Raw genomic sequence first — 57671 nt, forward strand, 5'->3', positions numbered from 1 at the left:
TTCAAATAGTAAAACAATTACTAAAGAAGATGCAGTGAAAATTTTAAACAATGCTAAAAAAGTGAAAAATAGTGTCAGTAATGAAGGCGTGAAAGAAATTTCCGTCGAAGATTTTATGAAAAATCCTGGTAGCTTCGGCTATCAACTTTCACCAGATGGCAATTACATTACTTATGCTGCAGCATGGGAAAATCGTTCCAACGTTTTCGTGAAAAAAATGAATGACGATAGTGAGCCAGTACGTGTTTCCAATTCAACCGATCGTGATATTAGGGGATTCTTCTGGAAAGATAATAATTTACTATATGCAAAGGATAAAGGTGGAGATGAAAATTTCCACATTTATTCAACATCATTTAATGGCAATGAGGAAAAGGATTTAACACCATATCCAAATGTAACTGTTGGGTTATTAAGTGGTTTACAGGGCGTTAAAGATGAAATCCTTATTACGATGAATAAAGAAGATGCAAAAGTCTTTGATGTTTATAAGCTTAACGTCAAGACTGGTAAAACTACACATGTTGCGAAAAACCCAGGTAATATTTCAAGTTGGTTAGCAGATCATGATGGAAATGTACGTATGGCAGTTACCTCAGATGGTGTAGAAGGAACTATCCTTTACCGTGACTCAGAGAAAGACGAATTCAAGCCATTTATTGAAATGAAAGCAGGAGATGAAGTGATGCCACTTGCTTTCTCTAAAGACAATAAACATATTTTCGCAACTTCTAATAAGGGAAGAGATAAAGTAGAAGTGGTTAAATATGATTTAAAAGGTAATGAAGAAGTAATTATGTCCAATTCAGAAGTGGATGTAATAGGTGTACTATATAGTCCTGAGAAAGATAAATTATTATACGGTGCATATATAACAGATAAAGTACACTATCAATTCTTTGACAAGGACTTTGAAAAACTATTCCGTAAAATTCAAAACAAATTAGGAGTTCATGAAAGTGAATTAAGCATTAATGATTACAATAAAGAAATGACAAAATTTATTGTTAGCGTTTCTAGTGACACTGTTTACGGAAAATATTATTACTACGATTCAACAACAGATGAAATGACAGAAATGGCAACATTAAGCCCTTGGTTAAAACAAGAGGAGCTTGCAGAAATGCATCCAATTTCATATAAAAGTCGAGACGGTCTAACAATTAACGGTTATTTAACTTTACCAAAAAACAAAGAGGCTAAAAATCTGCCACTTATCGTCAATCCACACGGTGGACCATGGGCACGTGATATGTGGGGCTTTAATCCTGAGGTGCAATTACTAGCGAATCGTGGTTATGCAGTACTACAAATGAATTTCCGTTCTTCAGCTGGATACGGTAAAAAATTCCTTGAAGCTGGTAATAAGCAATGGGGTCTAAAAATTCAAGATGATATTACAGATGGCGTACAATGGGCAATCGACCAAGGCATTGCAGACCCTAAAAGCATCGGAATTTATGGTGCATCCTTTGGAGGTTATGCAACATTAGCAGGTATCACTTATACACCAGATCTATATGCAGCAGCAGTTGATTACGTAGGTGTATCGAATATCTTTACGCTATTAAATACAATTCCTCCATATTGGGAAACAATGCGTGAAATGTTATATGAACGTGTAGGGCATCCAGAGAAGGATAAGGAGCTATTAACAGCAGTTTCACCTGTCTTCCACGTGGATAAAATTAAAACACCGCTATTTGTAGCTCAAGGTGCAAATGATCCACGTGTTAATAAGGCTGAATCTGATCAAATCGTTGAAGCATTACGTGCAAGAGGCGTTGATGTGGAATACATGGTGAAGGATAATGAAGGCCACGGTTTCCTTAATGAAGAAAATAGCATTGAATTCTACAATGCAATGCTAAAATTCTTAGATAGCCATCTAAAAAAATAATATGATAGAAGACTGTGCAGGAAGTAAGTTTCTTGCACAGTCTTTTTCTAGTTAGGGGCTCTAATGAAGGGATTGATACTAAAATTTGTTTATGCCGCTTCCGAATGTACAGTCAAGACATAGCTATTATAAGAGCTGAAAACTATTTCGATATATATCATTTTTCTTACTATCAATAAATGTGATACATTGAGCAAGTTTTTCTACTCCAGTATGAATTTGATTCTCCTTAACTTGAGAAATGCTTAGTCGAATCAGGTTGTCTTTTTTATATTCTGGTAGGAACATTCTAGCGGCATCATCCACAAGGATATTTTGCTCTTTTAACAAATTGACAGTCTGTTTCGCAGTCACTTTCTCAGGAAGAAAGATAGTAAGATAGAATCCCGAAGAGGGCTTCGTATAAAGCGTATTATTTGGTAGCAACAACTCACAAGCTTCCTGAAGATGCTTCATTTTCCTAGAATACAGCTCTTTTATTTTCTTAACATGGCTACTAAACATCCCGTTTTTTAAATATATTTCTAATGCCCCTTGAGAAAGAACAGAACTATTAAAATCCGAAGTGAATTTATAACGTGAAAAATTGTTAATCATTAATCTTGGAAGAACTATAGTCGCAACCCTTAAACCAGGTAGAAAAACTTTAGAAAAACTTTTTATATAAATAACTCTGCCAGAAGGATTATACGCGAATAATGGGTCTGATTTAGTATTTGGATCCAAATCCCCTAAAAAGTCATCCTCAACTATATAGACATCGTATTTTTCCGCTAATTCAACAATTCTTTTTTTCTCTTTATTCGTATAGCTATGTCCAAGTGGATTTTGAAATCTCGGAACGATATAGAAAAACTTAATATCGTTATTGCGAAACATATATTCTAGACGATCGAAATCAATTCCTTCCATAGATAAATCAATCCCAAACGTAGTTGCTTGCTGCAAATTAGCGGACTCTATAAAGCCAAAATAAGTAGGCTGTTCAATTAAAATATTGTTTTTTCCATTCGGGAATGGCATGGAAACTAATAAATTTAGAGCCTGCTGAGAGCCAGACACAATAAATAATCTTTCCGGTTCGGTAAATACTTGTAAACTTTGCAAATACTTCACCAATTGAAGTCGTAAAGAGTAGAGACCTTGTTGATCGGTGTAAGTAAATAATTCTTCTTTATATGTATCAATGGCTTGATTGATACAGTGCTGAAAATCAATGTAGGGCATGATGTCTTTATCTGGACCAGCAGACAAAAAGTCAATAATATTATTTTTATTGTCTGGATTTTGAAATTCATTGACAACATAATAGCCGCTTTTTGGGACAGAGAAAATTAAATGCTCTTTTTCTAGCTCGTCATATGCTTTGATAACTGTGTTTTTACTGCAGGAGAATTTTTCAGACAGTTGTCGTACTGATGGAAGTTTACTACCTGCTATAAGTAAACCCTTTGCTAGCTGATCTTTAATTTCATCAATAATCTCATTATATTTGGTAGACAATATAATTCCCTCCTTATTCTGTACCAGGACAGATGACAGAAAATCTTGTTTATTTTTACGATAGCTCCTCTTAGTATTTATTATACCAGCTCAAATGGTACAGTTTGGTATAAAAAATGTTGGGAGTTGATAATAGTGCAGGACAATAAGAAGGAAAAAATGGGGTTATTATTAGGCTTAGTGGGCGTCATCTGTTTTAGCTTAACATTACCTGCAACAAGTGTAGCGGTAGAGTATTTTGGAACTACAATCGTTGGCTTAGGAAGAGGAGTAGTCGCTTCAATTTTAGTTGCTCTTGTATTGATTGTGAAAAAAGAAAAACTGCCCACTGCTCGCCAATTCAAGAGTTTAATTATTGTCTCTCTAGGCGCTGTTTTAGGATTTCCCTTACTCACCTCTTGGGCAATGACAAGTTTGCCAGTTTCTCATGGGGCTGTAGAATTAGCCCTTTTACCTCTAGCTACAGCAGGATTTGCCATGGTAAGGGGAGGTGAAATCCCTTCTGTTAAATTTTGGTTGTCAAGCATTGTAGGTGCGTTGGCAGTAATAACTTATGCTACCTACCTTGGACTGGGCCAGCTACATGTAGCAGATTTAGCCTTACTGGCAGCCGTTATCATACTCGGACTTAGTTATGCTGAAGGAGGGGTACTAGCACGAGAATTAGGAAGCTGGCAAGTAATTGCTTGGGCAATTATAATTGCTACTCCTTTTCTTATTATTCCAGTGTTACTAAACGTATCAGCCGAGATGTTGCATGCTCCTTTAAAAGCTTGGATTAGCTTTCTGTATCTTGCTATTGTGAGTCAATTTTTAGCATATGTAGCCTGGTATGGTGGAATGGCTATGGGAGGAATTTCAAGAGTAAGTCAAATTCAATATTTACAGCCATTTCTAATGATTATTTTTGCAGCTCTATTTCTCAATGAATCGATCACATTATTTACTATTGTAATAGCCATCGTTGTTGTGGCTTCCGTAATCATTGGCAAGAACACTGCTGTTGTTAAAAAAGATTCTGTATGAGTTAATGATAAGCTAAAGGAGTCATTACAGTATCTTGCTTATAGATAGCTATTTCGTTTTATAATGGTTAAAGGAGGTGCTGTAATTGAACGTGAAATTTTTTAGTCGAGCTAATTGTGGTCTATGTGTAGAGGGATTGCAGACATTAAAGCTTGTACAGGAGGATATAGATTTCGATATTGAAATCATTAATATTGAAGAAGATGAGAGCATACATGAAAAATATATGCTAATGATTCCGGTAGTAGAAAAAGATGGGGAAATGATTCAATACGGCAATTTAGATTACGCAACACTTATGGAGCATTTGTATAGCGAATAACAGAGGGGGAATCTGCTGATGTACATACCAGCGGCTTTTAAAATAAAAGATTTATCTGAAATGATAGAGGTTATTCAGGACAGCAGTTTTGCGACATTATTTTCAACTCATGAAGGAATGCCCTATGCTACACATCTTCCAGTATTGTTGAATGACGCAAAGGACTGTTTAATTGGACATTTTGCAAAAGGTAATCCTCAATGGAAGGATATTGAAAATCAAAAGGTTTTAGCAATATTTCATGGGCCGCATTGCTACATCTCTCCATCATGGTATGAAACAAATCAAGCTGTCCCAACATGGAATTATGTAGCAGTACATGTTTATGGAGAAATCGAGCTTATTGAACACGATGATGAATTAATAAAATCCTTTAACAACATGATACAAAAATATGAACATCATAACAGCACATATAGCCTAACCCAAGTTGATGAGCAGCTTGTAAGCAATCTAAACAAAGGAGTTCAAGGCTTTAGAATGAAAATCTTAAGTATGGAAGGTAAAAAGAAGTTAAGTCAGAATCATTCTAACGAAAGGCAGCAATTAGTGATTCAAAAGTTAGAAGAAATCGACCATACAAATGAACAGCAAATCGCTCGTTTAATGAAGCAAAACATTAAGTGAATTAAATCCTTCCTAAAAATTTCGCATTTCTTTCGCTATGTATGTGGCAGTGAAGAAGGAGCGGAATTTTTTAACTTCTTTCAACGGGTGTCCAAACATCCACCTGAGGCATAATTGATTGTTGCTTTACCCAAATCTTTAGCGGTAATAACCACAATTCACAAATTGTTCAATGAAAGCGTTTTGAATTTGAACAGTTTGTGAAGACCTTCACATTAGGCTTTATTTTTTTAAAAATCGGAGTAGAATAGGATTCAAGTAAGAAGTTGTTATAAAACAGTTTATCAAAAGTATCACATTTTTAGTGATTGTTATATTACAAAAACGTATAGTTGAAGGGAGATTTTACAATGTGGGTTATTACAGTATTTGAGAAAAAGGACGTTCGTATTTTTGAATATACAAATAAAAATGAAGCAACAAAAGCTTTAGGTGGATTTAAGAAAAACGCAATTTTATCTTTCACAAAATAAGCCAATTAAAGTCTCGTAGCCGTTTACAGTGGCTATGAGGCTTTTTTTATTCATGACCACCAAATCATTTCACTTTTTTGAAAATCAGGCGCACATTTTATTCGTTTTCTAACAATGGTGGGCTCGTTTCTATAAATATTGATGGAATTAGTGAAAAAAGTAGGGAGAACATCGAATTTGGGACAGTCTCCTCTCTTGGTGTGGTTTCGATTTTTAAAAAAATAGTCGGTTTTACGTTATTCTATTTGAAGTCGTTCGAATTAGGGGTACCATCACACATTCATCAACTTAAGCATTTAGACTATTTTTGAAGTTAAAGCACGTTCCTATTCTTTTATGCGGTTACCTGGTGTTCTTAGGAATCTCCCACTTCAAAGCGAAAGTGGGAGTAGTTCAATATAATAATGTATAATTATCTATTGTATAGTATGTATTTTTTATATCATATACTTGCCAAAAGGAGAGTGTGATTTATGCGTGAAACCTGTGTTCCGACCGGCGTGGAATTAAAAGACACTAGCTTTGGATATACGTTGTCTGTAATTGGTGGTAAATATAAAATGATTATTATGTATTGGCTGTCTGAAAATGAGGTTATGAGGTTTAATGAGTTGAAGCGATGTATCGGTACCATTCCCTTCAAAACGCTAAGCATCATGTTAAAAGATTTGGAGACAGATGGCCTTATCATACGCAAGGAATTTCCCCAAATACCTCCAAAAGTTGAATATTCATTATCTGAACGGGGTCTTTCGATTATTCCCGTGTTAAATATGATGTGCGAGTGGGGGGAGAAAAACCGTTTGTCGGCTCTGGAGGCTTTACAGAGGTAGGCGCAGAGCTATGTTGTTTCAATCAAAAGAAGTATCTCCTAAACAATGGGATACTTCTTTTATCTTATTAAAAAAACGCAATCTTTTACAGGTTGTCAACAAAATTCAAATAATCTTGTGAGCTTTTTTCCAATTCTCCTGTAAATTGTTCATTTTCTGTACCAGGTGCTTCTTCTGTACCATAAAACGCAAAGAACGAACGATAATTTGCATTGCAGTATAGGAAGGTAGTTTCAAAAGGAGATAATAAATGCTCGAGTGTATAGCGATATCTTCCCTCTTCACTATAATCTTTTTGACTAATTCCTGCAGATACAGCTAAAGCAGCTTTTCGATTCATTAATTTATTCCCTCCATTTGAACCATAAGCCCAACCGTAAGCAAATACATCGTCAAGCCATTTTTTAAGGAGAGGCGGACAATTAAACCAATATATAGGGAACTGAAGAACAAGATTCCCATGAGATTCAACCAATTTTTGTTCTTGGTCTACATCAATGTTTCCATCGGGGTACACCTTATGCAATTCGTGTACAGTATACTTTTCTGGATATTTTTTAAGTTCTGTTACCCATCGCTTATTTATGATAGAAGTATCTATGCTAGGGTGAGTTACGATAACTAGAGTTTTCAAAGTTTAGTCCTCCTAAGAATTACTTATTTCATCTAGAGTATAAAGAACAAACCATAAATATATAAGTATGCACATTTAGTACACGTACTTTCATTAAGGTAAGTGTCCTCCACATAATTGTCGAGCAAGTAGAAAATGATCAATTAAAAACAAATCCTAAATCTATCGAATAAGAATTCATTTTTTTAATCTTTTTTCAAAATAGGTGGAGTTTTGTAGCGTACTTTTGATCGAACTTTATTTTAAAGCTACATTAGCAGATTCAGTGAAAATTTCTTCCTATGAAACCCAACACATACTAGATTAAGCCACTATGCTGTAAATAATAATTCTTTATGCCAAAACATAGCATTTACTTGCTCTTTATTTTAAAGAGTATTATAATGAAATTGTAAGTGGGACATAATTTTATATAGTGGGACAGAATATAACCCGCTGCTATTAAAAAGGGAGTAGATAAATATGTTATCTGTACCTGAGGCACAGCAAAGGCTACTTCCAGAAATGTATCCGCTTCTTCAATCGAGATATCGCATTTTGCAAACAGTTCAGCTAATGCAGCCGATTGGGCGTCGAACACTTGCAGATTCACTTAAAATGACTGAACGAGAAATTCGTAAAGAAACAGATATTTTACGTGAGCAAGGGTTATTAGATTCTCAAAAGTCAGGTATGGTATGTACAGACGAAGGTGAAGTAGTTATTGATAAGCTACGAGCATTAGTCTATGAATGGTCTGGTCTTAAACAGCTAGCTAAATCATTGGAAAACCATTTTGGCTTACAGCACGTAATTGTTGTTCCAGGTGATTACAATGAAAACGATACGATATTAACATTGCTTGGAAAAGAGGCAGCACAACAATTTATGTCAACAAGCTTTGACGGTCAAATTGTAGCTGTTACTGGTGGCAAGTCGGTTGCATCACTCGCACAATTTTTACATCCAGCTGATACTCACAACATCACGTTTGTTGCTGCGCGTGGAGGTATTGGACATGAAATGCAAATGCAAGCCAATACACTTGTCTCAACATTTGCCATGCAGATGGATGCACAGTATCGCACCTTGTTTTTACCGGAGCATTTAAGTGAGCAGGCTTATCAAGCAATGTTAACAGAGCCAATGGTAACTGAAATGATGAATTATTATGATCATGCAGATTGTGTTATTCATGGTATTGGCTCAGCAGAAGAAATGGCTGTTCGTCGTAATTCATCGCCTGAGGATTTACGGATACTCGAAGAAAAGGGTGCAGTGAGTGAAGCATTTGGCTATTATTTCAATGCAGAAGGTGAAATTGTACATCGAATTCGAACAATCGGTATTCAGTTTGAGCAAGTGCAAAGAAGTAAGCATGTCATTGCAGTTGCTGCTGGTGAACAAAAGGTGAAGGCAATGCTATCGTACTTTAAGGTAGCACCAAAGCAAACTATTTTTATAACGGATGAGGCAGCCGCAAAAGCTATCGCTGAAGGTTTACCTTCTTTATAAATTACTATGGAACTCAAATTTCAGTGGGGGCTATAACACTCTCTGAATGAGAATAAAGCTAATTGCGGATATTATAAATGTCCGAGGCAAAAATAAATTATTTAAACAATATTGGAGGAATTGACAATGGCATTAAAATTAGCGATTAATGGATTTGGACGTATTGGACGATTAGTATTTCGTGAAGCGATGAAGCACGATGAAATCGAAGTGGTTGCAGTAAATGACCTAACAGATGCAGGTCAACTTGCACACTTATTAACTTATGATTCAGTACACGGTATCTACGATGCTGATGTTTATGCGGACGGTGATTCTTTCGTAGTAAATGGAAAAAAAATCAACGTTTATGCAGAAAAAGATCCTGCTAATTTACCTTGGGGTGACCTAGGTGTTGATGTAGTACTTGAATGTACAGGTAGATTCCGCTCGATGGAAGAAGTAGGGAAACATGTTCAAGCAGGTGCTAAAAAAGCGATCCTTTCGGCTCCAGCGAAGGGCGAAATGCCAACGTTTGTAATGGGTGTTAACCATGAGGATTATAACCCTAAAACAGATGATGTTATTTCAAATGCTTCTTGTACAACGAACTGTCTAGCGCCAGTTGCAAAAATACTTGATGAAAAATTTGGTATTGAACGTGGTATGATGACGACAATTCACTCATATACAAACGATCAACGTATCCTTGACTTCCCGCACTCTGATCCACGTCGCGCACGTGCTGGTGCAGTGTCAATGATTCCAACAACAACAGGAGCAGCAGTAGCAGTTTCCAAAGTATTACCTCAATTAAAAGGTAAATTAGATGGTTTCTCTATGCGTGTACCGACACCAAACGTTTCATGTGTTGACTTAGTAGTGGAGCTAAAAGCAGAAGTAACTAAAGAATCCATTAATGCTGCATTAAAAGAGGCTTCAGAAAATGAGCTTAAAGGTATTTTAGGATACAATGAACTACCATTAGTTTCAATTGACTACAATGGCAACCATAACTCTTCAACTGTAGATGGTCTTTCTACAATGGTATTAGAAAATAGTATGGTAAAGGTTCTAGCATGGTATGATAACGAAATTGGTTACTCTACTCGTTTAATGGACTTAGCTTTATATATCGCAAAAAAAGGATTAAACACTAAATAAGTGTCATATTTCGAAAAATGAAGTAAAAAGTGTGACATAATACTGCTTTTTACGCACAAAAAGTATAGCCTTTATAATATCTAAAAGATATAATATACAAGGGTAATGGGAGTAAGGGAAATAATTACCTTTACTCCTTTTTTATACGTAATATAAGACGAATACGTGCTGAATACATGCAAAAAGCGAAGTCCATTATGACTGGTTATGCAATTGCAAGACATAGAACGTGACTTTTGCTACTATATAAGCAAGTAAAAGGGTACTTCTCCATAGCGTGGGTTGATTTCCGTTCCGACTGGGCGCTTTCCTGGGGGCGTCCGATGAGCCGCTTCGCTTGCGCTGCAGGGTCTCGGGCCAACACGATGTTGGTCACGAAGGCGTTATCACAGGATGTGATGATTTTAGCCTTCGTTCCTCTATTGCTGATCCCCAAGGAGTCGCCCAGTCTCCACTCCAATCAACCTGTATACATGGCACACGTTTTAACAAATGCTATTTCTAACTTTTGGTGATAAGCCTAAAAGAGTACTTCATTAAAAGTTTGGATGATATTAGCTGAAAAGACTTGTTAAACAGAATAACGCTATGTGATGAATGGACCAACTATTTTTATCTAATACAGTTAAGTGAATGATGTGAGGAGCCAAGATGGGTGAATCCGGGGAATTCACGACTAAAAACTTTGAAGGGGGTTTCTTCATGTTAAATAAGAAGACGATGAAAGATATTGATGTAAAAGGCAAGCGCGTATTTGTGCGTGTTGATTTTAATGTACCGATGGCAGATGGTGCGATTACTGACGAAACACGTATTCGAGCAGCAATCCCTACAATTGAATATTTGGTTGAACAAGGTGCCAAAGTAATTTTAGCCTCTCACTTAGGACGTCCGAAGGGTGAAGTAAAAGAGGATATGCGCTTAACTGCAGTAGGTATTCGTCTAGCAGAATTAACGGGTAAGCCTGTTACTAAATTAGATGAGTCGATTGGTCAAGAAGTAGAAGAAGCTGTTGCAAACATGCAAAATGGCGACATGATTCTACTTGAAAATGTGCGCTTCCACGCTGGTGAGGAGAAAAATGATCCAGCATTAGCAGAGCAATTTGCAAAATTGTCGGACGTTTATGTCAATGATGCTTTCGGTGCAGCTCATCGTGCACACGCGTCAACAGAAGGAATTGCCAAGCATGTACCAGCTGTCTCTGGTTTCCTTATGCAAAAGGAATTAGATGTGCTAGGTAAAGCTTTATCTAACCCAGAGCATCCATTTACAGCCATTATCGGTGGTGCCAAAGTAAAAGACAAAATTGGTGTTATTGAAAGCTTATTAGAAAAAGTAGATCACCTCATTATCGGTGGTGGTTTATCATTCACATTCATTAAAGCGCAAGGCTACGATATCGGTAATTCTTTATTAGAAGAAGATAAAGTCGACCTAGCAAAATCCTTTATTGAAAAAGCGAAAGAAAAAGGCGTGCAATTACATATGCCAATAGATGCAGTTGTCGCAAACGAATTTTCAAAAGATGCAGAAACAAAAATTGTAGATGTAGACGCTATTCCGGCTGATTGGATGGGCTTAGATATCGGTCCAAAAACGGCTGCTAATTATGCAGAGGTGATTAAAAATTCTAAATTAATTATTTGGAATGGACCAATGGGTGTCTTTGAAATGGATAAATTTGCGAATGGTACAAAAACTGTAGCTGAAGCTATGGCAACAACAACTGGTTATACAGTGATCGGCGGTGGGGATTCTGCAGCAGCAGTAGAAAAATTCGAAGTTGCCGATAAAATGGACCACATTTCTACAGGTGGTGGCGCATCACTTGAATTAATGGAAGGAAAAGAGCTTCCTGGAATTGTGGCATTAAACGATAAATAAATAAACTATAGGAGGCAAAAACAATGCGTAAACCAATAATTGCAGGTAACTGGAAGATGTATAAAACATTTGAAGAGGCGATCCAGTTTGTCGATGCAGTACAGGACAAACTTCCTTCAAATGATAAAGTAGACGCTGTTGTTTGTGCACCAGCACTTTACCTACCTACGCTTGTGCAAGTTGCTAGTGAATCTGATTTAGCCATTGGTGCACAAACGATGCATTATGAAAACGAAGGTGCATTCACTGGAGAAATTAGTCCAGCCCAGTTAGCAAGTGTGGAAGTGGACTATGTTATTTTAGGACACTCTGAACGACGTGAATATTATAATGAAACAGATGAAGCGATCAATAAAAAGGTTGCTGCAGCACTTGCACATAATATCGTACCAATTATTTGCTGTGGAGAAACGCTTGAGGAACGTGAAGCGGGGACTACTGAGCAAAAGGTTGCTCATCAAATTACAGCAGCACTTGCTGGATTTGGAGCACAAGAAGTGGAGCATATGGTGATCGCCTATGAACCTATTTGGGCAATCGGTACAGGTAAAACAGCTACAGCAGAAGATGCTAACCAGGTATGTGGAGCAATTCGTGCAGTAGTGAAGGAATTATATAATGTTGAAACGGCCGAAGCTGTACGTATTCAATATGGCGGTAGCGTAAAACCTGAAAACATTCAGGAATTATTATCAAAAGAGCATATCGATGGCGCTTTAGTCGGTGGTGCAAGTTTACAACCAGAATCCTATTTAACATTATTGGAGGCGGCAGCAAATGCCTAAAAAGCCAGTAGCATTAATTATTCTAGATGGCTTTGCATTTCGCGACGAAACTTTCGGAAATGCAGTAGCCCAAGCAAACAAACCTAATTTCGATCGTTTATGGAATGAGTTCCCGCATTCAACATTAACGGCAGCAGGTGAAGCGGTGGGGTTACCTGAAGGTCAAATGGGGAACTCTGAAGTTGGACACCTAAATATAGGTGCTGGACGTATTGTCTACCAAAGCTTAACACGCTTAAATAAATCTATTCGTGAAGGAGATTTCTTTACGAATAAAGCATTTTTGGATGCAATCGCACATGTTAAAGCTCATCAATCTAAGCTTCATATTATGGGCTTACTTTCAGACGGTGGCGTACACAGCCATTATGAGCATATGTTTGCCCTATTAAAGCTTGCCAAACAACAAGGCTTAGACAAAGTCTTTGTACATGGTTTCTTAGATGGTCGTGATGTTGGACCGTCAACAGCTTTAAACTATATTGAAGAAACTGAAAAACAAATGAAGGACATTGGCGTAGGTCAATTCGCTTCTATTCATGGTCGTTATTATGCAATGGATCGTGATAAACGCTGGGATCGTGTAGCTCTTACTTACAATGTACTAGTTGATGGTGCTGGTCAAACAGCTGACAGCGCAGCAAGTGGCGTAGCCGAATCATATGAGCGTGATGTAACAGATGAGTTTGTTATTCCATTTAGCGTTCAAGAGCAAGGAGAAGCAGTGGCTACAATTGACGATAATGACGCTGTTATTTTCTTCAACTTCCGCCCTGACCGTGCAATTCAACTATCGAAAGTGTTTACAAATAATGAATTTGATGGCTTTGCTTTATCAGATAAACAGCCAAAGAATTTAAAATTTGTATCATTTACACACTACAGTGATGAAGTACATGCGCAAGTTGCGTACGCAAACGATAACTTGAAAAATACGATTGGTGAAGTGTTAGCTTCTAATGGCAAAACACAGCTTCGTATTGCAGAAACAGAAAAGTATCCGCATGTTACATTCTTTATGAGTGGTGGTCGTGAGGCGAAATTTGAAGGGGAAGAGCGTATTTTAATTGCATCTCCAAAGGTTGCAACATACGATTTACAACCTGAAATGAGTGCTTATGAAGTAACAGAAGCATTGCTTGCAGAGATTGCGGCCGATAAATTTGATGGTATCATTTTGAATTTCGCTAACCCTGATATGGTTGGGCATAGCGGAATGTTAGAGCCAACAATTAAGGCCATTGAAACAGTCGATGAATGTCTTGGTAAAGTAGTAGATGCACTCCTTGCAAAAGGTGGCGCAGCTATTATTACAGCTGACCATGGTAACTCTGATGAAGTTCTTACTTTAAAAGGGGACCCAATGACAGCTCATACAACAAATCCTGTTCCAGTAATTGTGACAAAATCAAATTTAATGTTAAGAAATGGTGGCATTTTAGCCGATTTGGCGCCAACCATGTTAGAATTATTAGAGGTGTCACAACCTTCTGAAATGACAGGTCAATCATTAATGGAAAAAGAGGAGAATTAATTATGCCATTTATTACACAAATCTATGCGCGCGAAGTTTTAGACTCACGTGGGAACCCAACGGTAGAAGTTGAAGTATTTACAGAATCAGGCGCTTTTGGACGCTCAATCGTACCATCAGGTGCATCTACAGGTGAATATGAAGCAGTAGAATTACGCGATGGTGACAAATCTCGTTACCTAGGCAAAGGTGTATTAAAAGCAGTTGAAAATGTAAACACAATTATTGCTCAAGAGCTAGAAGGTAACTATTCTGTTCTTGACCAAGTAGTGATCGACAAAGCTTTAATCGAGCTAGATGGCACAGAAAACAAAGGTAAACTAGGTGCCAATGCCATTCTAGGTGTATCGATGGCAGTTGCACATGCTGCGGCAGATTATTTAGATGTACCTCTTTATCAATATCTTGGTGGATTTAACGCAAAACAACTACCAGTACCAATGATGAACATCATAAATGGTGGCGCTCACGCTGACAACAACGTAGACATTCAAGAATTCATGGTAATGCCTGTAGGAGCAGAATCATTCCGTCATGCATTACGTATGGGTGCTGAAATTTTCCACAACTTAAAAGCAGTACTTAAAGCGAAAGGCTATAATACAGCTGTTGGTGATGAAGGTGGTTTCGCACCAAACCTTGGTTCTAATGAGGAAGCAATTACTGTAATTTTAGAAGCAATCGAAAAAGCTGGCTATAAACCAGGTGAAGAAGTGAAGCTGGCAATGGATGTAGCTTCATCTGAATTATTCAATAAAGAAGATGGCAAATATCACTTAGACGGTGAAGGTGTTGTCAAAACTTCTGAAGAGATGGTTGACTGGTACGAAGAGTTAACTGCTAAATATCCAATCATCTCAATTGAAGACGGCTTAGACGAAAACGACTGGGCAGGACACAAATTATTAACAGATCGCATTGGCGCTCGCGTACAATTAGTAGGTGACGATCTATTCGTAACAAATACGAAAAAATTAGCAGCTGGTATTGAGCAAGGTGTTGGTAATGCAATCCTTATCAAAGTAAACCAAATCGGTACGTTAACAGAAACATTTGAAGCAATCGAAATGGCAAAACGCGCTGGTTACACAGCTGTTATCTCACACCGTTCTGGTGAATCAGAAGATGCAACAATTGCTGATATCGCAGTTGCAACAAATGCTGGCCAAATTAAAACAGGTGCGCCATCTCGTACAGATCGCGTAGCTAAATACAACCAACTTCTTCGCATTGAAGATCAACTTGGTTTAACAGCTGAGTATCTTGGTTTAAATTCATTCTATAATTTAAAATAATTTTAGCTGCTATTATTCAGTAGCTTTACTGAAACCGCCTCAAAGGTATGCAAATACTTTTGAGGCGGTTTTTTTGTTGCTCGGGCGGGGGAGATTTAGGGGCAGCTTTTGGCAAAGTGATCGGGTATCGGAGGAAACTACTCAGGTAGGAGTGAAAAGTGATCAGGTAACTCAGGATACTAACCTCACAACTGCTCGGGTCCCCGAGAGAAGTGCTCAGACAGGATAAAATCCCCGCTATGATTAAAGTTTAACCGTAAATGCCCTTGAAATTAGGTCTTAATTAAATAGAACCATTCCCCATTAACAAAGATACAGTTACTTTTTATGAATTTTTAATTTTAATAAATATACAAGATGGTCATCATCTATCATTTTCTTTACTTCATTTTCGTCATGGAAGTCGTATGTTCGCATAGAGTCTCCTTTTGATTCCCTATATACACCGAGTAAATAAGTTTCATCTAATTCTAATTCTACTGTTTCATCTTCAATTGCATAATTCCATCCACTAATATTACCAACAGAATGAATTTTGTCGATTTTTTGAGGAGTTGCTTTCACATTTGGTCCATAAAGAAAAGCAAAAGATTCATCATCATTCTTTATTATTCCAAACCCTATATTACCTTCCTCTACTTCGTTTGGACTTTGCCCATAAGATAGTGTCGTTAATGAATTAGATTCCAATTGTCCATCTTTGTAACTTTCAACCCAAAGATCAACCCAACTTTTATCGGCATTATTTAATTTAAAATTATAGTCAAATAGTATACCTAAATTTAAATCTTTGAAAGTACTCACATATTTAGAATCTGTGTTAATTGAAATAGTCGCTAATTCTGTTTCTTTTTGATTAGTACAACCTGAAAGAAATAACAAAAATAATGTTGATAGGATACTAAAAATAAAGAATTTATTTCTCAATAAACCAACCTCACCTTTTATGAATTTACGGACCCAACTTGCTGTATAGATTTAGTTGTTAGTCTGTTATTAGATATTTAATTCAAAACATAAATTACCTATAGAGGAAAATGCTTAGGAAATGGAGAATACAATATTGAGGAGAATTACTATGAAAATTCTTGAAACAGAACGACTTACCCTGCGCTTACAAACAACAGATGATGCGGATTTTATCCTTGAGTTAATGAATGATCCTACATGGTTGCAGTTCATCGGTGATCGCGGATTGAGAACAGTAGAGGATGCATGTGAATATATATAAAATGGACCAACTCGCATGTATGAGCAATTTGGCTTTTGTCTTTATTTAGTTGAAAGAAAAGAGGATCAAGCTCCGGTTGGAATTTGCGTTTTAGTTAAAAGAGAGTCGCTAGAAGATGTGGATATTGGCTTCGCTTTTCTGCCTAAGTATTGGGGAAAAGGATACGCCTATGAAGCGGCCACAGCGACATTGGCATATGGCATAGAAACATTAGGACTAAATCGTATTGTGGCCATCACAACTCAAAATAATCATGCTTCAGCCAAGCTACTCGAAAAAATAGGCTTGAAGTTTGAAAGATTAGTCCAATTCTCCGATGATGCTGATGAACTTAGACTATTTTCGTTCAATAGTCACCAATAAATATTATGAAAGCAAAGGTGAGAATGTGAATATTAGAGAAGCGAATAAATTAGATTATCCGGAATTAAGAAAAATCTATCTGGAATCACGTCGTAAAAATTTCCATTGGGCGGCTTTAGAAGAAATGACTTTAGACGATTTTGATAAAGATACTATAGGAGAACATATAATTGTAGCAGAAGAGGATAATCAGCTACTTGGATTTGCATCATTATATTTGCCAGATAACTTTATTCATAATTTATTTATTAATCCAAATTACTTTGGTAAAGGTATAGGGGGTCACTTACTAAATGCCTCCATTAAAAAAATGAATAAACCATTAAGATTAAAATGTGTATCCGAAAATCATATAGCGTTAAAATTTTATGAGAAGAATGGTTGGAAGAAGGTAAATGAAGAAGGAGAAAAGGAAAAATATTGGGTTATGATATATGAATAACGGATTAATAAGGTATTGAAATAAACTTCAAACAAGAGGGACTTCGAGTTCATTTGTAATGAAGAAGGGGGCAGTAGCTTGAATTAATTCTTTGAACGCTAAAATACGATGGATTTGGAACATTTGGTCAGCTGAGTAATACCGATATCCTGTAAATTTGTCGGTATAAGCAGGCTTAAGCAAATTCAATTGGTCATAGTAACGTAATGTCTTCACGGATACTTGGCTAAGCTTTGAAAACTCGCTAATTTTATACATCGATTCATCTCCAATACGTTTGTTATCCTATTGCTTTTATGAGTATATCTGTCCAGTTAAGGGGAGAGTCAAGGAAAATACAAAAGTGAAATAATTGAGCTAAGGGGAAAGCATTTTAAATTAGCATGAACAGAGAAACGGTTTGCTTGACCCTCAAAGATTATCCGCATAAAAAAGAGACAGTCTTAAGTGCTTAACACTTTAGACTGTCTCTCTGTTTGTTAAACGAGAAAACAATGCTTTTTATTGTTGTGCCCAATATTTATCTAGCTCTTGGTCTACATATACCCAACCCTTCCATGCAATATGAATCGTATCCATAATAAAATAAGGATCATATTCATGGTCAGAGAAATCAACATATGGAACACCGGCATCAGTCAATACCTTCTCCATTTTTTCGTAATATTTTTGTCGACGTTCCTCAGGATATTCAGTGTAGTCATACCAATGACCATTTACTGGAATAGAGACAAATAGTGGCTTAGCACCAGCATCCTTTAAAACATCAATTACTAGCTGAAAATCCTCATATTCGGGTGAATTCGTATAATCTTCGTTCTTTCGCATTCCTTCAAACTTTTTAATATTAGCATTTACAAGACGCTTATAAAATTTGTTTTCAATCATTAAATCATTAGATACACGTTTTTCGCCATATTTTTCGGCATTTTGTAGTTGTTGCTCAAATGTTTGGTCCGCAACTAGTTTGTCATTGCTTTTTAATTTATGTGGCTCTCGAGGGAAGAGTGAGTAATACAAATCTTTTTTCTCTAAAAGTGCCTTTTGGACATGGCCTGCCATCATTGCAAGTCGCCCAACGACTGGCCTTTTCTTACCTCCAGATAATTTGTATTCATAAATTGTTTTTAGTAGCTGATCTCGATTTACAGTATCGAATTCAAGAAGGCGTTCCATTCCTCGATTTCGAAGTTTTTCATCAATATCCTTATTGTATGCTAAATTATAGGCGTGTAACATCGAATAGTTAGGAGAAAAATGTAATTCATTCATTCCCTTTTTCGTAAACCATTGAGGAGAAATGATGAAGACAATTTTTTTATCTTTTAAATTTTCCTCCTGTGCAGCAAAATTTAAAAAGTGTGTTATAGACTGCATACCTCCTCGCCCAACCATAAATGTCGTATACGGGGCATCCGTAGCTCGCGCATAATTATAGGGGTGGAAGGGATCAAAACGATTTAATTCTGAGGAGCCATATAAAGGCATGGAACTAGGCTCCTGCAGCATCCGCTCCTGGAAATACATTCCTTGAAACACTAACGGAGACATACTTGTTTTTGACTGCTCTACATCTTCGTCTGAAATCCAAGCTTTTATCCAGGAGTTAGGGAAGAATATAAAGGCAGCAAAAAGAATAAATGCAATTAAAAGTGAGAGAAAGCCTTTCTTGATCATTGTCTTTCAGCTAATTCCGCTGCAATACGATTTGGCGTGTTCCATTCCTCACGGTTAAAATCAGTAATTGGCACTGAAATGTTAAAGCGGTTTTCAATTTCTACTAATAAATTAATTGTACCGAAAGAATCAAGAAGTCCTTCCTCAAATAAATCGATATCTGGGTTTTCTAAAATGATATCGTCCTCGCATAACTCTACTAGCATTTCTAAAATTTGTTGTTTATCCATAGTAATAATTCTCCTTTATTGTGTAGGCTGTGTTATTCAAAAAATCAACACTAACATTAACAGAGCCGTTGTTTAAAATAATGTTCCTGAAAAAATATAGAAGCCAAAGCAAACTGCATTAAAAGTGATAAATACTCCTATTGCATGTGTCCATTTATTTTTCGGCCAAAACTTATGCTTTTTATTCCAGCGTTCAAATTTATCGAAGCTGATAATTAACAAGGCATGGTAAAGACCATAGACAACAAAGTGCCATTCCAATCCGTGCCAAATCCCCATTAAAAAGAATAGTAAAAAGAAGCCGATATAGGAAATTGCATATTTGTTTTTAATCCATTTTTTCTTAGTCATCCAAAGCACGAAGCGCATATAAACATAATCCCTGAACCAGAATGAAAGGCTCATATGCCAACGGTTCCAAAAGTCTTTAATATTGCGACTCGAGAATGGACGGTTAAAGTTAATTGGCGTTTGGATCCCCATAATGCGACTGACACCAACAGCAAATGCACTATAACCTGCAAAATCGAAAAATAAATAGAAGCTATACATATACATATACGCTATTTGCCCTTGAAAAGGTGTCAAATAGTTATACGTTTGGTTAGGTAAATAAATAAGTGTGTAGTTGTATATTAAATAAGCCAAAATAAATTTATATAAAAAGCCTACAAATATATAATTGATCCCACTTAACAGTAGCTTTTGATAGTCTTGACCAGAAGGCACTGTGTACATATCTTTAGAAAAGCGTCGCCAACGATCGATAGGTCCCGATGATACTGTTGGAAAGAACAGCAAGAAATAGGCAAGCTCAACTGCTGAAATTTTATCCTTAATTAAGCCATCCCGTGTTTCCAAAATCATTTGTACCGATTTAAAGGTAATATAGGATACCCCTAAGAACCCGAATAAATGATGAAGTCCAAGTATTGGGAAAACCTTCACAAGCACAAGTGGCAAAATGGACAGTAGCACAGCGATTACGAATACAGAGCCACTATTCTTCTGTAAGCGATATTTTTGGTAAGCGATAATTAATAATAACTGAAACACTGTAAAGAGGATAAGAGAAATTGTGCCGTTAAGGGAGTTACCAAAAATAAGAGCTAGAACGATAATCGAAACAAAAATATTGTAGCGTTTAGCTGATTTTCCACGTAGACCTAAAATAATTGTTGGCATTAATAAAATACCAAGGATGATGAAAAAAACTATATTTCCATAAGGCGTCATACTGTCTCCATAACCGCCAATCCTTTACGATCAACTTTGCCATTAGTATTTAAAGGTAAAGTGTCAATGTATTTGAATGTTTTCGGAATCATATAAGAAGGTAAATAATCCGATAACAACGCTTTAAGCTGCTTTGTCATCTTGAAGGCAGAGTCCGTTAATGGCTCTCTAAGAACAACATACGCACTAAGTGATACAATCTCAGCATCTTTCACAACAGGTATTACAACACAGCTAGAAACAGGTGGAAGATTGCCAATTTGTTTTTCAATTTCTTCGATTTCTAAACGGTAACCATGTAGTTTTACCTGGAAATCCTTTCGTCCTGAAAAGAACAGATAGCCATCTTTTTCATAGCCAATGTCCCCAGTTTTATAAATACGATGATGCTCTATTGTAGGAAAGGCATTAAGTGTTAATTCAGGTGCTCCAAGATAACCTGCACTAACAGTTGGTCCAGAAATAATAATCTCGCCATCTTCTAATAAGGATAGATTAGGCTCGGACAGAGGGGCGATTGGTAATTGGTCAAATTGCTCTAAAAGCTCCGTTGTTACTTCCACATAGGATACCGCAACGGTTGTTTCAGTAGGACCATATAAATTAAAAATAGATGCTTGTGGGAAGCGCTGCATTAATTCTTTTGCAACGGATATTGGTAAAACCTCTCCGCAGAATAAAAATGTATTTAAAGAAGGCATTAACTCCTGATGCCACTCCTTGTTCATTAAACACATCTTCGCGAAGGACGGTGTAGAAGTCCAAACTCGAATACCAGATGTAGCTAATGAATCGAATAACGCCTTAGGATTAGCAATTTGCTCTTGCGTAATAGCGTAAAGTGTTTGCCCACTAACTAGTGCAGGATATAAATCCATCACAGATAAATCAAAGGAATAAGGCGCTTGATTTAAAAACACACCAGATTCCTGTAAAGGGAAGTGTTCATGCATCCAAGCAACAAAGTGTGCTAAATTATCGGCTGTAATTTGAACACCCTTTGGTTTACCAGTAGAACCAGATGTGTAAATAATATAATGAATTTCTTGATCCTGAACCCATGTGGAAGGCTGTGTCGAGATGTTAGTAGGTTGAGCTACTAAATCACTTACCTCTACTACAGGAATTGATTGATGCGTGCTTAATGTTTCAGTTTTTAGAAGTAAGCAAGCCTGAGACGCTTCTATAATAATCTGTAGCCTTTCAGACGGTGTAGACGAGTCAACGGGTACATAAGGATGCCCAGCCTTTACAGCACCTAAAAAGGCAACGATTTGTAAAGGCGACATATGCCCGTAGACGACAATGGGTTGTTGCCTTTTTAAATCAAGAGCTATTAAATATTGTGCTACACAATCAGAAAGATGCCAAAGCTCACCGTACGTTAAGGAATCGCTATTGGTTTGATATGCAGTTCGATGTGGATGTTGGTGTGCCACATTTTGAATAGCCGCTAAAATACTTAACATAGTTCATATCTCCTTTTCTTAAAATTCAGTATATATAAATGGTCCCGCGTTCATATCATGGAAGCCATGAATAAGAAACAAGAGCACTAATATGGTGAAATAAAATAACGTAAAGCCTATAAAACGTAAAAGCTCATTATTTTTAATGGATTGCATATGTCCACCTCCAATTAAAAATGAAAAAGACTACAACTTTGTAAATATACTAAAGAATTAGATATTTTTTCAAGTTATTTTTTGTAATCTTTATTATTTATTAAATTTTTAACACTTTTTTGACGGATTGTGGAGAGTAATGTTGCTCAATTTTTGTTTATTCATTAAATCATAAGATTAATTTAAGGTTAAATTAAGGTTTTGGAAAAAGTGTCTAGAAATGAAGAGAAGAGAATGATTTTTAAAAGTCCTTTTTCACTTCAAGATGGTTTTACGAAATTTAAGACTATCTATATTATCATCGTTTTTCAGCTTCATTTGTACTTAAAAAATCCTTAAATCTCGTTAAAGGACATTTTCACGCTTACTTTAATTGATGTATTTTCCCTTTACTATAATCAGCTAAAAGTTGGTATACGTAAGCAGAATATCAACAAAAAAGATCCTTTGATAAAATAATATAGTCCTAATTAACACGCCCGGTATGTTAATTCGTTAAATTAATCTTAATAAATGAAAGTAAAATCAAAGTAAATTTATAGAAAAATGTCGGTATTTTTTTGATCAGAAGATACGAGGGATAAAAAAATGAAGGCTGCTTAATCGGTAGTTGAGGACTGTTGCGATACATATTTGAGCAAAAAGAAAAGTGCCACCATAAGATAATCATCTCAACTTATGATAGCACCCCAATTTTTATCCCGCTTTAACGGACAGTAATTTATCCGTATTGAAAACGAAGCGTCAGGTACAAGAATCCCACCTCAAAAGCTAGAAGTAAGATGGGAGATTAACTGCCCGTAAAAGCTCGATTGGTGAAGACTAATAATCAGTGGGGATGAAGAAAATCCCCACTGATTAAAGTTTTACTTTATTTGATTACCTTTAAAACTTTTTTTGAAACATAAAATTCAGTGCCATTGTAGACATTGATTGTGTCAAATGTATGCGTTTTTGTTGTCTTGTTTTGTTCGTATATTAAAGTGTTCTTATTAACTGGGATTGTAACGGTTACATCATTTTTTTGTGCAATAAATTTAGGGTTTTCTTTGTCAGTTAAGTCAATTTTAGTTGTGTAGCCTTTTTCTGTGAATACTTTTGTAGCTGGTAAATATAAATCATCTGTAAGCTTATTTAAGTCAAAGCCCATAAATTGTGCCATTGCATGTGCTAAATCCGTGTTTTCTACAAGACCTGTAATTTTAGATGGTCCGAATGAGTATAAGAATACATCCTCACCAGTGTGCCCACCAGTTGTATAGCCAATGTTGGCGCGATTTGCAAGCATTTTTACCATTTCTTTGCCCATGTCTTTAGCCGATTTTAATGTTGCAAGCTCGTCCTCAGATAGATCATCTAATCCATAGAGTACAGCGACTTCTACAATATTTGATTTATCTTCTTTTAATTGGCTAAGTGCACCTTCAACTGTCATTTTAGCCTTCTTCAGAGGATCGATATAGGCAGATACAGGTATGCTGGAATAAGTACTTGTCGTGTTGACATTCCCCATTGTAATACCACTATTGCCATGGTCCGTAACAGCAATGACCATTGTATTGCCATCTTTTTTTGCAAAATCAACGGCTTCTTTAACTGCAGCATCAAACGATAAAATATCGCTAATGATGCCAATTGTGTCATTGGCATGAGCTGCCCAGTCCACTTTACTGCCTTCTACAAATAAGAAGAAGCCGTCTTCATCCTTTTTCAGCGTATCAATAGCTTTGCTTGTCATCTCAGCAAGTGTAGGCTCAGATGCTCTTGTTTTGGCACGATCTAAATCGTAGGCAAGGTCACTTGGAGCAAAGCTTCCCCAAATTTTTGACGATTTACTATTTAAGAGCTCATCACGAGTTTTAACGAGGTCGTAATTTTTTTCTTTTAGGACATCCACTAAATTCTCGCCATCTTTACGAGCATTTTTAGTTGTACCTGGTGCCAGCGACTCTAAGCCGCCCCCTAACACGACATCAATGTTTTGATAAACTTGCTGCTCAGCGATGTCATCGTATTGGCTTCTATTATTCACATGTGCAGAAAAACCTGCTGGCGTAGCATGCTGAATTTCGGAAGTGGAAATCAATCCAGTTGCCTTGCCCTGTTGTTTAGCCCCTTCTAAAACATTGGCTACAGGTCTAAAGGCATCCTCTTTGGCAATTTGCGCTAACCCTGGAGAATTAATAACGGATGGTAACACACCTATATATTTATCATTTGATTTATGACCAGTTGCTAAGGCAGTAGCGGCAGGGGCTGAGTCTGTAATTGCTGATTCGGCAGAGTACGTACGCACTGCCCCTGATAAAATTTCGTCCATTGCCAAGCCTTCACCTTTATACCAACGAGAAAGTGTAACGGCATTATTACTACTACCATCCATCACGAGCATAATAACATTTGTTGGTTTCTTTACTTTAGCTGCTTGTACTTGCGGTTGGGCGATGCTAATCGACGATAAAGCAATCGTACTTGCTAAAAACAATGAACTCCATTTTTTTGAGTATTTCATGATTTTCCTCCTTTGGATGAATTCACAAGTAAGTGTAAAGGAAGGTTGTAAAGCTATGATTAATTAATTGTTAACATATTGTGGGAATATTATTAAAGATAAGGATTGTCACCATAACGTGGGGGTGATTTCCGTTCCGACTGGGCGTTTTGTAGCTGCCGCTTTGCTTTCACAGAAAACATTTGTTGTTGCTGCCGCTTCGCTTTCGCACAGATAAAACATTGTTGCTGACGCTTCGCTTTCGCACAGAGCTTCCTGGGAGGCGTCGATGAGCCGCTTGAGCCAACACGATGTTGGTCACGAAGGCGTTATCACAGGACGTGATGTTTTTAGCCTTCGTTCCTCTATATCGCTAATCCCAAGGAGTCGCCCAGTCGGAACGAAGATCAACTTTTACACACGATATTCGTTTTAAGAAAAAACCATCCAAAACTTATAGTGAATATTTTACTGAGGGGGAAATAGAATCTGCTTACTATCCATTGATGGAAGCCGGCAGATTCTTATGACTTGACTATAAAATTTGTAAGTGTTCTTCACCGTCAATTGTTTCGTAAAATAAAACACCTTCATCATCAATGAACAAGTTTAGAACCTCTTCCTCTAATAACACTTCTTCTGAGCCATCGTTTATAAATATCTTTGTTAAAAAGCCTGCATTATCATAATCGCTGCAATAAATCGCGTCATCAAAAGTAGCCAAATAATAGCAGGATGTTTCTGTAATTTGTGTATTTTGTTTTGTTGCTAAGTCATAGGCGTATACCATACTATCGGTCATGCTATTATAATAAATAACGTTATCATCAGTATCTGCGTACCACATATCATGCATGAACTCGTAAGCATTGCTCGTAGCAGCAAAATAGTTTTCATTTGCCCATATATGATCTTCACTTAGTTTTTCGTCATTCACTAAAAAATATGCGTACGTAATAGTATAAGGTTCAGCAGGGTCGACATCATTCCAAGTCGTATCGATATGATACCAATTACTGCCAACACTTACTAAATTCCATGCATGAAGCTGATTATCGCTGTAGCCATAAACATATTTAGCATCGAGACCAGCCGCCAAAAATAAACGATAAGCTAACAGAGCATAAGCTTGGCAAACACCAGTTTCTTCACTGATTAATTCATAAACAGATTGGCCATATGACGCACCTTCCGCAGAATAAGTTGCTAGTTGTACTACATAGTCGTTGACGATTTTTGCACGACTAAAGTCATCCATGTCATTTGTGATATACAAATTAGCAAATTCTTGAACATAAGCATCAACTTTCTTTTCTGTCTCGGCATCTGTGAAATATGTAAAATAAAATTCGACCATGTATCCGTTATCTACTTCCCATGCTTCCCATGTGAAATTTCCGATATATCCTGCAGTATAAGGGTTAACAAAAGAAACCAAGTTATTAATATCATTCAGCTGTACTTCAAATGTATCCCAATCTAATTTCCCTCTATACAATATTTTAAAGTTTGGGTCAAATTCAGCTATTCGCTTTTCTATTTTTTTTGAAAATTGAAGCAAAGCAGGATCTTCTTTGAATAATGTCGTTGAAAAAAGATCTGGTGCTGAAAACTCTGCTGATGGTACTTTACTAGAGGGCTGCTTGTCTTCCATAAAGGTTTCTTCTTTCGATTCAGGTTCCTCCTCTAATATAACATCGACTGCCTTGATAACAGCTGAACAAGCAGTAAGCAGGCTTAAAAGAAGAGTAAGTAAAAAAATCATCAATATATTCTTTTTCATAATTCCTCCCATTACTATTACAGGCTCATCACCATGACGTGGGGTTGATTTCCGTTCCGGCTGGGCGCTTTGTTGCTGACGCTACGCTTTCGCACAGATAAAACAATTGTAGCTGCCGCTTTGCTTTCGCTACAGAAAACATTTGCCGCTGACGCTTCGCTTTCGCGCAGATAAAACATTGTTGTTGCTGACGCTACGCTTTCGCGCAGATAAAACATTGTTGTTGCTGTCGCTACGCTTTCGCACAGATAAAACAATTGCTGTCGCTACGCTTTCGCGCAGAGCAGAGCTTCCTGGGGGGCGTCCGATGAGCCGCTTCGCTTCGCTCTAGGGTCTCGAGCCAACAGGATGTTGGTCACGAAGGCGTTATCACAGGACGTGATGCTTTTAGCCTTCGTTCCTCTATATCGCTGATCCCCAAGGAGTCGCCCAGCCTCCACTCCAATCAACTTATATATATGGCACGTTTTAACAAATGTCTTCCTTGGAATTTGGTGATGAGTCACATTTTTAACTATTATAGGATATTGTGTCAGGGAGGTGTTATGTTATTTTTGTGCAAAACTAACTGAAGGGGGAAAATAAGGGTATTTATTATTCTTAGTTTGTCAAGGCAACCTTTTTTTGTTATAATGTGACTTGTTGTGATGTTTCAAAGTTCGGGAGGTGCAGTGGATGCATACAGTAGTATTAGTTTCATTAGTTATCGTATCAATAGCGTTGATCGTTGTAGTATTACTTCAATCTAGTAAAAGTGCAGGCTTGTCAGGTGCCATCTCGGGTGGGGCTGAACAACTATTTGGAAAGCAAAAAGCACGTGGTATGGATCTAATCCTTCACCGTGTAACAATTGTGTTAGCAATATTATTCTTTATTTTAGCACTCGCTATTACAAAAATCTAATAGTTGAAGATATATCGCCTAACCTTTTTGGTTGGGCGTTTTCTTTTATAGTTCTATCTATTTAATCGTGAATACTTGCAGTAAAGAAAAACGAATACCTGCGGAAGCAAGGTGAATACCTGCGGAAGCAGTTGAATACCCGCGGAAACAAGGTGAATACCCGCGGAAGTAAGGTGAATACCCGCGGAAGTAAGGTGAATACCCGCGGAAGCAAGGTGAATAATACCTGCGGAAACAAGGCGAATACCCGCGGAAACAAGGCGAATACCCGCGGAAGCAAGGCGAATACCCGCGGAAGCAAGGTGAATACCCGCGGAAGCAGGGTAAATACCCGCGGAAGCAGTGAATACCCGCGGAAGCAGGGTAAATACCCGCGGAAACAAGGCGAATACCCGCGGAAGCAAAGCGAATACCCGCGAATCGCAAAATGACGGATAGAAAAGCCAAAGTGATGGATAGAAGAGCCGAAATGGTGGATAGAATCCTCAAAGTGATGGATAAAACCATCAAAATGACGGATAGAAAAGCCGAAATGATGGATAAAACCATCAAAATAACGGATAGAAGAGCCGAAATGATGGATAGAACCCTCAAAGCCGGATAGAAGAGCCAAAGTAACAGATAAAACCATCAAATTAACCGATAAAACCTCATAAAAAGAGGAACAAGTGCCGGAGCTTTTGAGGAAGCTTCAGTATGGATATAATGGTTATAGTATGTATTTGTATGAAGGAGAGCTCGCCATGAAAAAATCTTTATCACAGACTTTTTTCTTTCAAGCAGGACCACGAGCAGTTTTATTATTGCATGGGTTTACAGGAAGCTCAGCAGATGTGCGAATGCTTGGTAGATTTTTAGAGAAAAAAGGGTATACTACATTAGCGCCTCATTATAAAGGTCACGGTGTGGAACCGGAAGAACTCATTACAACAGGGCCTGCTGATTGGTGGCAGGATGTCGTAGCTGCCTATAAACAGCTACAAGATGCGGGCTATGAGGAAATTGCTGTTGCCGGACTTTCGTTGGGTGGTGTGATGGCTTTAAACGTTGCGCTTACTAACCCAGTGAAAGGTATAGTGACAATGTGTGCCCCAATGACGATGCGTACAACGGACGTCATGTTTGAAGGTGTCCTGAAATATGCGAGGGACTACAAAAAATTCCAAGGTAAAGATGAAGAGCAAATCGAAGCTGAAGTTTCATTAATTGCTGAAAAGGGAATGCCATCTCTACAAGAGTTGCGAGAATTTATTGATCGGACTCGTCAGGAAATTGACATGATTTATGCACCAATTTTTGTCGTACAAGCGACAAATGATGAGGTAATTGAGACAGAATCTGCCAACATTATATATAATCAAACTGAGTCACTTGAAAAACAGATCAAGTGGTATGAAAACTCAAAGCATGTTATTACGTTAGATCAGGAAAAAGATCAGTTACATGAAGATATTTATCGTTTTTTAGAAAGCCTAAATTGGGCACAATAAAATATATTAGGATTTTCTCATGAAGGAGGGAAATTATGAAAGACCAAAAAGATTCACTACAAAGTCGTTTACTCGATTTTTTCGGTGAAGAAGATTATAAACCATTAACCGTTGGCGAAATCGAGGACCTATTTGGCTTTGAAGATGCTGACGAATTTAAAGAGTTAGTGAAAACGTTAGTGCGTATGGAGGGGCAAGGTTTAGTTGTGCGTTCCCGCTCTAATCGTTATGGCTTGCCAGAACGCATGAATTTACTTCGAGGTAAATTTATCGGACATGCTAAAGGCTTTGGCTTTGTCACACCTGATATTGAGGGAATGGATGATGTCTTCATTCCACCGCATGAAGTAAACGGTGCGATTAACGGTGATATAGTTCTTATACGTGTTTTAAAGGAATCATTCGGTGATCGCCGTGAAGGAACAGTGACAAAGGTAGTAGAGCGTGGACAAACGAGCTTTGTTGGAACATTCCAAGCTAATCGAGGCTTTGGCTTTGTTGTCTTAGATGATAAAAAACTACCGATGGACATTTTCATTGCTAAAGGAGATACATTAGGAGCTGTCGACGGACACAAGGTTGTCGTTGAGGTAGCTACTTGGCCAGAGGATTTAAAATCAGCTACAGGCTATATCACTAAAATTTTAGGGCACAAAAATGACCCAGGTGTTGATATTCTATCTATTTTATATAAGCATGACATTCCACCTGAATTCCCAGAAGAAGTAATTGCTGCTGCACAAAGAGTGCCAGATGAAATTACAGAGGCAGATTTAGAGGGTCGCCGTGATTTACGCCATGAAACGATTGTGACAATCGATGGAGCTGATGCGAAGGACTTGGATGATGCTGTAACCGTAACGAAAAATGTAGACGGTACTTTTAAACTTGGCGTACATATTGCAGACGTTAGTTATTATGTAACACAAGGCTCTGTAATAGATATTGAAGCATATGATCGTGCGACGAGTGTATATTTAACAGACCGCGTTATTCCAATGATTCCGCATCGATTATCGAATGGTATCTGTTCATTAAATCCACAGGTTGACCGTCTAGTACTATCTTGTGAAATGATTATTGATGCGAATGGTAATGTGGTTTCACATGAAATATTCCAAAGTGTCATTAAAACAACTGAGCGTATGACCTATAAGGACGTTTACAAAATTTTAGAGGAGCAAGACGCAGAGCTAATTGCCCGCTACGAGCCACTTGTGCCGATGTTTAAACATATGGCTGAGCTGTCCAACATTTTACGTAATAAACGTCAAATGCGTGGTGCCATTGACTTTGACTTTAAAGAATCTAAAGTGATCGTGGACGAAGATGGCTGGCCAGTAGATATCGAATTACGTGAACGTACAGTTGCAGAAAAATTAATTGAAGATTTCATGCTAGCGGCCAATGAAACAGTAGCAGAGCACTTCCATTGGATGAATGTGCCGTTCCTTTACCGTATTCACGAAGATCCAAAGCCAGAAAAGCTGCAACGCTTCTTTGAATTTGTCACGAACTTCGGTATTTTAATAAAAGGTACAGGAAACACCGTACATCCGAAAGCTTTACAGGATGTAATAAAAGCCATTGAAGGCATGCCAGAGGAGCCTGTTATTTCAACGATGCTTCTACGCTCGATGCAACAGGCAAAATATTATCCTGAAAGCATAGGCCACTTTGGTTTATCAACTGATTTCTATACACACTTTACGTCACCGATTCGACGTTATCCGGACTTAATCGTCCATCGTTTAATTCGAACGTATTTAATTAATAAAGATACATCAAAAGAAACAGTGGCACAGTGGAGCATGGCGATGGATGAAATTGCGGACCATACGTCAGAACGCGAACGCCGTGCTGTTGATGCAGAACGTGACACAGACGCACTGAAAAAAGCACAATATATGTCCGATAAAATTGGTGAAGAGTTTGAAGGAATCGTTTCGTCGATTACAAACTTCGGGATTTTCGTGGAGCTGCCAAATACTATTGAAGGACTTGTCCATATTAGCAATATGACAGATGACTACTATCGTTTTGACGACCGTCAAATGATTATGATCGGTGAACGTACAAATCGTCAATTCCGTATTGGTGATGAAGTTACAGTCCGTGTAGCAAATGTTATTATTGAGGAGTCATCCGTTGACTTTGAAATCGTCGGAATGGTAACGTCTTATGGACGAACACGAAAAGCAGCGCCTACTGTTATTCACGCACGTAAAAATTATAGCGAGAACAAAGGTGGTCGTAATGGCCGCAAAGGTGGTCGCGAAGAAGAACGAGGCGGACGTAGCAGTCGCAGTGGTCGTAGCGAAGAAGAACGAGGCGGACGTGGCAGTCGCAATGGTCGTAACGAAGAAGGACGAGGCGGACAAGGCGAGCGACGTGAAAACGACCGTGATCCACGAGGACGCCGCAAAGATGGCTCAAGCTCAAGCCCCGGCCCTAAAAAAGGCGTGAAGCAAAAGCAAAAGTTCTATGAGGGCGTCGCCAAGAAAAACAAAAAGAAAAAAACAAAACGTAAATAAAGTAAAAGTATAGGTGGAGGCACCAATAACGCTTTAAAGCAATTTGAAGTGGGTGCTTTCACTTTATCAATAAAAGCAGGTTGACCCTGCTTATCCTTTAAGTAGAGGGTGAATAATATGGCAAAAGGTACTGGCAAAGTATTAGCACAAAACAAAAAAGCCGGGCACGACTACTTCATTGAAGAAACAATCGAAGCGGGCATGGTGCTAACAGGCACAGAAATTAAGTCCATCCGTGCAGGAAGGGTCCAACTAAAAGAATCCTATGTACAAATCCGCAGCGGTGAAGCATGGATCAGCAATATGCATGTCAGCTCATTCGAACAAGGCAACCGCTTTAACCATGACCCACTACGCGCCCGTAAATTACTGCTCCATAAAAAGCAAATCGGCGAGCTAGTTGGTGCCGTAAAACGTGACGGCTACACAATTGTTCCGTTAAAAATGTACATTAAAGACGGCTATGCCAAACTTTTAATCGGCGTCGGCAAAGGGAAAAAGGATTACGACAAACGCAACGACATGCGTAAAAAAGAGGCAAAACGCGACATGGAACGTGCCTTCAAGGACCGCCAGCGTTAATAAGGCTGATGAGAAAGCAGGTTTGTGCCGAACTTTCTCATCGGCCTTTTGTACTTTGGTGAAGTATTTAGCATATTTTAAAAGAACATCGAAGCAAAAATTTTAGAAGCTGATTGGACTAATCCGACAGCTTCTTTTTTTGGTCCTCTAACACAAAAAAAATAAAATAAATTACTCTTTTTTATCTTACTAGACATATATTTAGAAAATTCCAACAACTAAAATTGTAGTAAATAAACAACTAAATTCGAGGTGAGCATTATTAATAACATAGCAATCCAAAAAATTACGCAAATTGTTGGTGAAAAATATGTTAAAAACTCAACTGCACAGCTTTTAGCCTATTCCTATGATGCAACTGCAAACTTTCAACGTTTACCTGAGCTTGTCATTTCTCCAGGGAGTGTAGAGGAAATTGCAGAGGTATTAAAAGTATGTAATGAATATAAAATTCCAATTATTCCACGAGGTTCTGGAACAAACCTTGCAGCAGGAACGGTGCCTTACGATGGAGGTGTTGTGATTTTATTTACCCGAATGGATCAAATTATAAATTTTGATAAGGAAAATTTAACGATTACGGTACAGCCAGGTATTATTACAGAGAATCTTTGCACATTCGTTGAAACACATGGTTTATTTTACCCACCTGATCCAAGCTCAATGAGAATTTCTACGATTGGGGGCAATGTAAGCGAAAACTCGGGTGGCTTGCGTGGCTTAAAATACGGTGTAACAAAGGATTATGTCAAGGGTCTGCAAGTTGTTTTACCGAACGGGGATATTTTAGAAACAGGTGGCAAGCTAGCAAAGGATGTGGCAGGCTATGACCTAACATCATTATTTGTTGGAGCAGAGGGAACATTAGGTGTTGTGACAGCGATTACATTAAAGCTTATCCCGCTGCCGCAATATAAAATGACGAGCATCGCATACTTTGAATCATTAGAGGATGCTGCGCGTACAGTCTCGAGCATTATCGCCAATAAAATTATTCCCGTAACGTTAGAATTTCTTGATAAAAAAACAATTATCGCTGTTGAGCAATATATGAAAATAGGTCTCTCAACAGATGTAGAGGCAATGCTATTGCTTGAGCAGGATGGTGAAATGCATCAAGTAGAACAGGATGTTAATGAAATGGTACAAATAGCGAAGGTAAATGGTGCGCTTTTTACACAAATTGCAAAAGATACACTGGAAGCGGAGCAAATTAAAATAGCAAGACGTGTTGCTTTATCTGCCTTAGCGAAATTAAAACCAACTGTTATTTTAGAGGATGCGACAGTACCACGGTCAGAGCTGGCAAAAATGGTCATGAGAATTAATGATATTTCTGAAAAGTACAATGTCAATATTGCCACATTCGGTCATGCAGGGGATGGAAATTTGCACCCTACCTGTTTAACAGATCTGCGAGATGAAGATGAAATGCACCGTGTAGAGGCGGCATTTGAGGAAATTTTTGAGGCTGCACTGTCGATAGGTGGCACGATTACAGGGGAGCACGGTGTAGGTGAAATGAAAGCACCTTATTTAGAATGGAAAATTGGTCCTGTCGGCATTACTGTAATGAAAAATATTAAGCAAGCCTTCGATCCAACCAATATTATGAATCCTGGCAAAGTATTTGCAAAAGAAACGAAGAAAAGAGTGGTGGTACATGGTGGTAAGTAACGTACAACAACAAATGCAGCAATCCTTCCAGACACATGTCGATGAAAATTTATTGCTCGACTGTATGAGATGCGGTTTTTGTTTGCCGAGCTGCCCGACATATCTTCACATGGAGCAGGATGAAGCGCAATCGCCACGTGGACGCATTGCCTTAATGAAGGCAGTACGCGACGGAATAGTACCATTCGATGCATCCATTGAGAAGTCATTTGATTTATGTTTAGGCTGTCGTGCATGTGAGCCCGCATGTCCAGCTGGAGTACAGTATGGTGCTTTAATAGAGCAAACACGTGAAGCTGTACAAGAGGTGAAACAGTCATCTCTCGTAGAAAAAACAACACGCAAAATTGTATTTAATAGTCTTTTCGTCAAGCGAAAAAATATGGAGCATGCAGTCAGTCTACTGCATCTTTATCAAAAATCAGGTCTGCAAAAGATTGTTCGGAAAATTGGCTTTTTAAATTTATTCCCGCAGCATTTAACAACAATGGAGGCATCCTTACCACCTGTAGCAAAAAAGGTACAGCCATTAAAGCTGAAAGAAACGGCTACGATGAGGGTAGCTTTTTTTACAGGCTGTTTAATGGATACACTTTATAAGGAAACAAACGATAAAACGGTGTCCTTGCTACAAATGCTTGGTGTTGACGTTATTATTCCAGATAATCAAAGCTGCTGTGGGGCTCTGCATGGACATAGTGGTGAGCTAAAGCGGGGTAAGCAAAACTTAATTCGCAATGTAGAGTTATTTGATTCAGATGATTACATCTATATTGTCAATAATGCAGGCGGCTGTGGTGCTTTCTTGAAGGAGTATGAAAAGCACCTAAATAGTGATGAGTGTTACCGTGAAAAAGCAGTTCGATTTTCTGAGAAGACCATTGATATTTCCAGCTTGCTCGTCAAAGCTGGTCTGCTGGAATATTTAGCAACATTGCCACAGCAAGCAAACAAAACACTTGTGACGTATCAGGATTCCTGCCATTTACGCAATGTAAATAAAGTCTTCAATGAACCAAGAATGATATTACACGCGCTACCGAACGTCCACTTTAAAGAGCTGCCAAACGCCCATACATGTTGTGGTTCAGCAGGGATATATAATTTGTTGCAGCCTGCATTAGCGGGTGACATTTTAGATGCAAAGATGGCAACGATTAAGGCGCTACAACCGACAGTTATCGTAACAGCCAATCCTGGTTGCTTACTACAAATTCAAGCGGGTATCCATAAAGCGAAGCTGGAAGTCAGCCTGCAAGCTACACATATTGTTGATTTTATCTACAATAGCATAGCTAACTATAGTAAAATACACTAAAAATACTAAATATACTGAAATTTCAATATTATTAGTATATTATTCTGCTATGGAGGTGGCACAATGTTTAATTTGCAAATAATTGGAACCAAGATTGTTAGAGAGCTTGGTGAATTGATTGACCAAAATGTTGTTGTAATCGATCATAATGGATTTATTATCGCAAGCACGGACATGTCTAGGGTGAACCAATTTCATGAGGGTGCATTAATAGCCATGAAGAACAAAGAAGTAATGCATATGACAAAGGAGCTTTCAACACAATTAAAAGGTGTGCTTGAAGGAATGGTTATGCCGCTAATTATCGAAGACACGCCAATTGGAGTAATTGGGGTTACTGGACAACCCTTTGAAATTGAAAAATATGGGAAGCTTGTGCAGAAAATCACACAGTTTTTTGTTGAAGATTTTTTAATGCACCGTAAAAAAGAACGAGAGACAAAAATGATTGAGCTCTTCTTACTGGATTTATTAAATGGGCAGGTTAATAAATTGTTGTTAGAGCAACGAGCAGAAATGCTAAATATCGATACGGAGCTTTACAACCGAGTTATAATAATTCAATTAAATAGGAGAATTGATGAAAAGGGGATGGATTATTTGCGTGCAATTCAAATAATTCATCCTCATTTACATATTTTTCAATGGAGCTTTGATAAGCTAGTGTTGCTTGTACCAAAAGTAACTCGGATCCATTTAGAGCAAACACTTCATTCATTTAATCGTAAACTTATAAAGCTATATGATGACGATATATTTATAGGTGTCGGCAATTCACATTCCTTTTTCGAGCTAAATGAATCTTATAATGAAGCAAGTATAGCGCTAACAGTTGCTGTTGAAAATAGACAAATAGTTTTTGAGGAAGATTTAAAATTAGAATTACTATTGTCGGATCTTGATGAGCAAAAGGTAGGCAATTTTATCGGAAGGACAATTGGCTCTTTAATAAAGGAAGAGGAATTGATTTACAATTTAGAAATGTGGTTAAAAAGCAAAGGGGGGTTACAGGACATTGCCGATACACTTCATATCCATAAAAATACATTGAAATATCGCTTAAAAAAAATTGAAAAGCTTTTAAATATTGATATTAATAATAATGAAAATAAATTGGAATTAATGATTGCTATATTACTTTATCGAAAAAGAAAAAGAGTTTAAGTTTAGGAGAAAAAATTGTAATTAAATATTTAAAAAAGCTTTTTTTTGTATTGTTTTTATATGTTAGAGACAAAAATCAATAGATTATTTTGTTTTTTTTATCCCAAAAGAATATATATTTAGATTTTTCGGAATTATAGAATAATTATTAAGTCTAACAGAGAAAGAGTAGGGGGGATATGTTTTGAGGAAATTTTTAAAAGGGAAAAATCTTCTTTTTGCAGTGCTCTTGATTGTTTCAGTGATACTAGCTGCCTGTGGTGGAAGCAGTGGTGGAGGTGCTGATGGTAAAGAAAAGTCATATAAATTAAAAATGTCGGTCACTGTATCAGATTCATCAACTTGGTATGAGGCAGCCAAAAAATTGGCAGATGATATGGATAAAGAAACAGATGGTCGCATTAAAATTGAAGTTTTCACGAATGAACAATTATCTGGTGGAGATTCAGGAAAGGCTGTCGAGAGCTTAGCAAAAGGTTCAATCGATTTAACTTTTAACTCTACCATTATTTACTCGATTTTAGATCAACGTTTTGGTGTCACAAGTGCGCCGTTTTTACTTAAGGATCATGCTGAAGTAGATAAAGTGTTTAATGGGGAAGGTGGAGAAAAGCTTAAAGGACTTTTAGCTGAAAAGGGCATACAGGCTTTAGGGTATGGTGAAAATGGTTTCCGTCAAATAACAAACAGTAAGCGTGAAATTAAACTACCAAAAGACTTAAACGGATTAAAGATTCGTATTCCTGGTATTACAATGTACACAGATTTATATCGTTCATTAGGAACAGACCCAACAACAATGACATTCTCAGAAGTGTTTACAGCGTTACAGCAAGGTACAATTGATGGTCAAGAAAACCCAATTGATGTCATTGCTTCGTCAAAGTTAGAGGAAGTACAAGATTACTTAACATTATGGAACTACTCATATGACCCATTAGTGTTAGGTATGAACAAAAAACTATATGATTCTTTAAGCGATGTAGATCGTGAACTATTCGACCGTTTAGGGAAAGAGGCAGCTGCTTATCAAATAAAAATTGCGCGCGAAAAAGAGGCGTCACAAATTGAGAATTTAAAAGCAAAAGGAATGAATATTTATACGCCAACAGAAGCAGAATTGGAAGCATTTAAACAAGTAGTTCAACCTATTTATGATAAATATACTGATATTTGGGGAGAAGATTTACTGAAAGCGTTTACACCATAGGAGGGATAATATGAAGTTTTTAGACTACTTTGAAGAGATTATATTAAGCATTACATTTGCAGCGATTACATTTATTACATTTGTAAACATTGTTTCTCGCAATGTAGTCAATTTATCCCTTTCTTTTACAGAAGAAATCACAGTTAATTTGTTAGTATTACTGACATTTGTTGGTACAGCCCAAGGTGTGCGTAGATACGCACACCTTGGTTTTACCTTATTGTTTGATAAAGGGAATAAGCTGACAAAAAAGGCGATTGTAATTATTTCATCGGTAGCAAGTGGTGTATTGTTTGCAGTATTACTTTATTACGGTATTGATATGGTATTGTTCCAAATGCAGATTAATCAAACGACACCAGCATTAGGGATGCCACAGTGGATTTTATCTTCTGCATTACCGCTAGGCGCTTTACTGTGCTTAATTCGTACAGTTCAAGCGATGGTGGAAGAATATAAAGCGGTGAATAATGACGGCGATGGATCGAAAGGGGATGAGCTAAAATGACAGCACTATTACTTTTTGGCTCCTTTATATTGCTTGTATTTTTAAGAGTACCAATCGCTGCTTCTTTAGCGGTAGCTTCAATGATTGTACTATTTACAATACAAGGGCTATCAGGGTTTGAAGCATTAACAGATATTATGTATACGAGTGTTGCGAAGTTTACATTATTAGCGATTCCATTCTTTATTTTAGCAGGTGTAATTATGGACCATATCGGAATCTCTAAACGCTTAATTGACTTTGCTCAAACATTGGTAGGACATCGTAAAGGTGGCATTGTACTTGTAACTGTATTAGTAGCGATTTTCTTTGCTGCTATTTCAGGCTCTGGTCCCGCTACAGTTGCTGCAATTGGAGGTATTTTAATTCCGGCAATGGTGAAAAATGGCTATCGCAAAGAAACTGCTGGAGGATTAGTAGCGAGTGCTGGGGCGATAGGGATTATTATTCCACCATCGATTGCCTTCATTATATTTGCAGTAGTAGCAGGAGATCAAATCCCCATTACGATTAATCGTCTATTTATGGCAGGGGTTATACCAGGTATTTTAGTAGGTATCAGTTTATTTATCGCTGGGATGTATGTTCGCAAACGCGACATTAAAAAGGGTATTTTTAACGACTCTATGGAAGCAGCTATGCGAAAAAGCACAGGAAAAGAACGGTGGGATGCATTTATTAAAGCGCTTCCAGGATTAATGATTCCAGTAATTATTTTAGGTGGTATTTACGGAGGCATTTTCACACCAACAGAAGCAGCAGTTATTGCTGTTGTATATGGACTAGTTGTAGGTCTGTTCATTCATCGAAAGGGCTACATAAAAATGATGTATCGTATTTTTATTGAATCAGCGTTACAAACAGCTGTTGTTATGATTATCGTAAGTGCGGCTTCTGTCTTTGCCTATATTGTAACAACAGAGCAAATTGCATCTACTATTTCAAATACAGTTTTAGGTTTAACAGATAATAAAATAATTATTTTACTACTTATAAATATTATTTTATTAATTGCGGGTGCGTTTATCGACGCCATTTCAGCGTTTTATATTTTCGTACCGATTTTACTTCCGATTATGTTAATGCTAGATGTAGATCCAGCTGTATTTGGGGTATTTATGACGATTAACTTAGCAATCGGCTTATTTACACCACCTGTTGGCTTAAATTTATATGTTGCAGCCAGTATGTCAAAGGCCAATATCATCCAAATTTCAAAAGGAGTCGTACCATTTATTGTTGCTTCGATTATTGTCTTATTACTTGTAACGTATATACCTTCTCTATCAACATTTTTACCAGATTTATTAAATATTAAGTAGCAAAGGGGAAAATTATTATGACATTAAAAGATGATGTAGCGATTGTTACAGGAGCGGCAAGTGGTATTGGACAGGCAGTCGCAGTACAGCTTTCAAAGCAAGGGGTACATGTTGTTTTAGTTGATTTAAATTCATGTGAGGAGACAATTGAAAAACTAGTACATGATAGGTATTTAGAGTGCTTAGGAGATATTCGAGATGCTGAATTTATAAAAGCAACAGTCAACCGCACAGTTGAAAAATATGGAGAGATTCATATTTTGGTGAACAATGCTGGTACATGTAGTCGTAAAAATATTGAAACGATGACATTTGAGGACTGGTCACGGGATCTTGATACGAACTTAAAAGCAACATTTATGTTTACGCAAGCATGTGTTTACCCTCATATGAAGGATGCGCAATATGGTCGTATTATTAATATTAGCTCAGTATCAGGTTTAAACGGTGGTGTGACATCTGGTGAGGATGGTACAGGTCGATCAGGCCCAGCATATGCAGCATCAAAAGGGGGTGTAATCGCCCTTACAAAATGGGTAGCCAAAGAGCTAGGACCATTAAATATTACTTGTAACTCCGTGGCACCAGGCGCAACATTAACAGGTATTACAACGGGGGTTCCATACAATTTGGATCAACAGGTTATTAAGCGTATCGGCACACCTGATGATATTGCAAGTGCTGTCCTATACTTTGCATCTAGGGAGGCTGGTTATGCGACTGCTCAGGTGTTGAAGGTAGATGGGGGGATTAGTATTGGATAATTCTAGGTGGCAGGCTTTATATGACCGTCCTACGGATAGAATTATCGGGAGATTGAAAGCAGGAACGGATTTATTTACTGGGATTAAAGAGGTTTGCTACTACTTTGGTGTGAAGGGAGGGCAATTTCAGTGTTTGGGATCCTTGAAGCAGGCTACGTATGTCCAAGTTCAGAGAGGCGAAAAGAAAGGGACCATTGTTTATTCACCGAAGAGGCAAACTATATCTCCGGTAGAACTTATTTCTGGTTTAGGCTTTATTGGGATAGATTTAGAAACGAATGATTTAGATATTCATTTCCACGGATCTTTTGTTGATTGTGATCAAAATTTTTCTGGTGGTCATTTTCTTGAAGGAGAAAACGAAATCGCCATTACAGTCGAATTCATACTCTATCCATTAAAAGAGGCCATACCGAAAAGACGTAAGGATGATCAATTCGGCGTTCTAATTTTTCATTTTGAAGAGTAGGAGGAAGATAGATGAGTACAATCGGCCAATTAGCACTGAAATCAGCTCACGCGTACCCAGATAAAATAGCAGTTAAATTTAAAGAACGCACTATTTCCTATGCCCAATTAATTGAGCGTGCATATGCACTAACAGCCTATTTTAAAAGTCTTAACTTACAAAAAGGAGAGCGCGTAGGTATTTTAATGTCAAATCGATTAGAGCATATTGAGCTTGATGTAGCCGTTTCTCTATATGGCCTTATTAAAGTGCCTCTTAACTACCGTTTGCATCCGAAAGAACATGATTATCAAATGAAGGATTCAGGTATGAGCCTGATTGTTGGTGAAAAGTCATTAATCGATCAATTGCAAATTGATTTCCCCATCCTTTATTGCGGAGAACCGTATGAGCAAGTGTTTAATCAATTTAAAGGGCAGGCTCATGAAAATGAAGTAGATGAGAATGATACGATGGCTATTATGTACACTTCGGGAACGACAGGCAATCCGAAGGGAGTCATGCTGTCACACCGTAATATGGTAAGTGGAGCACTTTCATTAGCAATGGCATGTGAGGTCGACTATAAGGATATGCTCGGTCATGTTGCACCATTAACGCATGGGGCAAACTTCTTAAGTCATGTGGCATGGCTCTTTGGCTTAACACAAGTCGTATACGATAAATTTGAGCCAGAGCAATTTGTTCATTTATTAGAGCAGGACGGTATTTCAATAATTTTCCTAGTACCAACGATGGTCAACTTAATGATTCAGCACGAGCATTTCATTCCGCAAAAGCTTAATACCATTAAATCTATTAATATGGCAGGCTCACCCATTGCTGCTGCAAAGTTGCAAGAGGCATTAGACAAAGTAGGCACAAAATTTGTTGAAACATATGGTCAAGTAGAAGGACCGATGTGCATTTCTATAATGCCACGCGAGGATTTACCCTCTCGCCTTGATTCGTGTGGTAGAGTCGGACCATTTGTTGATGTGAAAATCGTTGATGCTGAAGGCAATGAATGCCCAGTAGGAGAAATTGGTGAAATTACGGCAAAGGGTCCACTTATTATGCAGGGTTATTGGAATAATGAAAAGGCAACAGCAGAAACATTGCGTGACGGTTGGCTTCATACAGGCGATTTAGGCAGACTAGATGAGCGTGGCTACCTATATATCGTTGACCGAAAAAAGGAGGTCATTATTTCAGGTGGCGTGAATATTTACCCTCGTGAAGTAGAGGAAGTGTTGAACAAACATGAATTCGTCAAGGAAACATGTGTTATTGGTATTCCGGATGAGCAATGGGGCGAATCCATCGTCGCATATGTAGTGCCAAACGGACGTGGAGCAATTGAAAAGGATGCATTGATCAAGCTTTGCCAAAATCATTTAGCGAGCTTTAAAAAGCCGAAAGAAATTTATGTAGTTGAGGCGCTACCGAAAAGCTCCTACGGGAAAATTTTAAAACGCGAGCTAGTAAAACAGCATATGGAGGTGACACAATGACGGTATACGTTCATAGTGTAAGTATGACGAAGTTCGGAAACAGTGAAAATGCTTCATTAAAGGATTTAATGCTCGCTGCTAGTCGAGATGCGCTAGATGAGGCAAGAGAGTTAAAAATGGATGCTGTTTTTGTTGGTAACTATATGGGAGGGAGCTTAGCCAATCAAGAGATTCTAGGCGCGATTGTAGCAAATGACTTGGGGCTCGGTCATATTCCAACGGCCAAATTAGAGGGTGCCTGTGCTTCAGGCGGTATCGCATTACGCCAAGGAATTCTAAGCATTTTAAGCGGCGAATATGAAAGCGTTTTAGTTGTCGGTGTTGAAAAGATGAAGCATGCACCGACTGCCACAGTAACACAATTTATTAACTCTGCGATGGATCAAACGACAAACGAACGCTATGCAGGTCTAACTTTCCCAGGATTTTTTGGCGTTGTAGCGAATCGCTATTTCTATGAAACAGGTGCAAATAAATCCCATTTGGCGAAATTAGCCTTAAAAAACCGTGAAAATGCTCTGCAAAATCCACTTGCACAATTCCAAAAATCAGCAACGCTTGAAGAAATCATGAATGCACGCATTATTACAGATCCACTTGGCTTATTCGATTGTTCACCAATAACGGATGGGGCAGCAGCGGTTGTTTTATCTCGTAAGCCATCTGATATTAAAATATTAGCCTCAGCACAGGCTTCAGGACCTACGATGATGCAGGATGCTATCGATTTATTATCATTACCAGCGATACGTATATCCGGGCAGCAAGCCTATGAAAAGGCAGGGGTTGGTCCTGAAGATATTGATGTCGTCGAAATTCACGATTGCTTCTCAATTTCTGAAATGCTTGCCATTGAAGAGCTCGGTTTTTTCCCGAAATTAGAAGGCTGGTTAGCCATTGAGCAAGGAAAAACACAAGTGAACGGAGAAAAGCCTGTCAATACAAGCGGCGGCCTTTTGTCAAGAGGACACCCTATTGGCGCAACAGGTGTGGCGCAGTTTTACCAATTAGTGCACCAATTGCGCGGACATGCACCAAACCAGCTAGAAAAACGACCAAAGTTAGCACTTGCACAAAATTTAGGTGGCACTGGTTCTTATTCGGTTGTCCACATTTTAGAAAGGGTGTAGCAGATGAAGGTTTATGAATGCTGTGGTGTTGAGTCAGTTAGGAAAAAAGTGTATTGCAGCACCTGCCGCCAAGAAATCAAAAACGAACGAGAAGTTCCAGATGAGGGAACAGTTTATAGTTATTCGGTCATCCATATTGCACCAGCTGAATATACCCATTTGGCACCGTATACTGTGGCGCTAGTACAGCTAAAGAATTCTACAGCAAAACTAACGGTACGCATTCATGAAAATGTACAAATTGGTGATTTCGTACAGCTTGATCAAATTGTAGATGGAACATACATTTATCAAAAGAGTAGCACTGCTTAAAGGAGAGGTATGGAGTATGGTAGGCTGTTAGGAAAGCTATATCTTTCCCGACAGCCTACTTTCGTATGAAAGGCTTATGAAGTATTTAAGCAAATAGCTTTTGGAAATATAAGGAAGTTTGTTCCGGTAGCTTCAGAAAAAATCTTCTAAAAGCCTAGCCTGTTTTCCCAACAGCTCTCCCGAAAAAATATTTTATAAAAAGGTGAGAAATAAGACGCTAGTTTATTTATGGATATTTTCCACCTTTCGATTGAATAAAACAAGAGGTGATGACTTGGCAAATGCAAAGGTTTATTCCATTTTAGTATTTGTTATGTTTCTTTGGGGTATGAATGTTACATGGTTGAAAGTAATTGTTTCCAATGGCGATCCATTAACAATGCAAACTGCCCGTATTTTTCTAGCAGGTATTACGATTTTTATTATTTTAAAGCTAACGAAGCAGCAGTTATATGTAAAAGAAATGCCATTTAAGTACATATTAATTGGTTGCTTTTTCGGCGTCATTTGTCATCATGTTTTTTTAGCATATGGTATTGTTCGAACAACTGCTATGAAAACAGCTATTATTAGTGGCTTAAGCCCGCTTTTCACGGCCCTTATTGCAGTTATATTTAAAGACACTATTATGACGAAAACAAAATTACTCGGCTTTACACTTGGGGGAATTGGCGTACTATTCGCAGTTGTAGATGACATTACCGAGCTGACAAATCTACAGCTAGGTGATTTTCTCGTGTTTATGTCATTCTTTTTGCAGGCCTTTAGCTTTATCGCAATTCGAAAAGCAACTGAAATAATTTCTCCCATGCTGATGACAGGCTGGATGCTTCTAATTGGCTCATCAGTATTATTAATTTTCACATTTGCTACAAGCATCAAAAGCTACGGAGCATTTTTATCCTTCAGCCCGCTCATATGGCTTGTATTTTTCATGTCAGCTATTTTAGCTACTTCTATTGGACACACACTGTATAATTTATGTATAAAGCAAATTGGTGCAGCAGAATCCGCTATTTTTGTTAATTTCAATACCGTATTCGCATTAATTGGGGCGGCATTATTTTTACATGAAAGCATTACACTTCAGCAATTTTTAGGCAGTTTGGTTATTATCGCAGGCGTAATTATTGGCACAAGCAATTTAGAAGAAAGACTTCTTCAAAGGAAACAAAATCGCGATAATTAGAGTTTTAGAAAAAGAGGGTGGCACTACTCTTCTTAGCCTCTATGCTAAAGTTTTAGAGGGTGATATAACTTATTCAGTGTCTCTACTTGATGTTTTAAACTCTTTATTTTATAATAATACTACATGCCAGTGAGCATCTACTCATACGATGTTCATTTTACAACCTGCATTTAGCAGGCTTGCCCGTATACGGTTTATGACCGGATTATATCCGGGGACGTTACGGATTCGACAGGGATGGTTCAAGCTTTGGTCGCGCGTCGGAGGTCTCGGCTCCGTCAACAACGGAAGTTATATAATAACTGGCAAACAACAAAACTTAGCTTTCGCAGCGTAAGCTCGTAAGCGCTCTGCCTCTCTATCGCCCATGTAGAGAACGTGGGGCCCAACTTTAGTGGGATACGGTCGATGGTGCCACCTGAGTCACCGACAAGAGATTTCCAGGTTAGCGTACAGGACGCCTGTTTGTCGGCATAATGTTACGTGAATCGTAAATAGGCAAACTACACGCGTAGAAGCTGAAGTATTGGAGTTTCTGGACGCGGGTTCGACTCCCGCCGTCTCCATAATTGAATTTTCTAGAGTTGTCTAGAGTGATCAAAACCCTTGTATATCAAGGGTTTTTTCTATTTTTAATGTACTGAGTTTTCTGGGATTTTCAGCAGAAACTGGCTATAAATCTGGTCACTTTTGGGTCAAGTTTATGAGTTTAAGTACGCCACAAATTTATTAATTGTATCGTTTTTTGCACGCTTTGATAGGTGCGTATATATGTTGAGCGTTGTTTGCACATCTGTGTGACCTAATCGTTCTTGTACTTCTTTGACACTTGCACCTGCTTCGAAAAGTAAAGAGCAATGCACATGACGAAATGAGTGAACATGTGTATAGGGCAAGCCGTAAGTGTCGATGATTTTCATGAGCCATTTTCTAGGAACCGTTTGTTGCAATAAGTCATTTTGTTCGTTTGTAAACACTAATTGACTTTTGTCATTCGCATTTGGAAATTTATCTTGCTGAATCCTTTTCCATTCAGATAAGATGCTGCATGTTTCATCATCGATTAAAAGCTGGCGTATCGTATCAGTTTTCGTTGATTTGATATAGAGCTTGTTATTTTTACCTCTTGAAAGAGCTTTTGTTATGAGCAGTTCCTTTGTATCGAAATTTAAATCCGCCCAGGTTAATGCAAGTGCCTCCCCTTTACGGATGCCTGAAAAAGCAAGCAGGTAGAAAAATGCGGTTATTTGAGCGTTACCATATTGCTTTAAGCATTGAAGAAAGTTAATTAGCTGCTCCTTTGAATAGTAGTTGACCTCGCTATCTAATACAGCAGAAGCTTTGATTTTTGGAAGATCCACTAGCTTGAAAGGATTAGAGCTGATGTACTCACGCTTAATAGCAAAATCAATTACTTTAGATGCGTAAGTTTTAACCATTCGAAATCTTTTTAGTTTCAAGGAACAGTCATCAACAAAGCTTTGGCAGATTGCTACACTCAATTTCTCAATTCGGTAGTGACCTAATGCAGGGAGAATATGATTCCTGAAAATTCCTAGTGTTTTGACAAAGGTACTTTCTTCAACCGTTCTTTCGTAGTGCTGAATCCAGACATTATATATATCCTCGTAAGTTTCTGTTTTAGGTTTCTTAAATTCCCCTTTACTAACTTCGACTCTTAATTGAGCTAAGGCAAGATTAGCCTCTTTTTTTGTTTGAAAGCCGCGTCTAGTAACATGAATTTGTTTGCCTGTTTCGCTATCCATCCCTAAATAAAGCTTAAACATGTAGTAGATTTTGCCATCTTTTTTTGTATATGATTTAATAGGGTCTTTCATTAAAGTGCCTCCTAGAACCATACAGGGAAACTAGGGGTACAGTTAATGCTGCGATTAACTATATTGTAAGTATAGCGTATAAAAAATGGTTTCCCAATAAATCAGCTACCTTTATTTTGGTAGCATTTAATGTTGAAATAATGATGATAGCAAAAAGGCTATTTGTAATTAGTGGTTGTATATTTGCAAAATCCTTTATTACACTACACAATTGAAACAAACGATGCATTAAGGATGTGATGATTTTGGGTACACAAAAGATAAATCTTTATGTTGATGATTTAAGAGATTGTCCGAGTGGTTTTGTTGTGGCAAGAACGTTTCAAGAAGCAATTCTTCTACTTGAAAATCACGAAGTAGATATACTTTCTCTTGACCATGATTTGGGAGAGGATTTACAAGGTAATCTATTGCCAACGGGTTATGACTTAGTAAAATATATTTGTGAAAAAGGGTTACGGGCAAACAAAATATATATTCATACGGACAACCCTGTTGGTAGAGAGAATATGTATCAAACGTTGCATGGGGCAAAGCGAAGAGGCTTCATTGATTCAGATATTGAAATTTATCACTATTCCATAACTGAAAATAAATATACTAAATGAAGTTATACTAAACAATTCGTAAAAGTTATTGCGTGCTCAATAGCAATCAAATAAGGTATTCCATTACTTATTGTGAAAACCTGTTAAAAATTGAGTAAGAACAAGTGCCAAAATACAAATGTACTTTGGCACGGATTGAGATTCAATTAACAATCATTTATACAGTTTGATTAAATGACTTTACTAATATATTTCCTAATTCAGGGATGCAATGAACGGTGTTTGTCAATATAGTTGTCGTATTTAGTTACTTTAGTATTTTGAAAGATTGGGTGAATCCCCATGTTCAGTCAAGGCTATCGCGCTGCGCTTGCTGGCCTGGCAATTAAGATTGAAAGAAAAAGCGTGCTTTCAATCTTAATCGCCAGGGAAATGGGGACTAATGTCACTGCTTCAGTTTGTCCTCATCTCGCATTGGATTGAGTGCTACTTGTTCAGTCGGTGCCCAATTTCTTGTACCTCGTGCCCAACGCTCCGGATGTTTCTCCTTCGCAGCCTCGTACACGTCTTTGCGCTTTTCTAATAGGGCTATGTGTTCGCCCGTATGACATTGTACAGGTGTTACAAAATTCAGCCCACTATGCAGGTGGATCTCGTTGTACCAATGGACAAATTGTTGTGCCCATTGTCTTGTTTTTTCAATTGTTTCAAAACCTTTGTGTGGGAAATCCGGTCGATACTTGAGTGTCCGAAACATCGCCTCTGAGTAAGGATTATCGTTACTTACACGTGGTCTTGAAAACGAACTTTGGATGCCCAACTTCTCCAGTAAACCTAGAAAGGTCGAGGCTTTCATTGGACTCCCATTGTCGGAATGTAATACTAGTGGTTCTCCCAGAATTTTTTCACTGATCACTGCTTTTTTTACGAGTGTTTCGGCGTGTTTTGCCTCTTCTGTTTCCCATACTTCCCAGCCGACTATCTTTCTACTAAACAAGTCGAGAATTAAATAGAGTCGATAATATAAACCTTTCACTGGTCCTCCGAGCCAAGTGATATCCCATGTCCACACTTGATTTGGCGCTGTTGCCAGATGGCTTTCCGGGATTCTTCGCTCAGGCTTTTGGCTACGTCCTCGGTGATGCTGCATCTTTTCTTCACGTAATACACGATAAAATGTCGATTCTGACGCAATGTAAGTTCCTTTGTCCGCAAGTCTAGGCACAATTTGCGTAGGTGGGCAATCCGCATATTCTGCTTGCTTCACAATCGTTAGTATTTCCTCTTTTTCTTCTTGTGATAACTTATTTTTTGGTGTAGGACGTTTCGTAAGTGGGCGCTGATCGACCTTCACACCACCATCCGAAATCCAACGTTCATAAGTACGTACACTAATGTGTAGTTCTTGACAAGCCTCTGCTAATCGCGCACCGTTCTGATTGGCTTCTTGGATGAGTTCTATAGCTAATGCGCGATTTGATGGGCTAATCATTCGTCCTCGTCGTCCCCCCAAATCGCTTGGGCCTTTTTTCTAAGCAGTAGTAATGCAGCAGCTTCCGCAAGTGCCTTTTCCTTTTTTTGTAGCTCTTTTTCCAATTGCTTGGCACGCTTTTGTTCTTCCTTCAATGCGCCATTCAACTGTTTCGTTTGATCTGATGTTTGACCATTTGCTTGAAGGCATACATTGCGCCAAGCTTCAATTTGTTCGCGATACAACCCTTTCTTACGGCAATACTCCGCCAACTCTACCTCATTCATCGTGAACGTTTCCATCACGATTAAAAACTTGTCTTGGCTATTCCATTTATCACTGGTTTGACCATTTCCAGGCGTTGCCACACCAGCTGCACGTGCTTCTTTACGCCACTTGTACAATGTCACATCTGTAATGCCTTCTTCTTTCGCAATTTGTGCCACTGCTTCATTATTCGGTGGCATCATGCGTTTAACAATTGCTTCTTTTTGTTCTTGCGAATATCGCACTCTATTTCTTCCTGTCATATCGATCGACCTCCATGTTATTTACTTAACTATAACACTAAAGCATCCTACGACATCTATCCTAACAGAGGGGGTGAATATACATATCTATCGTTGTTGTTATATTTGTGTGACCTAAGAAGTGTTGGATAAATTTAATATCTTTTTTTTGGTAAAACATGCGAATAGCACAAGTGTGACGTAAGCCGTGAACAGAAACAAGCTTTAAGCCATGTTGAGTTTGGAATTTTTTTAACCAACGATTTAAATTAGAGTTGTTGTAAAAAGTATTTTTATTGTTTGTGAAGATAAATTGTTTATTGCCTTTATGCTCAATATTTTGCAACTTTAATTGCTCTGCTTGGAGCTCCTGCCATTTAAATAATGCTTGCAAAGTTTCATCATCAATATCAAGCGTTCTTTCATAATAGTTCTTCGTAACTTTAATATAAGGCTTATTCAATTCATCCCAACCGATGGCTTGATGAATACGGATTGTTTTGTTTTGAAGATCAATATCTTGCCATTGCAGTGCAAGAAGCTCACTTTTGCGTAAGCCTAAATTTATAAGCAAGAGAAAACTTGCGATTTTTGATATATCATTTGTTGCTTTCAACTTTTGAATAAATTCGTCCGATTCATCTGAGGTATAGATTAATTTTCCAATTTGATTTTTTGTACCTTTAACAGCTTTGTCCATTGTTGTCATTAAAGCAATCTCCTTTTGTGTTTTCTATTATTTTTTATTCTTGTACATTGGTTAAAAAGTGATTGATTTCATTTTTGGAGAATCGCTTGCTGCGACGAATTGAATTACCGTTACGCCATTGATCAATAAGCATTTTTCAAAAATTTCTTCAATGTTGTTATCAAGCGTAAATTCAAGCTTTGTTTCGATGTTTTTTTCAAGGCTTTGTGTAATTAAGTTTTTCATTTGTTTGTTCCTCCGTAATAGATAGTAAGTGTTATAAACCATGGAGCTTGCTAGAGCAGTAATACGATACTATACACACTTGCAGAAAAGAAAATTCGAAAAAAAGTGTCGTATACATCAAATCATTAGTTATGAAGTATGAAGCCTGCTGGAGCAGTAATACGACACCATATACAACTGCAGAAAAGAAAATTCGAAAAAAAGTGCCGTATATATCAAATCAGCTGTTTATAAGCTTACTAAGTCGGACAGAAGCTAGGATTAAGATAATTAAAATTGTTTACTTCTGAACATTTAAATTAGGTAGCTATGTTGTATAATTGGAAATTTTAGATTCGAAGAGAGGGGGGTATGGAGAATTGTTCGTTATGTAATTTAGAGTTCAAACAGACAAAAATATCATCTTAAGTAATGGGAATTGTATATTTCTATAATTAGATCTTGCACGCATAAATTCCATAAAGGGTGTTTAGTTGGAAGGAGCATGCATCACAGTACCTAAAGTACATAGTGAGAAAGCATTTGATTTATCGGCAGAAGAATAGAATGCAACCTATACACTTCTCTTGTTGACTTGGAATAAAGATTTATTAAACGCAGCTATAAATGATGATTTTTAACGTTAAGGAATCGGCTGTATATGCAAGATTTTATTCAAAATATGTTCCCGTGTAATTTCTTTTGAATAGCATTGAAAGCTTTGTTGTATCTAAGTTCAAACGATCCTGCATAAAAAGGTGTATTTGATTGGAATATAAAAAAACACTTAAAACATTGATGTGACAACGTTTTAAGTGTTCCTTTGTATCCCAAAACTTGCATTTGGGAACGATTTTTTGTATGGATTTGTATAAATACTATTTTTTAAAATGCTTTAACACAAAATTAATTTGTTGACACATGTGAACACATGTGTTTAAATATGATTAACACATGTGTTCACAAATTATTTAGGAGTGATGTATATGAATAAACATTATTGGCTATTAAGACCCTTACCTCATGGCACAGATCATCTTGAAAATTTTTTAAAAACTAATTTTATTGCAGTAGGCTATCCTGTAGGTGAAGATTTATCTGACTTTAGTTTTAACGATATGCGTACCATTTTAAGTAAGAACGATATGGAAGAAGGAATTGGTAATCTACATTCTTTAGTAAAGGGAATGAGTATTGGAGACGTAGTAGTTGTTCCTTCTACAAATAAAAAGGATATCTATTTTGCGGAAATTGAATCAGATTATATCTACGACAAGACAGTTGATAAAAACGTAGAAGGACTAGGCTATCCTCATCAACGTAAAGTAAAGTGGCTGTTAAATAAACAATCAATTCTTCGGTCAGAATTACCTGACGAGTTAAGAGGATCACTAAGATACCCTGGGGCTGTTGCTGATTTAACTAAACATGCCCAGTTAATCGAACAACTAATTAATGGGACAATTACAGAAGTAACAGCATTAGAAACGGATGCCATTGATGTTATTAAAGAATTATTAAATAGCAAAGATGATTCAATCCGTTTAAAAGCTGCTGAACTGGTTTTAAAGTTTAAGTTATAAAAACAACCTTCAAAATTGACCCAACCTTGTCTTAAAGAAGAATTTTAATGAAAAAGCTATACAGGAGGGACAAACATGGGCTTGAAACGTACAACAAAGAGAAAATCTACACAGCCTCACACCAAAGTAACTAATCATGGATTTGATAAAACGATTAAGAAAATTGATAAGGCGATTGCTCTGCTTGAACGAAAATAGCTCAATTAGTAAGCTTCGAAATAAAGGATAACATTTACTTACAAAACAAAGTGCCCAAAGCATCGTTTGGGTACTTTTCTTTGCTTAACGATATAAATCCTCATAAATCTGACAGAACTCCTTGTAAAACTCTCTAAAAATCAAATCTGTGAGTGCTTTTTGCATGGAGTAACCGCAACTCTCATGCCTTCGATTTAAATTAAGCATAAAAAACTACGGATGTTCTATCATCCGTAGTCACTTTCACTAAAAAGGTAAACCGCCCTCTCCCTCCAAGTTGAATAGTGGTTTACTTTTCTCGCTAATCGCCTTTGAAGCACTAATAATATACCACAAAACGAACATTCGTTTTTCTTTATTTTCTGTATTTTATATTTTCTAGTGTTGGTCGGCTGTAACTATACGTACAATTTTTCCGTTTTGTTGTCTGTACCCCAGGTAAAATAAAAAAGATTAAAAACCCTCTTTTTTTCCTATTTGTCTTGTGGAGAACGTTTAATATATTCGGCAATCTAGTTTATTTACATACCAATTGAATATCGCGATTCAAAGCATGTAGAATGATAATGCGAACACGTTATGAAAGGAGCGATTCTTTGCTAGCACAGCAAATTAAGCACGATTTAGCAGTAGCATTACAAGACGAATTCAATACACATAACCTGTACAAGCATGTGGCTCAGACGATTCGAACGCTACTTGACGCTCAGCTAGATGAAAAACAATACGTAGAATGCCATTTTAATGACTACATGGTGAAAGCTGGGGTATTAAAGCGTTACGAAAATAATGAACTCTCTATTATTGTTCTTGTATTTCGAGAAAATATTAACGGTGAAATATTGATTCAACTAAATATCGCTGGCAATTGGTTAATCTTGTACAATCAGCTTTCAAATGCAACGATTGAGATCATTGATTGGCGAAAAATAGAGTAGATGCATGAATAAATACGAAGGGCATATGCTGCTGTTTAAGTTATAGTATAAAGTTACTTTCTAAACAATTAAAAACATGTCTTATGGTGTATTAGAGAATATCGCAGTTCACCATTTTTATAATATAATAGAAGAAACATTAGATATTATGGAGGCGACTGTATTATGAAAGAAGAAACAAGAGACATGTTATCATATATTGCATCAGGCTTTTATTCGAGTATCCAACAAACCGCCAGATGCTTAGCCTACTTTTTTATCGTTTTCTATGTCCCATATATGCTTGCTGATTGGGTGATGGTAACATATGTACAGGTTGATCCGCTACAATTCATGCACGTATATGCTTATACAGTAACTCTGGCATTCCCACTAATGATGATCGTATCGCATTACATTCCAATGGAGCTAAATTTTGAAACGATGCAATTTGAGGTAGTTGACTAAATGGCTCTCAGATGAATCGAGAATTAACTTTAAAAACAAACTTATTCATCTGAATTCATCTCATGCTTATTGGTCATATAAGATCGGTAAGCTTTTTTTATGATTACATACTGCCTATCGCTTTCCTCCTTCAATTTACATGTGTATTACTCGTTCAGACATTAGTATTGTAGAATCGTGAGGTGTAAGCTGTTGGTAGGGGCAAAGCAATGATGATGGCTATACGTTTTTCAACACTTATCGTATCTGTAATTGCATTGTCATTTGCTTTTACAAAAAAAAATAAACCGCCCTCGCCCGCAAAGCTGAGTAGTGGTTTATTTTTTTACTTTTTACTCGCTAATCGCCTTTGAATCGATTCTGCTTGTTGCTAAGAATGCTTGGTGTACCACCACTAAACAGTCTTATTTATAATCAATTCACATCGAATTATAGCATGATTTTTGAATTTTCTCTATACGGTTTGAATTGAAATATTAATTTTAATGTTCTCAAGTATGTGTGATTTAGCCCTAGTAAAATGTATGTTAAGTAACATTTTTACTATGCCTTTTAAACGTGAATTATGCCCGCAAAGAATCCGTGTAAAGCCTACCAGTAAACTTGCTGTCTCGATAATCTTATCTACCAGAATGGTCTAGTATTTCGGTTGCGATATGGCTCACATTTCAATTACGAAATACATGTCTATAAAACTATCGTTTAGTAGACGATTTGAAGAAGGAGCTTAAATTAACGTTTAGGCTCTCTTTTTTTATGGAATCTGTCTATAAACTCGTCTATTATTATAAGTATATAAAACGTATAAGTTTATAGAAATGAGGGTTTAATTTTGACTAGAATTATTGGTTATTGTCGTGTGAGTACTGAAGAACAGAATTTAGATATGCAGGAACGAGCAATTCAAAATTATGCAGATCAGAAAGGATTAGAGCTTGTTTTATATGTAGAGAAAGTGTCGAGCCGTAAGAATGAGCGTACAGAATTAATCAATGCCATGAAAGCAGCTACAAAAGGTGACTTGTTCGTTGTGTATAAGCTAGACCGTTTAGCACGAAGTACAAAAGAGTTATATGAGCTAACAGACAAATTAAAAGAAAAGGAAGTAGATTTTGTATCGGTACATGATTCATTTGATACTTCAACACCAACTGGTAAAGCTATGTTTGGTATGTTAGCTGTCTTTGCAGAGTTTGAACGTGATATTATTCAGCAACGTACTAAAGCAGGATTAGAAGCTGCTCGTAAGAGAGGAAAAGTGGGTGGAAGACCTGCAATTGATGAAAAAACTAAGAAGCATGTTAGAGCATTATTTGAAGCGGGAGAAAGTGCGACTGATATCGCTAAAGAATATGGAATTGGAAGAGCGACGGTTTATAAAATTCTCAAAGAATAATTTATTAATAGACATCTCCCTAAAAATATAGGATTATCAAATAATATTGTTAAAAATTTCAATATGTAATAATATGGAATGGAGGGGTGGTTATATGAGCTTTTTTGAAAAAAGAATGAAACAATACTCAACTGTTACTAAAGAAAATAATATTAATCCTATTGATTTGTTTTATAAGGAATTAATTCAAGAAAAAGGATATAACTTTTTACGAGATACTCAGACTTATTTTTTAAATCAATGGCATGATAAAAGAGATGATAAGGATATAGTAGGTATTTTAGATACTGGTGCAGGAAAAACATTGATAGGATTACTAATGCTCTATTCTAAATTAAAGGAAGGTATAGGACCTGTAGTGTATCTGTGTGCAGATAATCAGTTAGTAGAACAAGTATGTTCTCAAGCGGCTTTGTATGGAATACCAGTTTGTACGATAATTAGAAATGAAAAGAAACGTCAAGAATTTCCTATACAATATACGAACAATGAAGCAGTACTTGTTACAACATTTGAAAGAATGTTTAATGGGGAATCTATTTTTGGAGTGAGAGATGCAGGTACTAGGGAAATTCAAAATATTGGGGCATTAGTTGTTGATGATGCACATGAATGCATTAAAAAGGCAAGAGAAAAATCAACAATAAAAATATCTCGGGAAAAAAATTACGAGTTATATAATGCTATTTTATCTTTGTTTGAAGAGGAATTAACTAAACAAGGAATTGGAGCATATAATAGTATTAAAAAAGGTGAGTCATCAGTTATTAAACAGATTCCTTATTGGGCATGGGAAAATAAGTTATCAGAAATTCAAAAATTACTTACTAGATATAATGATGAATCTAATCCGAATATATTCTTTACATATGATTTAATAATAGATGTATTAGATTTGTCTGAATGCTTAATTAGTGGAGCATGGATTGAGATTACACCTTTAAAGTTACCAACATCAAAAATTCCTTCGTTTGAATATGCTAAGCATCGTTATTTTTTATCTGCAACGCTAAACAATAGTTATGAACTGGTTAGTGAATTAGATGTAAGTTTAGATGCTGTAAATAACTTAATCGAAAGTCCTAATGCAAGTTTGGGTGAAAGGCTAATTTTAGCACCTAAACGATATCATTCAGAAATAACAGATGTTGAGATTAGAGATTTATGTATTGAATACAGTAGAGAATATAATGTAGCAGTTATTGTTCCAAGTGAAGGAAAAGCTAAATTTTGGCTTGAAATAGGTGGAGTTCTTGTAAATAAAGATAATATTTCAGAAAAAATTAATGTATTGAAAGCTACGGAAAAAGGCAATTTATTTGTTTTTTTAAATCGTTATGATGGTTTAGATTTAATAGATAATATGTGTAGGGTTTTAGTTATTGATGGGATGCCAAATAAAGAATCTTTAAAAGAACAAATTGAACCTAGATATCGTAAAAATTCTGAAATCCTAAATATGAAGAAAGCTCAAATTCTAGAACAAGGATTAGGGAGAGCAGTTAGGTCTGGAACGGACCACTGTGTATCTATTTTATTAGGTACTGATGTACTGAAATTTATAGGTGTTAACAAGAATAGGGAATTATTTAGTCCTGTTATTCAATCACAATTAGACTTTGGAATTAATTTAACTGATGATGAAAACATTAGTAAAGAACAAGCTCTATTATATATGAAGGAAGCAATGAATGAATGTTTAAGTGCATCAGATAGATGGAGACATTTCCATAAGGATTTAGTGAATGAATCCACAGAAAGTTATCAAATAACTAATTACAGCCGTTTCATAAATATTTCTGATAAGGAATTAAAAGCTATTAAGGCTGCGGAAAGAAAAGATTTACAATATGTAACTGTTAATATGAATGAATTAGTAGAAGCTTTAAAGGATTCAGATGATGAAGGATATTATACTCAGTTGTACTCACATCTACTATCTCAATTAGATGGAAATCGCTCAAGGGAAATGCAAGTTAAAGCATATGACCTTAATAATAGCCTGGTAAAACCCATTAGCTTTGTTAAGGGACGTAAAGTGAAAAAAGCTTCAAATCAAATATCGCAATTTAAAGAAAGAATATCTTTGTATGAAAAGGGGACGGATATTTGTATAGAAATTGAAAGCATAATAAATAACCTCATATATTCCCCTATGTTTGATTATAAAAAGTTTGAAGAAGCAGTAGGAATGTTAGGCGAATTTTTAGGTTTTCATTCGTCTAGACCAGAATTAGACTTTGATGATGGTCCAGATAATTTATGGAGAACAGAAAACTTTGACCTAGTAATCGAATGTAAAAATAATAGTCAAAATAATATAAGTAGAGCAGAGTCTAACCAAATGACAAATTCTATTAACTGGTATAAAGAAATATATATAGAAGATAAAAGGTTAGTACCTGTTATGTTACATAGAAGTGCTTTATTAGAGAATAATGCACATGCTAATGGAACATTTAAAGTAATTAATGCTGAAAAATTAGATATATTGAAAATGAATTTAGGTAAACTAAGTGTAGAAATGGCAGGTAAATCACCAAATACATGGTCAAATGATGAATTACATTCAATGTTGTCGAGATATCATTTTACCGAAGCAATGTTTTTAAATTATTATTTGAAGGACTTAAAAAGCATATATGCTTAAGTTTGATGATAAAGAATTTAAAATAAACTAAATCGTTGTAATAGCAGGCATTAACCGCGTACTGCATGACATCACTTCTAAGCCACCAGCAACAAGTGAGACAATTAAGGGAAGATAATTAATGAAAATGTAAAAAGCCTGGTAGAGCCTTATCTAATAAGGTTTCTACCAAGCTTTTTTATGATTAATGTATAAATAAAAGGGTAAGTTTTAAGTATTTCTATATTTATTGCGAATACCCGTTAAAAAAGAGAAAGAAAAAGTGCCAAAATACAAATATACTTTGGCACGAATTGAGATTAAACTAATAAACCTTTATGCAGTATGATTAGTTTACTCATCTAATAGAGTGTGTAATTCAGGAATACAATGAATATACGTATCTATCGTTGTTGCTATTTTTGAGTGACCTAAGAAACGTTGAATAAATTTTACATCCTTCGTTTGATAATAGATACGAGAAGCACAACTGTGACGTAAGCCATGAACTGAAACGAGCTTTAAACCATGTTGGATTTGGAATCTTTTTAACCAGGCATTTAATTTGCAGTTATTATAAAAAGTATTTTTATTGTTTGGAA

53 protein-coding genes, 1 other RNA gene and 3 pseudogenes (1 of these 57 cut by a window edge) are annotated in these 57671 nt (G+C 37.0%); 40 read left to right on the forward strand and 17 right to left on the reverse strand.

Annotated elements, in window-relative coordinates:
* Window positions 1-1900: S9 family peptidase (locus AN161_RS03925; RefSeq protein ID WP_241774498.1), on the forward strand; the 1900-nt coding region annotated here is incomplete at its 5' end.
* Between the two features lie 126 nt (window positions 1901-2026).
* On the opposite strand, the gene AN161_RS03930 is transcribed toward AN161_RS03925, so the two are convergent.
* Window positions 2027-3403 carry a PLP-dependent aminotransferase family protein gene (locus AN161_RS03930; protein ID WP_053593079.1) on the reverse strand — a complete coding sequence of 459 codons (1377 nt, stop codon included), beginning with the start codon at window positions 3401-3403 and terminating at the stop codon, window positions 2027-2029.
* A 135-nt stretch (window positions 3404-3538) separates the two neighbouring features.
* Between AN161_RS03930 and AN161_RS03935 the strand changes: the two genes are divergently transcribed.
* From AN161_RS03935 to AN161_RS03950, 5 genes are all read left to right on the forward strand, one after another.
* The gene (locus tag AN161_RS03935; protein WP_053593080.1) at window positions 3539-4429 is read left to right on the forward strand and encodes a DMT family transporter; all 891 of its coding nucleotides are present in this window, start codon (window positions 3539-3541) and stop codon (window positions 4427-4429) included.
* Window positions 4430-4514: 85 nt separating this feature from the next.
* The gene (locus tag AN161_RS03940) at window positions 4515-4751 is read left to right on the forward strand and encodes a glutaredoxin family protein (RefSeq protein WP_053593081.1); all 237 of its coding nucleotides are present in this window, start codon (window positions 4515-4517) and stop codon (window positions 4749-4751) included.
* Window positions 4752-4769: 18 nt separating this feature from the next.
* Window positions 4770-5378, forward strand: coding sequence for an FMN-binding negative transcriptional regulator (locus AN161_RS03945; RefSeq protein ID WP_053593082.1), 609 nt, complete (start codon window positions 4770-4772; stop codon window positions 5376-5378).
* Window positions 5379-5728: 350 nt separating this feature from the next.
* On the forward strand, window positions 5729-5851 hold the full coding sequence (locus tag AN161_RS30925; RefSeq protein ID WP_263297453.1) for a hypothetical protein: 123 nt from the start codon (window positions 5729-5731) through the stop codon (window positions 5849-5851).
* A 473-nt stretch (window positions 5852-6324) separates the two neighbouring features.
* The gene (locus AN161_RS03950) at window positions 6325-6684 is read left to right on the forward strand and encodes a helix-turn-helix domain-containing protein (protein WP_053593083.1); all 360 of its coding nucleotides are present in this window, start codon (window positions 6325-6327) and stop codon (window positions 6682-6684) included.
* Between the two features lie 85 nt (window positions 6685-6769).
* Here the strand turns inward: AN161_RS03950 and AN161_RS03955 are convergent, their stop codons facing one another.
* Complete coding sequence (locus tag AN161_RS03955) at window positions 6770-7318, reverse strand: NAD(P)H-dependent oxidoreductase (protein WP_053593084.1); 549 nt, start codon at window positions 7316-7318, stop codon at window positions 6770-6772.
* Window positions 7319-7780: 462 nt separating this feature from the next.
* Between AN161_RS03955 and AN161_RS03960 the strand changes: the two genes are divergently transcribed.
* From AN161_RS03960 to eno, 6 genes are all read left to right on the forward strand, one after another.
* Window positions 7781-8812: a sugar-binding domain-containing protein gene (locus tag AN161_RS03960; RefSeq protein WP_053593085.1), complete on the forward strand. Its 1032-nt coding sequence runs from the start codon at window positions 7781-7783 to the stop codon at window positions 8810-8812.
* A gap of 126 nt (window positions 8813-8938) precedes the next feature.
* Window positions 8939-9955, forward strand: a complete 1017-nt coding sequence (gene gap / locus AN161_RS03965) for a type I glyceraldehyde-3-phosphate dehydrogenase (RefSeq protein ID WP_053593086.1) — start codon at window positions 8939-8941, stop codon at window positions 9953-9955.
* A 702-nt stretch (window positions 9956-10657) separates the two neighbouring features.
* Window positions 10658-11842 carry a phosphoglycerate kinase gene (locus AN161_RS03975; RefSeq protein ID WP_053593088.1) on the forward strand — a complete coding sequence of 395 codons (1185 nt, stop codon included), beginning with the start codon at window positions 10658-10660 and terminating at the stop codon, window positions 11840-11842.
* A 23-nt stretch (window positions 11843-11865) separates the two neighbouring features.
* The gene (gene tpiA / locus AN161_RS03980; protein WP_053593089.1) at window positions 11866-12627 is read left to right on the forward strand and encodes a triose-phosphate isomerase; all 762 of its coding nucleotides are present in this window, start codon (window positions 11866-11868) and stop codon (window positions 12625-12627) included.
* Window positions 12620-14161, forward strand: a complete 1542-nt coding sequence (gene gpmI, locus AN161_RS03985; RefSeq protein ID WP_053593090.1) for a 2,3-bisphosphoglycerate-independent phosphoglycerate mutase — start codon at window positions 12620-12622, stop codon at window positions 14159-14161. Before tpiA ends, gpmI begins: the two co-directional genes overlap by 8 nt.
* A gap of 2 nt (window positions 14162-14163) precedes the next feature.
* Window positions 14164-15456: a phosphopyruvate hydratase gene (eno, locus tag AN161_RS03990; protein WP_053593091.1), complete on the forward strand. Its 1293-nt coding sequence runs from the start codon at window positions 14164-14166 to the stop codon at window positions 15454-15456.
* Window positions 15457-15774: 318 nt separating this feature from the next.
* Here eno and AN161_RS03995 read toward each other — a convergent pair whose 3' ends face one another.
* A complete protein-coding gene (locus tag AN161_RS03995) occupies window positions 15775-16383 on the reverse strand; it encodes a hypothetical protein (RefSeq protein ID WP_053593092.1) in 609 nt (202 codons plus the stop codon).
* Window positions 16384-16534: 151 nt separating this feature from the next.
* On the opposite strand from AN161_RS03995, the pseudogene AN161_RS04000 reads away from it, so the two are divergent.
* Both AN161_RS04000 and AN161_RS04005 read left to right on the forward strand, forming a co-directional pair.
* A pseudogene (locus AN161_RS04000) lies at window positions 16535-17050 on the forward strand (GNAT family N-acetyltransferase).
* Window positions 17051-17075: 25 nt separating this feature from the next.
* On the forward strand, window positions 17076-17492 hold the full coding sequence (locus AN161_RS04005) for a GNAT family N-acetyltransferase (protein ID WP_053593093.1): 417 nt from the start codon (window positions 17076-17078) through the stop codon (window positions 17490-17492).
* Between the two features lie 84 nt (window positions 17493-17576).
* On the opposite strand, the pseudogene AN161_RS04010 reads toward AN161_RS04005, so the two are convergent.
* From AN161_RS04010 to AN161_RS28505, 9 genes and pseudogenes are all read right to left on the reverse strand, one after another.
* A pseudogene (locus AN161_RS04010) lies at window positions 17577-17750 on the reverse strand (MerR family DNA-binding transcriptional regulator); the annotation flags it as partial.
* A 243-nt stretch (window positions 17751-17993) separates the two neighbouring features.
* A complete protein-coding gene (gene dltD, locus AN161_RS04015) occupies window positions 17994-19169 on the reverse strand; it encodes a D-alanyl-lipoteichoic acid biosynthesis protein DltD (protein ID WP_053593095.1) in 1176 nt (391 codons plus the stop codon).
* Entirely contained in the window at window positions 19166-19399 is a 234-nt protein-coding gene (dltC, locus tag AN161_RS04020; protein ID WP_053593096.1) for a D-alanine--poly(phosphoribitol) ligase subunit 2, read from the reverse strand. Before dltC ends, dltD begins: the two co-directional genes overlap by 4 nt.
* Before the next feature lie 72 nt (window positions 19400-19471).
* Entirely contained in the window at window positions 19472-20635 is a 1164-nt protein-coding gene (dltB, locus tag AN161_RS04025) for a D-alanyl-lipoteichoic acid biosynthesis protein DltB (protein WP_053593097.1), read from the reverse strand.
* Window positions 20632-22104, reverse strand: a complete 1473-nt coding sequence (gene dltA / locus AN161_RS04030; protein ID WP_053593098.1) for a D-alanine--poly(phosphoribitol) ligase subunit DltA — start codon at window positions 22102-22104, stop codon at window positions 20632-20634. Before dltA ends, dltB begins: the two co-directional genes overlap by 4 nt.
* Before the next feature lie 18 nt (window positions 22105-22122).
* Entirely contained in the window at window positions 22123-22260 is a 138-nt protein-coding gene (locus AN161_RS04035) for a teichoic acid D-Ala incorporation-associated protein DltX (RefSeq protein ID WP_053593099.1), read from the reverse strand.
* Window positions 22261-23131: 871 nt separating this feature from the next.
* Entirely contained in the window at window positions 23132-24772 is a 1641-nt protein-coding gene (locus AN161_RS04040; RefSeq protein ID WP_053593100.1) for an alkaline phosphatase, read from the reverse strand.
* A 514-nt stretch (window positions 24773-25286) separates the two neighbouring features.
* Window positions 25287-26534, reverse strand: coding sequence for a transglutaminase domain-containing protein (locus tag AN161_RS04045; RefSeq protein WP_053593101.1), 1248 nt, complete (start codon window positions 26532-26534; stop codon window positions 25287-25289).
* 17 nt (window positions 26535-26551) lie between these two features.
* Window positions 26552-26791, reverse strand: coding sequence for a hypothetical protein (locus tag AN161_RS28505; protein ID WP_143114600.1), 240 nt, complete (start codon window positions 26789-26791; stop codon window positions 26552-26554).
* Between the two features lie 418 nt (window positions 26792-27209).
* Here AN161_RS28505 and secG point away from each other — a divergent pair, with 418 nt between their 5' ends.
* The 19 genes from secG to ssrA all read left to right on the forward strand — a co-directional run bounded on the left by secG (window position 27210) and on the right by ssrA (window position 45168).
* A complete protein-coding gene (secG, locus tag AN161_RS04050; protein WP_053593102.1) occupies window positions 27210-27437 on the forward strand; it encodes a preprotein translocase subunit SecG in 228 nt (75 codons plus the stop codon).
* 131 nt (window positions 27438-27568) lie between these two features.
* Window positions 27569-27868, forward strand: coding sequence for a hypothetical protein (locus AN161_RS29405; protein WP_158002965.1), 300 nt, complete (start codon window positions 27569-27571; stop codon window positions 27866-27868).
* Window positions 27865-28041 (forward strand): hypothetical protein, encoded by a 177-nt coding sequence (locus AN161_RS29410; RefSeq protein ID WP_158002966.1) that lies wholly within the window; start codon window positions 27865-27867, stop codon window positions 28039-28041. Before AN161_RS29405 ends, AN161_RS29410 begins: the two co-directional genes overlap by 4 nt.
* A gap of 139 nt (window positions 28042-28180) precedes the next feature.
* Window positions 28181-28927 carry a carboxylesterase gene (locus AN161_RS04055; protein ID WP_053593103.1) on the forward strand — a complete coding sequence of 249 codons (747 nt, stop codon included), beginning with the start codon at window positions 28181-28183 and terminating at the stop codon, window positions 28925-28927.
* Between the two features lie 35 nt (window positions 28928-28962).
* Entirely contained in the window at window positions 28963-31461 is a 2499-nt protein-coding gene (gene rnr, locus AN161_RS04060) for a ribonuclease R (protein ID WP_053593104.1), read from the forward strand.
* 117 nt (window positions 31462-31578) lie between these two features.
* On the forward strand, window positions 31579-32043 hold the full coding sequence (gene smpB / locus AN161_RS04065) for an SsrA-binding protein SmpB (RefSeq protein ID WP_053593105.1): 465 nt from the start codon (window positions 31579-31581) through the stop codon (window positions 32041-32043).
* A 261-nt stretch (window positions 32044-32304) separates the two neighbouring features.
* Window positions 32305-33720: an FAD-linked oxidase C-terminal domain-containing protein gene (locus tag AN161_RS04070; protein ID WP_198926842.1), complete on the forward strand. Its 1416-nt coding sequence runs from the start codon at window positions 32305-32307 to the stop codon at window positions 33718-33720.
* The gene (locus AN161_RS04075; RefSeq protein ID WP_053593106.1) at window positions 33707-35038 is read left to right on the forward strand and encodes a (Fe-S)-binding protein; all 1332 of its coding nucleotides are present in this window, start codon (window positions 33707-33709) and stop codon (window positions 35036-35038) included. Before AN161_RS04070 ends, AN161_RS04075 begins: the two co-directional genes overlap by 14 nt.
* A 63-nt stretch (window positions 35039-35101) precedes the next feature.
* Entirely contained in the window at window positions 35102-36202 is a 1101-nt protein-coding gene (locus AN161_RS04080; RefSeq protein WP_053593107.1) for a sugar diacid recognition domain-containing protein, read from the forward strand.
* A gap of 184 nt (window positions 36203-36386) precedes the next feature.
* Entirely contained in the window at window positions 36387-37412 is a 1026-nt protein-coding gene (locus AN161_RS04085) for a DctP family TRAP transporter solute-binding subunit (protein ID WP_053593108.1), read from the forward strand.
* Window positions 37413-37422: 10 nt separating this feature from the next.
* Window positions 37423-37920, forward strand: a complete 498-nt coding sequence (locus tag AN161_RS04090; RefSeq protein WP_053593109.1) for a TRAP transporter small permease — start codon at window positions 37423-37425, stop codon at window positions 37918-37920.
* Window positions 37917-39242 (forward strand): TRAP transporter large permease, encoded by a 1326-nt coding sequence (locus tag AN161_RS04095; RefSeq protein ID WP_053593110.1) that lies wholly within the window; start codon window positions 37917-37919, stop codon window positions 39240-39242. The genes AN161_RS04090 and AN161_RS04095 overlap by 4 nt, the downstream gene beginning before the upstream one ends.
* Window positions 39243-39259: 17 nt before the next feature.
* On the forward strand, window positions 39260-40006 hold the full coding sequence (locus AN161_RS04100) for an SDR family NAD(P)-dependent oxidoreductase (protein ID WP_053593111.1): 747 nt from the start codon (window positions 39260-39262) through the stop codon (window positions 40004-40006).
* Complete coding sequence (locus tag AN161_RS04105; RefSeq protein WP_053593112.1) at window positions 39999-40475, forward strand: PPC domain-containing DNA-binding protein; 477 nt, start codon at window positions 39999-40001, stop codon at window positions 40473-40475. The genes AN161_RS04100 and AN161_RS04105 overlap by 8 nt, the downstream gene beginning before the upstream one ends.
* Before the next feature lie 11 nt (window positions 40476-40486).
* Entirely contained in the window at window positions 40487-41968 is a 1482-nt protein-coding gene (locus AN161_RS04110; protein ID WP_053593113.1) for an AMP-binding protein, read from the forward strand.
* Window positions 41965-43098, forward strand: coding sequence for a beta-ketoacyl synthase N-terminal-like domain-containing protein (locus tag AN161_RS04115; RefSeq protein WP_053593114.1), 1134 nt, complete (start codon window positions 41965-41967; stop codon window positions 43096-43098). Before AN161_RS04110 ends, AN161_RS04115 begins: the two co-directional genes overlap by 4 nt.
* A gap of 3 nt (window positions 43099-43101) precedes the next feature.
* Window positions 43102-43410, forward strand: coding sequence for an OB-fold domain-containing protein (locus AN161_RS04120; protein WP_053593115.1), 309 nt, complete (start codon window positions 43102-43104; stop codon window positions 43408-43410).
* 274 nt (window positions 43411-43684) lie between these two features.
* Window positions 43685-44599: a DMT family transporter gene (locus tag AN161_RS04125; protein WP_053593116.1), complete on the forward strand. Its 915-nt coding sequence runs from the start codon at window positions 43685-43687 to the stop codon at window positions 44597-44599.
* A 213-nt stretch (window positions 44600-44812) separates the two neighbouring features.
* Window positions 44813-45168, forward strand: a transfer-messenger RNA (tmRNA) gene (gene ssrA / locus AN161_RS27315).
* Between the two features lie 132 nt (window positions 45169-45300).
* Here the strand turns inward: ssrA and AN161_RS04130 are convergent.
* A complete protein-coding gene (locus AN161_RS04130; protein WP_053593117.1) occupies window positions 45301-46437 on the reverse strand; it encodes a site-specific integrase in 1137 nt (378 codons plus the stop codon).
* 245 nt (window positions 46438-46682) lie between these two features.
* Between AN161_RS04130 and AN161_RS04135 the strand changes: the two genes are divergently transcribed.
* Window positions 46683-47045: a cyclic-phosphate processing receiver domain-containing protein gene (locus AN161_RS04135; RefSeq protein ID WP_241774499.1), complete on the forward strand. Its 363-nt coding sequence runs from the start codon at window positions 46683-46685 to the stop codon at window positions 47043-47045.
* A gap of 385 nt (window positions 47046-47430) precedes the next feature.
* Here AN161_RS04135 and AN161_RS04140 read toward each other — a convergent pair.
* From AN161_RS04140 to AN161_RS29415, 3 genes and pseudogenes are all read right to left on the reverse strand, one after another.
* A pseudogene (locus AN161_RS04140) lies at window positions 47431-48986 on the reverse strand (IS3 family transposase).
* A gap of 61 nt (window positions 48987-49047) precedes the next feature.
* Window positions 49048-49674, reverse strand: coding sequence for a site-specific integrase (locus AN161_RS04150; RefSeq protein WP_053593121.1), 627 nt, complete (start codon window positions 49672-49674; stop codon window positions 49048-49050).
* 51 nt (window positions 49675-49725) lie between these two features.
* Window positions 49726-49899 (reverse strand): hypothetical protein, encoded by a 174-nt coding sequence (locus tag AN161_RS29415; RefSeq protein ID WP_158002967.1) that lies wholly within the window; start codon window positions 49897-49899, stop codon window positions 49726-49728.
* A 965-nt stretch (window positions 49900-50864) separates the two neighbouring features.
* Here AN161_RS29415 and AN161_RS04155 point away from each other — a divergent pair.
* The 6 genes from AN161_RS04155 to AN161_RS04175 all read left to right on the forward strand — a co-directional run bounded on the left by AN161_RS04155 (window position 50865) and on the right by AN161_RS04175 (window position 57090).
* Entirely contained in the window at window positions 50865-51461 is a 597-nt protein-coding gene (locus tag AN161_RS04155) for a hypothetical protein (protein ID WP_053593122.1), read from the forward strand.
* Window positions 51462-51536: 75 nt separating this feature from the next.
* Window positions 51537-51659 (forward strand): hypothetical protein, encoded by a 123-nt coding sequence (locus tag AN161_RS30930; protein ID WP_016994791.1) that lies wholly within the window; start codon window positions 51537-51539, stop codon window positions 51657-51659.
* Between the two features lie 596 nt (window positions 51660-52255).
* Window positions 52256-52597 carry a hypothetical protein gene (locus AN161_RS04160; protein ID WP_053593123.1) on the forward strand — a complete coding sequence of 114 codons (342 nt, stop codon included), beginning with the start codon at window positions 52256-52258 and terminating at the stop codon, window positions 52595-52597.
* A 165-nt stretch (window positions 52598-52762) separates the two neighbouring features.
* Window positions 52763-53044: a hypothetical protein gene (locus AN161_RS04165; protein WP_053593124.1), complete on the forward strand. Its 282-nt coding sequence runs from the start codon at window positions 52763-52765 to the stop codon at window positions 53042-53044.
* A gap of 832 nt (window positions 53045-53876) precedes the next feature.
* Entirely contained in the window at window positions 53877-54440 is a 564-nt protein-coding gene (locus tag AN161_RS04170; RefSeq protein WP_053593125.1) for a recombinase family protein, read from the forward strand.
* Between the two features lie 94 nt (window positions 54441-54534).
* Complete coding sequence (locus AN161_RS04175) at window positions 54535-57090, forward strand: DEAD/DEAH box helicase (protein ID WP_053593126.1); 2556 nt, start codon at window positions 54535-54537, stop codon at window positions 57088-57090.
* 333 nt (window positions 57091-57423) lie between these two features.
* Here the strand turns inward: AN161_RS04175 and AN161_RS04180 are convergent, their stop codons facing one another.
* Window positions 57424-57671, reverse strand: the final stretch of a protein-coding gene (locus AN161_RS04180; protein ID WP_053593127.1) for a tyrosine-type recombinase/integrase. The gene runs 904 nt beyond the window's last position; 248 of the gene's 1152 nt are visible here — the last part of the coding sequence; its start codon lies beyond the right edge, outside the window; it ends in the stop codon at window positions 57424-57426.

It is taken from the genome of Lysinibacillus sp. FJAT-14222 (genome assembly GCF_001278875.1).
GTDB classification, from domain to species: Bacteria; Bacillota; Bacilli; order Bacillales_A; family Planococcaceae; genus Lysinibacillus; species Lysinibacillus agricola.

Excerpts from the sequence above, each read along its gene's own strand:
- tpiA (WP_053593089.1), top strand. The coding sequence starts at position 11,866 with ATGCGTAAACCAATAATTGCAGGTAACTGGAAGATGTATAAAACATTT.
- AN161_RS04165 (WP_053593124.1), top strand. The coding sequence starts at position 52,763 with ATGAAAGAAGAAACAAGAGACATGTTATCATATATTGCATCAGGCTTT.
- AN161_RS29410 (WP_158002966.1), top strand. The coding sequence starts at position 27,865 with ATGACGGATAGAAAAGCCAAAGTGATGGATAGAAGAGCCGAAATGGTG.
- AN161_RS04095 (WP_053593110.1), top strand. The coding sequence starts at position 37,917 with ATGACAGCACTATTACTTTTTGGCTCCTTTATATTGCTTGTATTTTTA.
- eno (WP_053593091.1), top strand. The coding sequence starts at position 14,164 with ATGCCATTTATTACACAAATCTATGCGCGCGAAGTTTTAGACTCACGT.
- AN161_RS04045 (WP_053593101.1), bottom strand. The coding sequence starts at position 26,534 with ATGAAAAAGAATATATTGATGATTTTTTTACTTACTCTTCTTTTAAGC.
- AN161_RS04090 (WP_053593109.1), top strand. The coding sequence starts at position 37,423 with ATGAAGTTTTTAGACTACTTTGAAGAGATTATATTAAGCATTACATTT.
- dltB (WP_053593097.1), bottom strand. The coding sequence starts at position 20,635 with ATGACGCCTTATGGAAATATAGTTTTTTTCATCATCCTTGGTATTTTA.
- dltA (WP_053593098.1), bottom strand. The coding sequence starts at position 22,104 with ATGTTAAGTATTTTAGCGGCTATTCAAAATGTGGCACACCAACATCCA.
- AN161_RS04155 (WP_053593122.1), top strand. The coding sequence starts at position 50,865 with ATGAATAAACATTATTGGCTATTAAGACCCTTACCTCATGGCACAGAT.
- AN161_RS04080 (WP_053593107.1), top strand. The coding sequence starts at position 35,102 with ATGTTTAATTTGCAAATAATTGGAACCAAGATTGTTAGAGAGCTTGGT.
- gap (WP_053593086.1), top strand. The coding sequence starts at position 8,939 with ATGGCATTAAAATTAGCGATTAATGGATTTGGACGTATTGGACGATTA.
- dltD (WP_053593095.1), bottom strand. The coding sequence starts at position 19,169 with ATGATCAAGAAAGGCTTTCTCTCACTTTTAATTGCATTTATTCTTTTT.
- AN161_RS04110 (WP_053593113.1), top strand. The coding sequence starts at position 40,487 with ATGAGTACAATCGGCCAATTAGCACTGAAATCAGCTCACGCGTACCCA.
- AN161_RS04055 (WP_053593103.1), top strand. The coding sequence starts at position 28,181 with ATGAAAAAATCTTTATCACAGACTTTTTTCTTTCAAGCAGGACCACGA.
- AN161_RS04100 (WP_053593111.1), top strand. The coding sequence starts at position 39,260 with ATGACATTAAAAGATGATGTAGCGATTGTTACAGGAGCGGCAAGTGGT.
- smpB (WP_053593105.1), top strand. The coding sequence starts at position 31,579 with ATGGCAAAAGGTACTGGCAAAGTATTAGCACAAAACAAAAAAGCCGGG.
- AN161_RS04040 (WP_053593100.1), bottom strand. The coding sequence starts at position 24,772 with ATGAAATACTCAAAAAAATGGAGTTCATTGTTTTTAGCAAGTACGATT.
- AN161_RS04175 (WP_053593126.1), top strand. The coding sequence starts at position 54,535 with ATGAGCTTTTTTGAAAAAAGAATGAAACAATACTCAACTGTTACTAAA.
- AN161_RS03960 (WP_053593085.1), top strand. The coding sequence starts at position 7,781 with ATGTTATCTGTACCTGAGGCACAGCAAAGGCTACTTCCAGAAATGTAT.
- AN161_RS04120 (WP_053593115.1), top strand. The coding sequence starts at position 43,102 with ATGAAGGTTTATGAATGCTGTGGTGTTGAGTCAGTTAGGAAAAAAGTG.
- AN161_RS04035 (WP_053593099.1), bottom strand. The coding sequence starts at position 22,260 with ATGCAATCCATTAAAAATAATGAGCTTTTACGTTTTATAGGCTTTACG.
- AN161_RS30930 (WP_016994791.1), top strand. The coding sequence starts at position 51,537 with ATGGGCTTGAAACGTACAACAAAGAGAAAATCTACACAGCCTCACACC.
- AN161_RS30925 (WP_263297453.1), top strand. The coding sequence starts at position 5,729 with ATGTGGGTTATTACAGTATTTGAGAAAAAGGACGTTCGTATTTTTGAA.
- AN161_RS03950 (WP_053593083.1), top strand. The coding sequence starts at position 6,325 with ATGCGTGAAACCTGTGTTCCGACCGGCGTGGAATTAAAAGACACTAGC.
- AN161_RS03945 (WP_053593082.1), top strand. The coding sequence starts at position 4,770 with ATGTACATACCAGCGGCTTTTAAAATAAAAGATTTATCTGAAATGATA.
- AN161_RS03975 (WP_053593088.1), top strand. The coding sequence starts at position 10,658 with ATGTTAAATAAGAAGACGATGAAAGATATTGATGTAAAAGGCAAGCGC.
- rnr (WP_053593104.1), top strand. The coding sequence starts at position 28,963 with ATGAAAGACCAAAAAGATTCACTACAAAGTCGTTTACTCGATTTTTTC.
- secG (WP_053593102.1), top strand. The coding sequence starts at position 27,210 with ATGCATACAGTAGTATTAGTTTCATTAGTTATCGTATCAATAGCGTTG.
- AN161_RS29415 (WP_158002967.1), bottom strand. The coding sequence starts at position 49,899 with ATGAAAAACTTAATTACACAAAGCCTTGAAAAAAACATCGAAACAAAG.
- gpmI (WP_053593090.1), top strand. The coding sequence starts at position 12,620 with ATGCCTAAAAAGCCAGTAGCATTAATTATTCTAGATGGCTTTGCATTT.
- AN161_RS04130 (WP_053593117.1), bottom strand. The coding sequence starts at position 46,437 with ATGAAAGACCCTATTAAATCATATACAAAAAAAGATGGCAAAATCTAC.
- AN161_RS04150 (WP_053593121.1), bottom strand. The coding sequence starts at position 49,674 with ATGACAACAATGGACAAAGCTGTTAAAGGTACAAAAAATCAAATTGGA.
- dltC (WP_053593096.1), bottom strand. The coding sequence starts at position 19,399 with ATGGATAAACAACAAATTTTAGAAATGCTAGTAGAGTTATGCGAGGAC.
- AN161_RS04115 (WP_053593114.1), top strand. The coding sequence starts at position 41,965 with ATGACGGTATACGTTCATAGTGTAAGTATGACGAAGTTCGGAAACAGT.
- AN161_RS04075 (WP_053593106.1), top strand. The coding sequence starts at position 33,707 with ATGGTGGTAAGTAACGTACAACAACAAATGCAGCAATCCTTCCAGACA.